The organism is Bradyrhizobium archetypum, assembly GCF_013114835.1.
GTDB classification, from domain to species: Bacteria; Pseudomonadota; Alphaproteobacteria; order Rhizobiales; family Xanthobacteraceae; genus Bradyrhizobium; species Bradyrhizobium archetypum.
In genome coordinates, this window is sequence record NZ_JAAVLW010000003.1 from 113315 (window position 1) to 170035 (window position 56721).

Consider the following 56721-nt stretch of genomic DNA (forward strand, 5'->3'; position numbering starts at 1 on the left):
GCGGCATGGGCATCGCGATGTGCGTTGCACGCGACTGAACTAAAGGCACAGTGATCGGTTGAATGATGAAAAGATCATCTCGCAACCGCGGCTCGAATTGGTAAAGATGAAATGCCCGGTCTCGCGCCGGGCATTTTCGTCTCATGCAAGCGTTTCCAAGAGCGCTTGCATACAAGAACGCTTCAAGACCTGAAGATTGAGATTCGTCAAAAGACCGGGACAATTCCGGCGTACTGAGAGATTACCAAGGAGGACTACGACATGGCACGTGTTGCATTGGTTACGGGGGGGACGCGAGGCATTGGCGCTGCGATCAGCAAGGCGCTGAAGGCTGCGGGCTACAAGGTTGCGGCAAGCTACGCGGGCAACGATGCCGCCGCCGAGAAATTCAAATCCGAGACCGGCATCCCCGTCTACAAATGGGACGTCTCCTCGTTCGATGCCTGCGCCGACGGCGTCAAGAAGGTCGAGGCCGATCTCGGGCCGATCGACGTGCTGGTCAACAATGCCGGCATCACCAAGGACGGCGCCTTCCACAAGATGACGCTCGAGCAATGGAACGCGGTCATCAACACCAATCTCGGCTCGCTGTTCAACATGACGCGCCCGGTGATCGAGGGCATGCGCGCCCGCAAGTTCGGCCGCATCATCAACATCTCCTCGATCAACGGCCAGAAGGGACAATTCGGCCAGGTCAACTATTCCGCGGCCAAGGCCGGCGATATCGGCTTCACCAAGGCGCTTGCGCTGGAGAACGCCAAGGCAGGCGTCACCGTGAATGCGATCTGCCCCGGCTACATCAACACCGAGATGGTGCAGGCGGTGCCGAAGGAGGTGCTGGAGAAGAGCATTCTGCCGCTGATCCCGGTCAACCGCCTTGGCGAGCCCGAGGAGATCGCCCGCGCCGTGGTGTTCCTCGCCGCCGATGAGGCGAGTGGAATCACCGGCTCGACCATGACCATCAACGGCGGGCAATACATGGTGTGACCGATTTCCGTTATTGCCAGCGACAAACGCGAAGCGTTTGCGCAAGGGAGCGCTAGCGACGAAGCAATCCATCTTAGCTATACAGGCAAGAAAGATGGATTGCTTCGCTTTGCTCGCAATGACGAGACCATGACTCCTCGTACCGCTACCCTGATCGGACTGACCGCGATCCTGATGTGGTCGCTGCTGTCGGTTCTGACGGTCGCGACCGGCAAGATCCCCGCGTTCCAACTCGCCGCCATGACGTTCGCGATCGGGGCGCTGGTTGCCTTTGCGAGTTTCCTGTTCCGACCCGCCGCCTTCAATGCGTTGAAGCAGCCGCCCGTCGCCTGGGTCGTCGGCGTCGGCGGATTGTTCGGCTATCACGCGCTCTATTTCCTCGCGCTTCGCTTTGCACCGCCGGCGGAAGCCGGCCTGTTGAACTATCTCTGGCCGCTTCTGATCGTGCTGTTCTCGTCACTGCTGCCCGGGGAGCGGCTGGCGCCGCATCATATTATCGGTGCGTTGCTCGGCCTTGCCGGCACCGTGCTGCTGTTCGCCGGCAATACCGGCAGCTTTACGCCCGGGCAGATCCCGGGATTGGCGGCGGCCTTCGTCGCAGCTTTTGTGTGGGCGGCCTATTCAGTGATGTCGCGCAAACTGAAGGCGGTGCCGACCGATGCGGTGGCCGGCTTCTGCCTCGCCACCGCGCTGCTCGCCGCGCTGGTTCACGGCATGGTCGAGACCACCGCGTGGCCGGAGACGATCGGGCAATGGCTTGCCATCATCGCGCTCGGCGTCGGCCCGGTCGGCGCGGCGTTCTTTGTCTGGGATATCGGCATGAAGCGCGGCGACATCCGCGTGCTCGGCGCCGCCTCCTACGCGACGCCGCTGCTCTCGACCGCGTTTCTGATTGTTGCAGGGTTCGCGCAAGCGACGGCCACCATTGCCATCGCCGCGGTCCTGATCGCCGGCGGCGGATTGATCGCAGCGAAGGATATGGTGCAGAAAAAGTAGGGCGTCACGTCGGCTTCCAGCCCTTCGGTGCCAGCTCGAATTTTGCAAACTCGAACCCCGGCGCCACCGTGCAGCCGACCAGCGTCCAATCGCCGTTGCTCGCCGCGGCTTGCCAGGCATGCGGCGGGACGGTCGCTTGCGGCGCCTCGCCGCCAGCAAGATCGGCGCCCAGCTTCACGCTGCGTTGGCCGTTATCGTCAGCGATCTGCAGCGTCAGCGGCGCACCTGCGTAATAGTGCCAGATCTCCACTGCATCGATGCGATGCCAGTGCGAGCGCTCGCCGCGCGCCAGCAGGAAATAGATTGCGGTCGACCGCGCGCGTCCCTCGGCGTCCACGCTTTCGTCGCGAAACGTCTCGCGGTAGTGGCCGCCTTCAGGATGCGGCTGGAGATCGAGCCGCGCGATGATATCGGCAGCTTCTTTCGAAAGCGCCATCAGGACTTGTTCTTGCGTTCGCGCAGTTCGCCGAACACTTTGTCGGCGCTCGCGCCCTTCATGTGCAACGCCGCCGCGACCGACGGCTCATCGGCGCGCAGGAACACGTTGGCCTTCTTCTCCTCGCCGAGCAGCACCGGGATCGTCGGCTTGTTCTCGGCGCGCAGCCGCGTCACTTCTTCGGCGCGCGCCTTCAGTGCCGGGTTGTCGCCGTCGACGGTGAGCGCGAACTTGACATTGGACGCCGTATATTCGTGGCCGCAATAGAGTTTGAAATCGTCCGGCAGCGCGCGCAGCTTCAACAGCGAGTCCCACATCATGGGATAGGTGCCCTCGAACACGCGGCCGCAGCCGATCGAGAACAGCGTGTCGGCGGCAAACACCGCCTTCTCTGTGTCGAACACATAGGAGATATGGTCGAGCGTATGGCCCGGCGTTTCCAGCACCCGCGCCAGCAGACTTCCCACCTTGATCACATCACCATGGCCCGCGCGCAGATCGACATTGGCGATCTTGGTGGACTTGTCGTGCGGGGCAACGACGCGACAGCCATATTTCTGCTTCAGCTCGGCGACGCCGCCGACATGGTCGTGATGGTGGTGCGTGATCAGGATATCGGTCAGCGTCCAGCCCTCGCGCTCCAGCGTCTTGATGATCGGGCCGGCTTCCGGCGCGTCGATCGATGCGGTGGCCTTGGTTGCGGCATCATGGATCAGATAGCCGAAATTGTCGCTGAGACAGGTGAAGGTCCGAATTTCCGCGGCCATGACAGCTCCGTGAGTTGAGGCTTTCGGCCCCGTTAGACTCCAGAAATATGGCGTTAACGCTTGCGCGGCAATGCCATTTTGGGCGCGCCGCAACGAAACACGGTGTGGTAGATTGCGCGCATGACCATCGACGTCATCGATCTCCGCGATTTCTATTCGCAGCGCCTCGGCATCGTGGCGCGGCAGTTGATCAACCGCGGCATCCGGGCGCGCTGGCCCGATGCGGCAGGGCAGCGGGTGCTGGGGCTCGGCTATCCGACGCCCTATCTCGGCCTGTTTCGTGAGGATTCCGAGCGCTGCATCGCTTTCATGCCGGCAGCCCAGGGCGTCTTGAAATGGCCGACGGGGCGGCCTGCGCTGGCCACCCTGATCGATGAATTCTCGATGCCGTTGCCGGACGCCGCGGTGGACCGCATTTTGTTGGTCCATGCGCTGGAAATGTCCGACGATCCGGAGCGCTTGCTGCGCGAGGTGTGGCGGGTGCTGGCGCCGTCCGGCCGCCTGATTGCGGTGATTCCGAACCGGCGCGGCGTGTGGACGCGCACCGACAATACACCGTTCGGTCACGGCCGGCCGTATTCTCGCGCGCAGATCACGCAATTGCTGCGGCAGACCTGGTTCACGCCGGCGGCGTGGGGTGAGGCGCTGTTCCTGCCGCCGGTCGGCAATAGCTGGTTTCTGCGTTCGGCGATGGCATGGGAGCGCGTCGGCGCCGCACTGTCGCTGCCGTTCGCAGGCGTTCATATCGTTGAAGCGACCAAGCAGGTCTATCGCGCGATTCCCGCCGGTCGCGAACGCACGCGCCTGATTCCATCGCTGGAGCCGGTGCTGGTGCCGTCATCGACGGCGACGAGGGATAAGGCATAATCTATCCGCTCGTCGTCCCTGCGAACGCACGGACCCATAACCACCGCTGATCTTTGTTTTGGAAGTCGTCTACCCGCGTGCCTCAATGAAGGCCGCGGCGTATGATTCCCTTGCGTTCGCAGGAACGACGATCTCGCGTGGATTAGCTACTCATTCCCCGGCGTGAAATCTTCACTCGGCGCGGCAGGCGCGGCCATGCTGTCGGGACGCGGGCCATGCGGCCGGCGGCGCCGGCGCGGAAAACGTTCGCCGCGGCCGCCTTCTTCATAGCCGCCGGGCGCGCCATTCACCTGCGGCTGCGGGCCGGTGATGAAGGAGGGCAGGCGATCGACACCGCCGGTATCGGCAATCACCGGCTGCGGTTGCGGCTGATACTGCGGCTGCGGACGGTGTTCGCGGTCGCGGTCGCGCTCCCGATCGCCGCGCTGTTCGCGCGGCTGTTGCTGGTCACGCTGGTAGGGCTGGCCGTCGCCGCGCTGTTCGCGCGGATTGTTGTCGCGGATGTAGGGCTGCGGCTGCTGCGGGACGAAGCCCGGCTCCTGGCCGAAATGCGAGAAGCTATCGCCGTCGTCGTCACCGTCTTCCGTCGGCTGCATATCGGTATCGACGCGCGGCTGCGGCTGGTTCTGCCGGAACTGCTCCTGCGCGGCGGCGATGAGGCGGAAGTAATGTTCGGCGTGCTGGTAGTAATTCTCGGCCGCGACCGGGTCGCCGGAAGAGCGCGCGTCGCGCGCCAATTGAACGTATTTTTCGGCGACATGCGAGGCGGTGCCGCGGATCTTGATATCGGGTCCGTTCGATTCGAACACCCGGGTCATCGGGTTTTGACCACGCCGGTTATTGTTGTTGTTATTGTTGTTCCGGTTACGCATCCGCTTGTTGTTTTGACCGTTTCTCATGTCTTGCCTTTATTCCAGCCCTGAAATTATGCAGTTGCCTTCGTAGCCTGATCCGATCCGGCGCGCGCTCAGGCGCACCGAATCACGGTGCCGTTCAGATTCATGTCATCGATTTCGCCAACCATCGCGTTCAGCAACGACGCGTTCCCCAACCGGCTGCGTTCATCCGCCTCCGGACCAAATCATTCAGCCTGCCAAAACCAGCCTAATCGTCTTGCATGACGGCTTCGCGTGACTGGCTGTTGCGTAAGTCTTCAAGCGCAATATCAGGCTTTCGTTCGCTTTACGGTCGAGAGCAGCACAGCTTCAGCTATTGCGCTCGATTCGACCTGCGTTTGGAACCTTTCACCCGGCGGGCTCTCGTTTCGAGAACTCCGGCCTCACCGTTTCACCTTACGGGGCCGGCAACCCTGGACCGATGTTGTGAGCGGAACGTAGTCGCTCCCGGGCAATATTCCAAGGGGTTTTTTTGCGTTCCAGACGGACTTTATCGGGCCGTTTTGTGGCCCGCGACGGCCCGCGGAACGCCCGCCAGATCGGTTTTGGGGGCCTTTGCGGGCATTAACCCTGCGGCCGTCATTAAGGCCTGGATCTGGCTGCTTTGGCCCGCTCCGGCTTCCACGATCAGGGCGGCGCCCGGTGCCAGAAGGTCGGCCGCCTGCGGGATCAGCGCGCGGTAGGCGTCCAGACCGTCGGCGCCGCCGTCGAGCGCGGCACGCGGGTCGTGATCCCTGACCTCCGGCGCCAGCCCGGCGATATCAGACGAGCGAATATAGGGTGGATTCGAGACAATCAGATCGAACGGGCCGGATAGTCCGCTCGCGTAATCGCATGGGACGAACGTGGCGCGATCCGATAGCCCGATGCGCGCTGCGTTGGCTGCGGCGGTCTGCAAGGCGGTCTGTGAAATGTCGGTTCCGAATCCTTGCGCCGCGGGCAGCTCGGACAATAGCGCCAGCAGGATCGCCCCCGAGCCGGTGCCGAGATCGGCAACACGCAGGGGACGGTTGAGGTCTCCGCCGGCGCGCACCAGTTCCAGTGCCAGCTCGACCACAGTCTCGGTGTCTGGCCGCGGCACCAGCGTCGCGGCCGAAAGTTGCAGCGGCAGACCCCAGAACTCTTTCTCGCCGATGATGCGGGCAACCGGCTCGCCTGCCAGACGCCGGCGCGCGAAATCTTCGAGGCGCGCCGATTCTTCCGGCGTAAGCCGGCGCTGCGCGGCGGTGATCAAGCCGGTCAGGTCGAGGCCGAGCGCATGGCCCGTCAGCAAGCGTGCGTCGAGTTCTGCGGAATCGATTGCCGCGGATTTGAGTCTCGCGGCAAGCGCGCGCCGTACGGCATCGACGGTTTGGCCGATGAAATCCGTCATGCGGCGAGCCACAATTTAGAGGACGACAACCGGATGGCGCTCACGCCGCCGCGCCCTGCGCGGCAAGCTGCGCGGCTTGGTGCTCGGTGGTCAGGGCGTCGATCAGTTCGCCCAGCGCTTCACCGGCAATTACCTGCGGCAATTTGTAGAGCGTCAGGTTAATGCGGTGGTCAGTGACGCGGCCTTGCGGGAAATTGTACGTGCGGATGCGTTCGCTGCGGTCGCCGGAGCCGACCTTCTCCTTCCGGTCCGCGGAGCGCGCGGCCTCGACGCGCTGGCGTTCGGCGTCGTAGATGCGCGAGCGCAGGATGTTCATCGCGGACGCACGATTCTTGTGCTGGGAGCGGCTGTCCTGCATCATGACGACGATGCCGGTCGGGATATGGGTGATGCGAATCGCCGATTCGGTCTTGTTGACGTGCTGACCGCCGGCGCCCTGCGCGCGCATGGTTTCGATTCGCAAATCCTCGTTCTTGATGTCGACATCGACATCCTCGACCTCGGGCAGCACTGCAACCGTGGCCGCCGACGTGTGAATCCGTCCCTGGGTTTCAGTGTCGGGCACGCGCTGCACGCGGTGCACGCCGGATTCGAATTTCAGCTTGGCGAACGCGCCGCGGCCCTGCACCTCGGCGATGATCTCCTTGTAGCCGCCCACGGTGCCTTCCGATGCCGAGATCACCTCGACCTTCCAGCCCTGCAACGCGGCAAACCGCTCATACATCCGGAACAGGTCGCCGGCGAACAGTGACGCCTCGTCGCCGCCGGTGCCGGCGCGGATTTCCAGCATCACGTTGCGATCGTCCATGGCGTCCTTCGGCAGCAGCGCCACGCGAATCTTCTGCTCGAGGTCAGCAATGCGCGCCTGCAGCGTTTCGAGCTCTAACTCAGCCATGTTGCGGATTTCAGGATCGGTGCCGGCGTCAGCCAGCAGCGATTCGGCGCCTGCAATCTCGGCCCGCGCTGTACGATAGGCCTTGACCGCATCGATCAGCGGATTGAGCTCGGCGAGCTCGCGCGTGATCTGGACGTACTTTTCGGAATTCACCTGGCCCAGCAGCTCGGCCTCGAGCGAGGCGTGGTGGGCGAGCAGGATATCGAGTTTGGCTTCGGGTAGCATGGCGTGGTTCTCGGGCGGCGGAGGCAAAGGGCGACGTTGTCGGGACAGAGCCTCGCTACAACGACAGCCCCTCGGCTTCCGCGAATTCCGTCAGCTTCTGCCGGATCGAGACGCTGCCGGCTGGCGCGTCGAGCAGCGGCATGATGACAGCTTCCGCCTTCTTGGCGTCGAGGTCCAGGATCATCGCCTTCACCGGGCCGTGGGCGGTGGCCGACAGCGATAGCGAGCGATAGCCGAGCGCGATCAGCGCCAGCGCGCCGAGCGGCTTCGAGGCCATCTCGCCGCACAGCGAGGCGGTCTTTTTGGCCTCCTGCGCCTTGCGAACGATGTCGCGCAGCGCACGCAGGATCGGCGCCGACATGGTGTCGAACCGCTCGGAAACCTTGGGATTGCCGCGGTCGACCGCGAACATGAACTGGAACAGATCGTTCGACCCTACGGAGACGAAATCGACCTTCTTCAGGAGTTCGTCGAACTGATACAGCAGTGCCGGCACCTCCACCATGGTGCCGACGTCGATGCGTTCCGGCAGCGCATGGCCGTGCTGGCGCAAATAGGTCAGCTCGCGCTCGACGATCGCCTTGGCCTGATCGAACTCGGCGACCTCCGAAATCATCGGAAACATGATCTTCAGCGCGCGGCCGCCGCCGGCCCGCAGCAGCGCGCGAATCTGGCCACGCAACAATCCGGGACGGTCGAGCCCGAGCCGGATCGCGCGCCAGCCGAGCGCCGGATTTTCCTCGACCACGGTTTCCATATACGGAAGCGCCTTGTCGCCGCCGATATCGAGGGTGCGGAACGTGACCGGCTTGGAGCCGGCGGCGTCCAGCACAGTGCGGTAGAGCGCAAGCTGGTCGGACGATCGCGGCAGGCTCTGGCCGACCATGAACTGCAGCTCGGTGCGGAACAGCCCGATACCGGCGCTGCCGGTGTCGTCGATATGCGGCAGGTCGATCACGAGACCCGCATTGATCATCAGTTCGACCGGCTGGCCGTCCTTGGTCACGCAAGGCTTGTCGCGCAGCGCCGCATACTGCGCCTGCCGCCGCGCCCGGAACCGCACCCGCTCGGCATAGGCCGACTCGATCTCGGCCGAGGGGCGGACATAGATCGAGCCCGAGGTGCCGTCGACGATGATGGGGTCGCCGGGATCGGCGATGCCGGGCGCATTCGGCACTTCGCCGACGGCGGGAATGCCAAGCGCGCGCGCCACGATCGAGACGTGAGAGTTGGCGGTGCCTTCCTCCAGCACCAGACCGCGGAGCCGCTTGCGGTCGTAATCGAGCAGCGCCGCCGGCCCCATCGCGCGCGCGATCAGGATGGCGTTTTCGGGAAGCTGCTCGCGCGACGGCGCATGGTCCTGCCCCACCAATTGCCGCATCAGGCGATGGCCGAGGTCTTCCAGGTCGTGCAGGCGGTCGCGCAGGTAAGGATCGGTCGAACGCAGCATGCGCGCGCGGGTATCGGACTGGACGCGCTCGACGGCGGCTTCCGCGGTGAGGCCGGTGGCGACCGCCTCGTGCAGCTTGTGCGACCAGCCATGGTCATTGGCAAACATCCGGTAGGCTTCGAGCACCTCGCGGTGCTCGCCGCCCTCGGCGACGTCGCCACGCTCCAGCATGCGGTCGAGATCGGCGCGCAGCTTGGCCAGTGCGGCATCCAGCTTCTTGATTTCCTTCGGCAGGTCCTCGGCGATGTAGTTGGTGATGACGACGCGGGGCTCGTGCAGCACGACATGACCGAGCGCGATGCCGTCGGAGAGAATCGCACCGGTCTTGTGCTGGGAATGCCGCGCCGCCGGTTCCGCGCCGGGCTGCGCCAGCGCCGCCAGTTCGCCGGAGGCGATCATTTCCGCCAGCACCATGGCGGTGGTCTGCAGCGCCTCGACCTCTTCTTCCACATAGGTGCGCTTGGCGCGGTTCTGCACGACAAGCACGCCGAGCGTGTTGCCGGCCCGCAGGATCGGCACGCCGAGGAACGAATGATAGATTTCTTCGCCGGTTTCCGGACGGAAGGAGAACGCCGGATGGCTTTGCGCGTCCGAAAGGTTGAGCGGGCTCGCTTCGCTGGCGACCAGGCCGACGAGGCCCTCATGCGCGTTCAGCACCGTCCGGTGCACCGCGTCGCGGTTCAAGCCTTCGGTGGCATAAAGTTCGAGCGTGTTATCGATGCGCAGCACGTAGCAGGAGCAGACCTCGGCCACCATGTTGGCCGCGATCAGCACGACGATCTTGTCCAGCCGTTCCTGGGCCGAGACCTTCTCCGCCATGGTTTCGCGGAGCCGTCTCAACAAGACGCGGGGCCCTCCCGACGTGCTCCGCATGTGCTGGTATCCTCCCCCGCAGGGCCAGCCCGCCGGGTGGCCGGCAGCTGGCGTGAAACGCACCAAACCAACAATTTTATTCATTCGGCGCTGCCGCAAGGCACCAGATCCCGCCGAATGGGATCGCCAACGATGGTGCAGTGTGCGGCAACCCACCTCACTAGGCCTATAGCCAATCGAGGCTTGCTTTGCCAAGCAAAACGCCTGCCAGACGCAATAACGTGTGTGTCAGGGCGGATGCTGCGCCAGCGAAGCGCATGATCCGCCAAAAGCACCCGATTTGGCGATCAGACCATGCGCCAAATTTGAGAGAAAATCGTTCTAAGTGTGGTCGAGCCCGTAGAGCGTGTGCAGCGTGCGCACCGCAAGTTCGGTATAGGCGGCGTCGATCAGCACCGAAAACTTGATCTCCGAGGTGGTGATGGCGCGGATGTTGATATTGCGCTCGGACAGTGCCTTGAACGCCTTCGCGGCGACGCCGGCATGGCTGCGCATGCCGCTGCCGATCACCGAGACCTTCGACACGTCGGTGGCGCTGTCGAGCCGGGCGTAGCCGATCTTTCCCTTCGCCGCGGTGATGGTTTCTCGGGCGCGATTATAGTCGGCGGCCGGAACGGTGAAGGTGAGGTCGGTGGTCTTGCCGTCCTCGGAGACGTTCTGCACGATCATGTCGACGTTGATATTGGCGTCTGCCAGGGGTCCGAAGATCGCGGCGGCAACGCCCGGCTTGTCCTCGATCTGACGCAGGGAAATCTGGGCTTCGTCCTTGGTGAAGGCGATGCCGGTGACGACGTGGCTTTCCATGATTTCCTCCTCGCTGCAGATCAGCGTGCCCGGCGGCGTGCCGTGCGGGTCGATATCCTCAGGCTTGTCGAAGCTGGAACGGACGAACACGGGCATGTTGTGCACCATGCCGAGTTCCACCGAGCGTACCTGCAGCACCTTGGCGCCCAGCGAGGCCAGTTCCAGCATGTCCTCGAAGGCGATCTTGTCGAGCCGCCGCGCCTTCGGAACCACCCGAGGATCGGTGGTGTAGACGCCGTCGACGTCGGTGTAGATGTCGCAGCGGTCGGCCCGGATGGCGGCTGCAATCGCCACTGCCGACGTGTCGGACCCTCCGCGCCCGAGCGTGGTGATTCGGTTGGTCTGCGGATTGATGCCCTGAAAGCCGGCGATGACGGCGACTTCCTTGCGGTCCTTGAAACGGCTGGCGATCTCCGTGCCGTCGATCTCGAGAATCCGCGCGGAGGCGTGGGCGTCGGAGGTCTTGATCGGAATCTGCCAGCCTTGCCAGGAGCGGGCTTGGATGCCCATGCCCTGCAGCACGATCGCGAGCAGGCCGGCTGTGACCTGTTCGCCGGATGCCACGACAGCGTCATATTCGCGCGCGTCGTGCATCGGCGAAGCGTCGCCGCACCAGTCCACCAGCTCGTTGGTCTTGCCGGCCATGGCCGACACGACAACGGCGACATCATGCCCGGCGTCGACTTCGCGCTTGACGTGACGCGCGACGTTGCGGATTCGGTCGATATTGGCGACGGACGTACCGCCGAATTTCATCACGAGGCGGCCCATGACGACGCGTGCATTCCCTGTGAGGATAAGTTAGGTGACCCGCACGGAAATTGGAGCGCCCGGGCCGAAAGCGGCGTATACATAGCGACGCGGTCCGGGGCAAGCACCCCAGGTTCCGTTTTCGACCCAAAATGGCGCAAATTGCTATAGTAGCGGGTTAATTCAGGGCAGGCGTATGGGCCGTTATATCGATGAAATCCTGCAGCCCGGCGAGCGGGTGCTCTATTCGACCAACGCGCACTGGATGTTCTACCTGCCGGCGATCGGGGCCTGGACCGTGGCGATCGTGTTTCTGGTGCTGGCTCGCATGGTTGCCGCCGACGCGCTGATGCTGGTTTGCCTGGCTGTCGCTGCCATCGCCGGGCTTGCTGCATTGTACTGGACCGCGAAGGCCTGGTTCCATCGCTGGACCACCGAGACCGACGTGACGAATATGCGGATCGTCCACAAGACCGGATTCATCACGCGCAAGACGTTCGAAATGAGCCTCGACAAGGTCGAGAGCGTCGACGTCGATCAGAGCATTCTGGGGCGTATCCTCAACTACGGCAATGTCACGGTCCACGGCGTCGGCGAAGGCGAAGAAACCATTTCCACCATTTCGTCGCCGCTGGCGTTTCGCAATGCCATCACGACGCGACCGGCCAGCTCGTAAATCATGGTCATGCAGCAAAACTCTTCTGCCAGCTTTTCCGCTACCGGCAGCTCGGTGGACCCGGCCGAGGTCGCGAAATTTTCAAAACTGTCCGACGAGTGGTGGGACCCCAAGGGCAAGATGGCCCCGCTGCACAAGATCAATCCGCTGCGGCTTGGCTATATCCGCGACGCCGCATGCCGCAAGTTCGAGCGCAATGCGCGCAGCCTGAGCTGCCTGTCCGGCCTGCGGATCCTCGATATCGGCTGCGGTGCGGGCCTGTTGTGCGAACCGTTCACACGGCTCGGCGCGCAGGTGGTCGGGATCGATCCGTCTCCCACCAATATTGCCGCCGCCAGGCTGCACGCGGACAAGGGGCATCTGTCGATCGACTATCGCTGCACCACCGTCGAGCAGATGGACCACCGTGAGCGTTTCGACATCGTGCTGGCGATGGAAGTGATCGAGCATGTCACCGATGTCGGCGCGTTCCTCGCCCGTTGCGCGGCGATGGTCAAGCCGGGCGGGATCATGGTGGTCTCGACGCTGAACCGCAACTGGAAGAGCTTTGCGCTCGCCATCGTCGGCGCCGAATACGTCCTGCGCTGGCTGCCGCGCGGTACCCATCAGTGGGACAAGTTCGTCACGCCGGACGAACTTGCGCAGCACCTTGCCAACAATCGTCTCACCGTCACCGACCAGGCCGGCGTGGTCTATAATCCGCTAGCCGATAGATGGAGCATCTCGTCCGACATGGACGTGAACTACATGGTGGTGGCGGAAGGCATATAGGCGCTCCTGCGAGGGCAGGGACCACGTTCGGGTGGGTGGCGCATGCAATCGTGGCAGTTGACCGCATAGGCCTTGCCCGGCACGGTGCAGCAGCTTCCCGCTGGTATCGCCCATGTTCTCCGTCGCCACGCTCTGGATTCCCTTCACCATCATCGCTGCGCTCAGCCAGGTCGCGCGCAATGCGATGCAGCGCTCGCTGACCGGGCCGCTCGGGACCTGGGGCGCGACCAATATCCGCTTCCTGTTCGGCTTTCCGTTCTCGCTGGTGTTTTTCGCGCTCGTATTGGCTGCGACCGGAGACTCCGTGCCGTGGCCGGCAGCCGCCTTCTGGCCATGGCTGCTGCTCGGCGCGTTCAGCCAGATCGTCGGCACCGGACTGATGCTGCTTGCGATGAACGATCGCTCCTTTGTGGTGACCACGGCCTATTTGAAGACCGAGGCGATCCAGACCGCGATTTTCGGATTCATATTTCTCAGCGACCATTTGACCGTCCTGAAGGTGATCGCGATCCTGATCGCGACCGCCGGCGTGGTGATCGCCGCGCTGCGTCCTGGCTCGGAGAAGGGCTTTGCGGATTTGAAGCCGACGCTGCTGGGGCTGGCCGCCGCCGCGGCGTTTGCGTTGTCAGCCGTCGGCTTTCGCGGCGCCGTGATCGTGGTGCCCGGCGTCTCCTTCGTCACCGCAGCGTCCTATACGCTGGTGTTCGGCCTGTTCGTGCAGACGCTGGTGCTGACGGTCTATCTGCTCGCCCGCGCGCCCGATGTGCTGATGAAGATTTTCAGCCTGTGGCGGCCCTCGATGCTCGCGGGCTTCATGGGCGCATTCGCCTCGCAGTTCTGGTTTCTGGCGTTGGCGCTGACCGCGGCGGCAAATGTGCGCACGCTGGCGCTGGTCGAGGTGCTGTTCGCGCAAGGCGTATCGTACTATTCCTTCAAGCAGCCAATGTCGGCGCGCGAACTGTCAGGAATTGTGTTGATTGTCGTCGGTGTGGCGCTATTGGTGGCAGCGTGAGAATTCCGTCTCCACCGTTATTGCGAACAAAGCGAAGCAATCCATAGCTCAACAAGTTGAGAGCTGGATTGCTTCGTCGCGTTGCTCCTCGCACTGACGAGGTGGCCTCGCGTCAATTCCTATCTTCCGGCAGAACCGGCAGCGGCGAGACCTCGACGCCTTCCTCGAGCAGCGAGCGGGCCTCGTCCGGCGAGGCCTCGCCGTAGATCGGGCGATGCTCGATATCGCCGTAGTGCATCTTGCGCGCTTCGGTGGGGAAGCGCTCGCCGACATTGTCGGCGTTCTTCACGATGTGATCGCGCAATTCCTTCAGCTTGGCGCGCAGTTCGCGCTCCTGCGCCATCAATAGCGGTGTCGACTCCGATCCAGCCTTGTCGGCGGCGGCCGGCGCGGGGGCGGCAACTTCGCGGCCCTTCTTGCTCACGACCTGCGGAGCCATGATGGCGCGCTCGACCTTGACCGAGCCGCAGGACGGGCAGCTCACCAGCTTGCGCTTTTCCTGGCTCTCGTAGGCCGCCGAGCTCTGAAACCAGCTTTCGAAAGCATGGCCCTTCTCGCAGCGAAGGTTGTAGCGGATCATGCCGAGCCTCGGACGAGATGCAGATGCTCGGGGCCGGCCTTGGGATCGGCGATGCCAAAGCGGCGTCCGTGCTGCAGCGACGGCACGCTCCTGCGGGCCGCCTCGACTTTCGAGGTATCGATCTCGGCGAGGAATACGCCGGGCTCGACGCCGCCCTCGGCGAGAATTTCGCCCCACGGCGCGACGATCAGCGAATGCCCGTAGGTCTCGCGCTTGTTCTCGTGCATGCCGGCCTGCGCCGCGGCGAACACGAAGCAGCCGTTCTCGATGGCGCGGGCGCGCAACAGCGTATGCCAATGCGCCTCACCGGTTTTTTTCGTGAAGGCCGACGGAACCGTGAGAAACGATGCGCCGGCTTCGGCCAGCGCGCGATAGAGAGCCGGGAAGCGGACGTCGTAACAGATCGTCAGCCCGATCCGGCCCCACGGCAGATCCGATATCACCGCCGTCTCGCCCGGCTGGTAATTGGCGGACTCGCGATAGCTTTCGCCGCCGGGCAGGTCGATATCGAACATGTGGATCTTGTCGTAGCTCGCAAGCAGATTGCCGTCGGGCGCAATCAGGAACGAGCGGTTGACGGCGCGCTCCGGCGAAAACCGCAGCGCCAGCGAGCCGATATGGAGATGGATCTTCAGTTCCGCCGCCAGCGCCCGATAGGCTTTCAGCGAGCGATCGTCTTCCTGTGACGCGAGATGCTCGAACAGCGCCTTGCGATTTAGCTGCATCATATTGCTCACCTCGGGCGTGAGCACGTAGTCGGCGCCCTGGGCGGCAGCCTCGCGAATCAGCCTGATGCCCTGCTCGAGGCTGGGCTCGGGCAACAGCCCGGTGCGCATCTGCACCATGGCGGCGGTAAAGGTCGAGCCAGCGTTCATGAGGAGGCCTTTTCTCCCGCCAGCAAGCCATCGAGCTTGCCCGCGCGGTCCAGCGCATACAGCTCGTCACAGCCGCCGACATGGGTGGAGCCGATGAAAATCTGAGGGAAGGTCGAGCCATGGCCGGCACGGCCGTACATCTCGTCGCGGTAGGCCGGGTCGCTCGCCACATTGAACTCGGTGAACGCGGCGTTCTTGCGCGTCAGCAGCGATTTGGCCGCGGTGCAGTAGCCGCAGCCCGGGCGGGTATAGATCTCGATGGCAGCAGTCATGTAGTAGCGCTCTGATTTGGCAAGTCTTTGAATTATATGGGTGCCCGATGGCTGTCCACAACCCGCGCGAATACCAGCACGTCGACCTGCGCGGCTTTGGCGCGGAGCAGGGCGCGGGCGCAGGCGTCCGCCGTGGCGCCGGTTGTCAAGACATCGTCAATCAGGATGACGCGGCGGCCGGCAATATCCGCGTTGCGCTCAGCGGCGATTTTGAAGGCGCCCTGGACGTTTGTGGTGCGCTGGGGCCGGGATAGCCCGATCTGCTGCTCGGTGGGGCGGATGCGGCGGAGCGCCTCGGAGGCCAGTTTCACGCCGCTTTGGCGCGAAATCACCCGCGCCAGCGCGCCGGACTGGTTGTAGCGGCGGCTCCATCCGCGCCGCCAATGCAGCGGAACCGGCACCAGCACATCGGCCTCATCGAGCAATTCCCTGCCCGCGCGGGCCATCCAGCGTCCCATCGCCGGCGCCAGATCGGTGCGATCCTGGTACTTCAGCGAATGCACCAGCGTGCGGGCGACGTCATCATAGCGCACCGCGGCGCGGGCGCGCTGGTAGGCCGGTGGGCTCGCGATTGCCTCCATCGACAGCAATTCCGGACCGGGATCGTAGACGAAGGGGATGCCGAGCCGCGGACAATAAGGCGGCGCGATGAACGATAATTTCGCCCAGCACGCGGCGCAGACGCCCTCGCCATCGACCGGTTCGCGGCATGAAACGCATAGCGTCGGCAGTGCGATATCGAGGGCAAGCCGCGGAAGATGCGCGAGCATGTCGCGGCAGGCGCCAAGCGCGCCACGCAAATGGCCGGAGATGGAGCGTGATGGTGATGCCTCGGCGTCCATCCAATGAGGCTAGCGCCGCGGCGAGTTCGGCTCAAGCACGGCATTGCCAGCGAAGGGCAGCCGGCGTACCAACCGCGCATGGCTTCGAACGCGCTCCTCGCGCCTATCCTGTTCGACCGTGCGCTGTTGCGCGCGCGGCTCGATCGTGCGCGGCGCGGCGGGTCGGTGACGTTTCTGCTCGACCGCGTGCGGGAAGATTTTGAAGAGCGGTTGCAGGCGGTGACGCGGCGTTTTGCCGACGTGGCCGATATCTGGACGCCGGGCGAGCTGCTGCAAACGCCGCCAGGCGATCGCTTCAAGTCCGTCACCCACCTCGATCCCGTTGAAACGGAAACACTGCCGCTGCAACCGGAATCGGTCGACCTCATTGTCTCCGCGCTGGCCTTTCAATTCGTCAACGATCTCCCTGGGGTGCTGGCGCAGATCCGCCGAGCGCTCAAACCCGACGGGCTGTTGCTGGCGGCGATGATCGGTGGCGATACGTTGACGGAGCTCAGACAAAGCTTTGCCGCGGCGGAGGCCGAATGCGAGGGCGGGATGTCGCCGCGCGTCGCGCCGTTTGCGGACTTGCGCGACATCGGCGGCCTGTTGCAGCGTGCAGGGCTCGCACTGCCGGTCACCGACGTCGACCGCGTCGTGGTGCGCTATGACAGCGCGTTCGCGCTGATGGCCGATCTCAGGCGGATGGGCGCGAGCAATATCCTGATCGAGCGGCGGCGAGTGCCGACCCGCCGCGCTACCATGCTGCGGATGGCGCAGATTTACGGCGAGCGTTTTGCCGATGCCGATGGCCGTATCCGCGCGACCTTCGATATTGTCTGGCTGTCCGGCTGGGCGCCGCACGAGAGCCAGCAGAAGCCGCTGAAGCCGGGCTCAGCGAAAGCAAGCCTGGAAGCGGCCGTACAGCGCACGAAGCGCGATTGACGCGCAATTCCCTTCGGCGGACCAGGCCCATTCTACTTTGCATGGGGTTGTTTTCGCGATTTCGTGTCCTGACCCTGCGTGTGCCGGCGAAGAGACCATGCGGGCCTCCAGGGGGCGCGGGATCATCGTGCTTTGCACCTGCGATCGATCGATGCAACGCCACTCATCATGCGCCGGGGGCCGCCGACCTCCCGCCTCACATCAACAAGTCGATCAGATGCGGGATCAGCGGAATATCAGCAGGTGGCATCGGGTAATCCCGCAGTCGGTTGGCGCGGACCCAGGCCAGCTGCTGGCCTTCGCGGGCGATCACCAAACCTTCCCAGCGGCGGCAGATGTAGAGCGGCATCAGCAGATGGAAGCTGTCATAGGCGTAGCTCGCAAAGGTCAGTGGCGCCAGGCAGGGCTCGCTGACGTCGATGCCGAGTTCCTCATGCAGTTCGCGGATCAGGGTCTGCTCCGGCCGTTCGCCAGGCTCGACCTTGCCGCCGGGAAACTCCCACAGTCCGGCGAGGGCCTTGCCCTCGGGCCGTTGCGCGATCAGCACGCGCTTGTCGGCATCGACCAGGGCGCAGGCGACCACGAGAGTGAGCTTGATGTCGGCCATTGCGGCGCTGTCTCGCTTACGACCGGTAATCGCCGTTGATCGCGACATACTCCTTGGTGAGGTCGCAGGTGAGCACCCGGTCGCGGCCCTTGCCGAGGCCGAGCGCGACCTTGATCTGGATCTTCGGGCTTTTCATCACCTCGGAGACCTCAGCCTCGTTGTAGGACGGGTCGCGCGCACCGCTCCTGGCGACACGAATGCCGTTGAACGAGATTGAGAGCTTGTCGCGGTTGGCGGGCTCGCCGGCCTTGCCGACCGCCATCACCACGCGACCCCAATTGGCGTCTTCGCCGGCGATCGCGGTCTTCACCAGCGGCGAATTCGCAATCGACATGGCGATCTTGCGCGCCGAGGCCTTTGTGGTTGCGCCTTCGACGATCACTTCGACCAGCTTGCGTGCGCCTTCGCCATCGCGCGCCACCTGTTCGGCAAGGTTGGCCAGCACGTCGTGGAACGCCTTGGCGAATGCCTTCAGCCGGGGATCGCTGGCGCGGCCGATCTTCGGCGCGCCACTGACCGCGGCCGTGCCGGTCGCAAAGGCCAAGAGCGTATCCGACGTCGAGGTGTCGCTATCGATGGTGATGGCGTTGAAAGTGTCCTCGACGCCGCTCTTGAGCAGCGACTGCAGCACGGCGGACGAGAGCGGCGCATCGGTGAACACGAAGGACAGCATGGTCGCCATGTCGGGGGCGATCATGCCGGCGCCCTTGGCCATGCCGTTGATGGTGACCTTGGCCTTGCCGAGCTTCACCGTGGCGGTCGCGACCTTCGGAAAGGTATCGGTGGTCATGATCGCGCGTGCCGCGTCCATCCAGTGGTCGGGCGCGGCGGTTTCCGCCAGGGTCGCCAGCACGCCGTCGAACTTGGTGGCATCCAGCGGCTCGCCGATCACGCCGGTGGATGCCAGAAACACTTCGTTGGCGCTGCAACTGACAGCCTTGGACGCAATCGCGGCCGTCAGCGCCGTCGCCTGCCGGCCGGTCTTGCCGGTGAACGCGTTGGCATTGCCGGAATTCACCACCAGCGCGCGGGCAAATCCTCCCTTAGAAGATCCGCCTCGGCCAAGCTTGGCGCGGCACCATTCCACCGGCGCCGACGGACATTTCGATTTGGTGAACACGCCGGCAACGGTGGTGCCCTTGTCCATCACGGCGAGCAGCACATCGGTGCGTCCCTTGTAGCGGATGCCGGCGGCGGCGGTCGCGAGCTTCACGCCCGCGATCGCGGGCATCGCGGGGACATCGGTCGGGGCAAGGGGAGAGACGGTAGTGGACATGGGGCCAGAAATCCGAGCGTGGGGATCAAGATCGATCGTCATGGCCAGGCACAGTAGTCTGCTTTGCCCAGACCACGTACACTTGTCTGTGCTCCCGGCCATCCACGTCTTCAGCAGCCGCCAATGACGTCCTTAAGACGTGGATGCCCGGCACAAGGCCGGGCATGACGTCTCAATACTGAAGTCTGAGTGCGAAGTCGATTTACTTCTTCGCCGGCGCCATCTTGGAATCGGCAGGCTTGGCGGCGTCCGGCTTGGCGTCGGTCTTGGCAGCTTCGGCCGGCTTATCCATGCGCTCGACCTTGGCGGCTTCGCGCAGCTTGGCGACGTATTCGGCCTGCGCCTTGCGCGTTACATAGGTCTCGATCTGGGCCTTGACCTGCTCGAAGTCGGGGGCCTTGCGGGCGCGCTTTTCCTCGACCTTGATGAGGTGCCAGCCGAACTGCGACTTGACGGGATCGGAGATCTTGCCGGGCTCGAGCGTGAACGCGACGGCGGAGAATTCCGGCACCATCTGTTCCTTGGTGAAGAAGCCGAGATCGCCGCCATCGGAAGCGCCGGGATCCTTCGACTTCTTCTTCGCCAGCTCGGCGAAGTCGGCGCCCTTCTTCAGCTCTTCCGCGATCGCCTTGGCCTCGTCCTCGCTCTCCACCAGGATGTGCCGGGCGTGGACTTCCATTTCGCCGGTGATCTGCTTGGCGGCCTCCTCATAGACCTTCTTCATGGCCTCGTCGGTGGTCGCGGTCTTGCCCTCGCTGGCGAGCAGGCTGTCCATCAGAAGGCGGCTGCGGGTGAACGCCAGCCGCTTCTTGAAGTCCTCGGAATTCTCGATCTTCTTGTCCTCGGCGGCCTTGGCGACGATTTTCAGGTCGATCAGGAACGCCAGCACGTTGTCCTTCTTGGTCGCCGGGTCCATTTGCGCGAGGCTGGGGCCGAGTTCCTCTTCCGCGAGTGCAACATCGCTCTGGCGGATCTCCGCACCGTTAACTTTGGCGAGAACGGGGTTGTCCTGGGCGTGAACCGGCAGGCTCACGGTCAGAACCGCCGCCAGGCAGGCTGTTGCGGCCAAAGAATCCCGTAAGCAGGCCATGCCGAAGTGCAGGCCGGTTTTCATTTCCGGGAACGAGGTGGTCATGGAAAATCCTTGTCTTGAAGGAGGGGGCGTCAAAGGCGGCGGGACACTCGCCCAATCATGCGGCCTTGGCAACGCGAAAAGTCTGTCAAAATGATGAATTCCTTGACAGATGGACCCACGTTGACAAGCCCCGGACCCAGCCATATCTGTGCCGGATCGTATGGCGGCGATAGCGCTTATTTTGCTGCGTTTTTTGCCGTTGAACCTTGGATTGCTTAATTCCCACTCATTAGGCGGATGACGCCCCGGAACGGGGTATTTGCCGCGATGCGTCACGGTGAGTTGATAGGCAACTTGGTGGACCACGTCACGGCTTGCATCGCAAGTAACGGCAAAGGCAGGAATTGGCATGATCGGCGCGCTCGCCCGCAAGTTTTTCGGCTCCGCCAACGACCGGCGGGTGAAGGGATATCAATCCCGCGTCAACGCCATCAACGCGCTTGAACCCGAGCTTTCGAAGCTGTCGGACGAGGCGCTGAAAGCCCGCACCGCCGAATTCCGCCAGCAGCTCGCCGACGGCAAGACCCTCGACGATATTCTGGTTCCGGCCTTCGCCACCGTGCGCGAGGCCGCCAAGCGCACCCTCGGCCAGCGGCATTTCGACGTCCAGCTAATCGGCGGCATGGTGCTGCATGAGGGCGATATCGCCGAAATGAAGACCGGCGAAGGCAAGACGCTGGTGGCGACGCTTGCGGTCTATCTCAACGCGCTGGCCGGCAGGGGCGTCCATGTCGTGACCGTCAACGACTATCTCGCCCGCCGCGACTCCGCCTGGATGGGCCAGATCTATTCTTTCCTCGGGATGACCACCGGCGTGATCGTGCACGGTCTGGACGATACCGAGCGCAAGGCCGCCTACGGTTGCGACATCACCTACGGCACCAACAACGAATACGGCTTCGACTATCTGCGCGACAACATGAAGTACCGGCTGGAGGACATGGTCCAGCGCGGGCACTATTATGCGATCGTCGACGAGGTCGACTCGATCCTGATCGACGAGGCGCGCACGCCGCTGATCATCTCCGGTCCGCTCGACGACCGTTCGGATTTCTACAACACCATCGACACCTTCATGCCGAAGCTGCAGAAGGTCGTCGACTTCGAGGTCGATGAGAAGCAGCGCACTGTGACGCTGACCGAAGGCGGCATGGAGAAGATCGAGACGCTGCTGCGCGACGCCGGCCAGCTCAAGGGTGAATCGCTCTACGACGTCGAGAACGTCTCCGTCGTGCACCACGTCAACCAGGCGCTGCGCGCGCACTCGCTGTTCACCCGCGATAAGGATTACATCGTCCGCAACGACGAAGTCGTGATCATCGACGAGTTCACGGGGCGCATGATGCCGGGCCGGCGCTATTCCGAAGGCCTGCATCAGGCGCTGGAAGCCAAGGAGCACGTCCAGGTCCAGCCGGAAAACCAGACGCTGGCCTCGATCACGTTCCAAAACTATTTCCGGATGTACGAAAAGCTCGCGGGCATGACAGGTACGGCTGCGACCGAAGCCGACGAATTGTTCGACATCTACAAGCTCGAGGTCGTGGAAATCCCGACCAACCTTCCGGTGGCGCGCCTCGACGAGGACGACGAGGTCTACCGCACCCAGACCGAAAAATACGCAGCGATCCTGGCCGAGATCGAGCGCGCCAATGCACGGCTGCAGCCGGTGCTGGTCGGCACCGCCTCGATCGAAAAATCGGAAGTGCTGGCCGAATATCTGAAGAAGCACGGTTACAAGCAGATCGATTTCGAGAACGAGGCCGCGCTGGAGAAGCTCTATGCCGCGGCGCGCGCCGGCAAGCCCGCAAAGCTGTTCGCGGTCTTGAACGCGCGCTTCCACGAACAGGAAGCCTATATCGTCGCCGAGGCCGGCGTCCCCGGCGCGATCACGATTGCGACCAACATGGCCGGTCGCGGTACCGACATCAAGCTCGGCGGCTCGCTCGAAATGCGGATCCTTCAGGAGACCGCCAATATCACCGACGAGGCCGAGAAGGCCAAGAAGATCGAGTTGATCAAGGCCGACATCGAGCGCTTCCGCGAGATCGTGCTGAAGGCCGAGGAAGTGGTGGAGATCGAGCCGGCCAAGGGAAGCAAGCCGGCCAAGACCGTGACCAAGCCCGGCGGGCTCTACATCATGGGCTCCGAGCGCCACGAATCCCGCCGCATCGACAATCAGCTCCGCGGCCGTTCCGGCCGTCAGGGCGATCCGGGCCGCTCAAAATTCTTCCTGTCGCTGGAAGATGATTTGATGCGGATCTTCGGCTCCGACCGCCTCGACAGCATGCTGCAGCGGCTCGGCCTGAAGGAGGGCGAGGCCATCATTCATCCCTGGATCAACAAGGCCCTGGAGAAGGCGCAGCAGAAGGTCGAGGCGCGCAACTTCGACATCCGCAAGAACCTGCTGAAGTTCGACAACGTCCAGAACGACCAGCGCAAGGTGATCTTCGACCAGCGCGTCGATCTGATGAAGGACGACAGCGTCGCCGAAACCGTGACCGACATGCGCCACGCCTTCATTGACGACGTGGTCGCCAAGCACATCCCCGAGCATGCGTATGCCGAGCAGTGGGACACCGCGGGGCTGAAGGAAGAATTGAAGCGCGTGCTCGACGTCGATCTTCCGGTCGACGAATGGGCCAAGGAAGAGGGCATCGCCGACGAGGAGCTGCTTTCGCGCATCGAGAAGCATGTCGACGAGCGCATGGCGGCCAAGGTCGCGCAATGGGGACCCGACGTGATGCGCTACGTCGAGAAGACGATCCTGTTGCAGACACTCGATCATCTCTGGCGCGAGCATCTGATCATGCTCGACCATCTGCGTCAGGTGATCGGCCTGCGCGGTTACGGCCAGCGCGATCCCTTGCAGGAATACAAGCTCGAAGCTTTCAACCTGTTCGAAACCATGGGCGCACATTTGCGCGAGGCGGTTACCGCACAGTTGATGCGGGTCGAGATCGTGCCGCCGGAAGAGCAGCAGCCGGTGCTGCCGGCGATGGAGGCGCACAAGTTCGATCCGAACACCGGCGAGGACGAGCTAGCCTTCGCCAATGCCTCGCTGGTGCCTCAAGTCTCCGCCGCCGATCGTGATCCGAAAAACCCCGCAAGCTGGGGTAAGGTCGGGCGCAATGAGGACTGCCCCTGCGGTAGCGGCAAGAAGTACAAGCACTGCCACGGCAAGTACGCGTAAGCTTGTCTTAACCCTCCCGCCAGGGAGGGGGAAGCTGTGCCGGCAGGCTTTTGGACCAGACTGCCATCAGGTTTTCGCCAAGCATTGAGTTCGGGATCTATAAGTCCGCGGGCCGGTGACCGGTTGTCAGGAAGTTGCGGGCATCGTTGTGGTTGCGCATTTGCGAGCCGGTCAGGACGCACTTGGAAGGCTCTGTTTAGAGCCGATTCGAGGACAGCGTTTTGCATACCATGACCCGCATTCCAGGCCGTTATTGTCTGGCGATTTTTTGGGCTTGCCTCGGCAACGCTTTCTTACCAGATCCTGATCACGCGCTTCTTCAGCGTGATTATCATTTCGCTTTCGCCGCCATTTCGCTTGCCATGCTCGGGCTCACGCGGGGGCGATTGAGGTCTATGGCAAGGCCGAACGATCCCTCACGTCAGTTGTTCGCGTGGCCAGGGCTGCGGTTCCCTCTAACGGCCGAGATTGCTGGATATGGGTGGCTGCTCGCTGCGGCGACAGCCACGGGAAATGTCTCTGCGACAATTGCGCTACTTCACCGCGCCAAAGCGGCTGTCGAACGAATTCGTCGACACGATCGGCGCGGAGCCTGCGACCTGATTGTCCTTGGCGGGGGCGGCGCTATCCGACACCGCCGGTTTCAGCGGCGGACGGGTGGCGGCAGCCTGCTTGGCGTCGGGCTTCGGTGCCGTGGTCTTCGCCGCGGACGTGTCGGGACGCGGTGCCGCCTTGGCCTCGGGTGCCTTCGGCTTGGACGGCGGCGTGCTGGCGGTAGCGTCGGCGGCGCCACCGAGACCCACTTTACGAGCGAGGTTGGAGAAGAAGCCGTCATCCTGCGATGTCGGCGCCGCATTGGCGACCCGCGTCGGCGCTGGGGCGGCGGCAGGCGCAGCCGCCGGCGCAGCGGCCAGTTTCGGCTGCTCGGGCGGACCCATCAGCAGGTTTTCGGACGGAGCTTTCGGCGGATTGACGTGGGACGGAACCGTGCCGGGTGCGCGCGCCATCAACGAAAGGCTGGAGCCATCGCCGGGTTCTGAAAGACCGGTGCTACCCTCGGGCACGCGTGCCGCGAACACCTTGTGCATGCCGCCGTCGATGCCGGTGTTGATCCGCGCGACGGGAGTCCCCTTCGCGATCAGCCTGGCGGTTTCGGCAAGGTCAGTCGCCTGCTTTTCGCGCACGGCATCGGCGATCTCGTCGGGGATGACATAGGCCGGGCATTTCGCCGAAGCATCGAACACCGGATCCTTGGTCGCGTTCGGCGGCTTGGCGGCGTCGAACACGTATTTCTTTTCGCAGAAATCGACCTTCGGCTCCTGCCGCGTCACCTCGAAATGATCGTTGCCTTCCTTGATCATTTTCCAGAACGGCATGTTCGGGTTGTTGCGGTGCTTCGCCAGGTTGGCCGGCGTCATCCGGAACGGATAGGCCTGCAACTGGAACGACTTCTGGCCGCCGAAGAAGGATTCGCGGCCAAGCGAATAGATTTCCGCGATCTGCTCGTCGGTCATCGCGTAGCAGCCGCGCGAGGAGCAGTCGCCATGCACCATCAATTGCGAGCCGGTGCGGCCGAGCGCCTTGTCGAACGCGTTGGGGTAGCCGGTGTTGAAGGAGAGGTAATAGGCCGATTGCGGATTCATCTGCGCCGGCGAGATCGAATAGAAGCCTTCCGGCGCCTGACGATCGCCTTCACGGATCTTGGGGCCGAGATCGCCCGACCAGCGGCAGATCGGATAGGTCTTGAGCAGGGCAAAGCGGCCGGAGCGGTCCTGCTTCCAGATTTCCAGCTCGGCTTCCTGCTTGAACAGCCGGACCAGGATCGGCGACTGCAGATCCATATCCTTTGCCGCCATATCTGCGACCAGTTTGGGCGGCACCGGCTGGTTGGCCTTGGCGTTGTTGGCCAGGGAAATATCGTCGCCGTTGCAGCCGGATATCAATACGCCGGTGGCCATGAGGGCAACCGACGTGACAAGCGCGCGAACCAGCGAGCGGTTAATCAAAGGCTAAGCTCCACACCCACCGGGCATTTTCGCACCCCAAATCACAGCGACATGCCCTGAAGCCATTGTCTAAAATATTAGCCATCGCCCCACTGCGCCGCAACCCGAACGAGACCGTCCAGCGGCTGCCACGGCAGGCATGGTCAACAGAAACTAAAGACCGGTCTCGGGGCCTAATTGCGGCCGAATCAAGCGCCCTGGCGAAAATAATGGCCGTTTAGAGGTCATTAATGAGTGCGGCGGGTAGGCCGGGCGCATCAAGCTAAATCAGATGCGGGGCGCAATCAGCCGAGCTTGCGGCCGATATCCAGGAATTTCTGCCGCCGGTGCCGCCGGATGGCATCCGCATCGAGGGTGCGGAGGTCGCTAAAGGCCTCGGCGATGGCATCGCCCGTCGCTGAAATCATGGCGGCGGGATCGCGGTGGGCACCACCCGAGGGCTCTTTCAGGATTTGATCGATCACGCCGAAGCGCAGCATATCTTGCGCGGTGATCTTCATGTTGGTGGCGACTTCCTGGGCCTTGGTGCCGTCGCGCCACAGGATCGAGGAGGCCGCTTCCGGCGAGATCACGCTGTAGATCGCGTGCTCGAACATCAGCACCTTGTTGGCGGTGGTGATGGCAATGGCGCCGCCGGACATGCCCTCGCCGGTGATGATCGCCACATTGGGGACGCCGAGCGAGAGGCAGGTGTCGGTCGAGCGCGCGATCGCTTCCGCCACGCCGCGCTCCTCGGCGCCGATGCCGGGATAGGCGCCGGCCGAATCGACCAGCGACAGCACGGGAATGCCGAAGCGGTCCGCCATCTCCATCAGCCGCACGGCCTTGCGGTAGCCTTCGGGGCGGGCCATGCCGAAATTATGCTTGATGCGGCTATCGGTAGTAGCGCCCTTTTCCTGGCCGATCACGCAGATGCTTTCGCCGCGGAAACGGCCGAAGCCGCCCATCAGCGCCTCGTCGTCGGCGAATTTGCGGTCGCCGGCGAGCGGGGTGAATTCGGTAATGAGCGCGCCGACGAAATCGGTGAAATGCGGGCGCTGCGGATGGCGAGCCACCAGCGTCTTCTGCCAGGGCGTCAGATTGGCATAAAGGTCTGCCAGCGCCTGCTGCGCCTTATCCTCGATCCGCGAGATCTCGTCGCCGATGTCGCTGCCGGACGCTGCCAGCGCGCGCAATTCATCGACCTTGGCTTCAAGCTCGGCGACTGGTTTTTCGAAGTCGAGATAGCTGCGCATCTGATCCGGCATCAAGGCAATATAGGTAACAACGCGCTATGAGGCGAAGCGGTTTTCGCTTCGCTCCAGGAAAGCACGCATCTTCAATGATTTAGCGCGCATCTCGGCCGGGCGACCCCGGTTGTTCCGAAAGCGCGCCAAACAAGGCCGCGGGCGGGACGGCTGTTTCGGGGGAGAAGCCGCGGAAGTCAAGGCGGGTGTTGGTTCGAAGGTTACTTCTCCGCCAGCGGGTGCAGGTCCCGCACCAGGCTTTTCAGCCGCTCCTCGACCACATGGGTATAGATCTGGGTGGTGGAGATATCGGTGTGGCCGAGCAGCGTCTGTACGATGCGCAGGTCCGCGCCGTTATGCAGCAGATGGCTGGCAAAGGCGTGGCGTAGCACGTGCGGGGAGACCAGCCGCGGCGCGAGGCCCGACGCGGCCGCCAGTTCCTTCAGGTCGCGGGCGAAATGCTGCCGTGTCAGATGGCCGCTCTCGCCGAAAGAGGGAAACAGCCATTTCGAGATGGTGGCATCCTTCTTCCCGGGCCGGAGCGCTTCCATCGCGGCGAGATAGTCGGCCATCGCCTGCCGCGATGCCTCGTTGAGCGGCACCAGCCGCTCCTTGTTGCCCTTGCCGCGCACCATGATCATGCGGGCATCGCGCCGCGCGGCCGACAGCGGCAATGCCACCAGTTCCGAGACGCGCAACCCAGTGGCGTAGAGGATTTCCAGAAGGCAATGCAGCCGCATCGCACGCAGCCGCTGCTGTGGCGAAGCGTTCTCCGCCGCCGTCACTTCCTTGGCCCGCGTCAGCATGCGGTCGACGTCCGCTATCGATAGCACCTTCGGCAGCCCACGGCCGCGTTTCGGGCCGGACAGGATCGCCGCCGGATCGTCGGTGCGGATGCGCTCGTTCAGGAGAAAGCGGAACAGGTGGCGCATGGCCGACAGGCGGCGCGCCACGCTGGAGGATTTGAAGCCGCGGGTATCGAGGTCGGCGAGGTAATCGCGCAGCACATCCGTTCCGGCGCTGGTAAAGCCTTTTCCCTTACGCCCGAGAAACTCGGAAAAATCCGTGAGGTCGCGGCGATAGGCATCGAGCGTGTTGACGCCTGCTCCCTGTTCCGCCGCGAGCATGTCGAGGAACAGGTTAATCAGTTTCTCGTCTTTGGCCGTCTTGCTGGAACGCATTACCCCGACATCTCCGTAAGTGAGATGCCTCTCCCCCGAGTCGGTCTCTCACCAATCAGACGATAGCGGCTATTTCTTGAGGAACTTGTCTGCGGGGATGGTGACTGTCATTTCCCGGGGCTTTGGGGTGACGAAATTCGCCAGCGCAAAAATGACGCCATAGATCACCCCGGCGATGATGCCGACGACCGTCAGAAAGCGGAACAAACTGGGCATAGAGGGCTCAGGGCGGCGAATTAACCAATGAAATCATCCAACATGTTCCTCTTCCCCTGGCAAGAGTCTCTGGCAACGGCGTCAAAGGGGGTAGTATAGGTGTCGCAGCGCCGGCCAAATCGCGCAAAAGAGCAGAGTTTTGATGTCCGAGACCGCCGCATCGGCACCAACGAGCCCTACCCAGGAGGCCGACATCACGTCGGCGCTGGGAAGGCGTTCGCTCGTGCTGGTCGGCATGATGGGGGCCGGCAAGTCCACCATCGGCCGGCGGCTGGCGGCCCGGCTCGGCTTGCGATTTCTCGACGCCGATATCGAAATCGAGGTGGCCCACGCGGGCATGACGATCCCGGAAATCTTTGCAACCCACGGGGAGCCCTATTTCCGGGATGGCGAGGCGCGGGTGATCGCGCGGCTGCTCGACAGCGGGCCGGCTGTGATTGCCACCGGCGGCGGCGCCTTCATGCGCGAGGAGACCCGCAACCGCATCCGCGACAAGGCGGTCTCGATCTGGCTCAAGGCGGATGTCGACGTCATCATGAAGCGCGTCAAGCGCCGCGCCGACCGGCCGCTGCTGCAGACCGAGGATCCCGTTGCGACCGTCAGCCGTCTGCTCGAAGCGCGCGAGCCGGTCTATCGGACCGCCGACCTGACGATCGCCTCGCGCGACGTGCCGCACGACCGCATCGTCGACGAATGTATCGATGCCTTGCGTGCCCGGCTGTGCGCAGGCGGCCCTTCTGCCCAGCCGACAACCGACGGGATCAGCGTCACGCCATGACTGCGCCATTGAAACATTCCGCCGACATCACGGTCGACGTCGCGCTCGGCGAGCGGACCTATGACATTGTCATCGGCCGTGGCGTGCTGCAATCGCTGGGGCAGCGCGTTGCCGCGCTGCGTCCGGGCGTGCGCACCGCTGTTGTCACCGATCACACCGTGGCGCAACACTGGCTGGAGCCGACCGAGCGCTCGCTGGCGGAAGCCGGCGTCCCGATTTCGCGCATCGTCGTCGAGGAAGGCGAGGGGTCAAAGACCTATGCCGGTCTCGAAAAGGTCTCCGAGGCGCTGATCGCGGCCAAGATCGAGCGCAACGATCTGGTGATCGCGCTCGGCGGCGGTGTGGTCGGCGATCTCGCCGGTTTTGCAGCCGCGATCCTGCGCCGCGGCGTCGATTTCGTGCAGGTGCCGACGTCGCTATTGGCCCAGGTCGATTCGTCGGTCGGCGGCAAGACCGGCATCAACTCGCCGCAGGGCAAGAATTTGCTCGGCGCCTTCCATCAACCGGTTTTGGTGATCGCCGACACATCCGTGCTCGACACGCTCTCGCCGCGCCAGTTCCGCGCCGGCTACGCCGAAGTCGCCAAGTATGGCGTGCTCGGCGACGAAGCCTTTTTCAGCTGGCTCGAAGCCAACCACGCCGACATCTTCTCCGGCGGTGCAGCGCGTGAGCACGCGATCGCGACCTCCTGCCGCGCCAAGGCGGCGATCGTCTCCCGCGACGAGCGTGAAACCGGTGAGCGCGCGCTGCTCAATCTCGGCCACACATTCGGCCACGCGCTGGAAGCCGCGACCGGTTTTTCCGACCGCCTGTTCCACGGCGAAGGTGTCTCCGTCGGGATGGTGCTGGCGGCGGAGTTTTCAGCGCAACTCGGCATGATCTCGGAGGCCGACGCCACCCGCGTCGAACGCCACCTTGCGTCCGTCGGCCTGCCGACCCATTTGCAGGACGTTGCGGGCTTTGCCCAGGAAGGGCTGGCCGATGCCGACGCCTTGATGGCGCTGATGGCGCAGGACAAGAAGGTCAAGCGCGGCAAGCTGACCTTCATCCTGCTGCAGGCGATTGGCCGCGCGGTGGTCGCAAACGATGTCGAGCCCGCGCTGGTTCGCGATTTCCTGCAACAGAAGCTGGCGGGATGAAGACGGCCCTATCCGGACGCAGCCTGGTGCAAGCGTCGCGCGGGGCCGCGGCCGCCACGAGGCATATATGAGTTCGACCGCGTTCAATCTGCTGCTCGCGATTTTGCTGCTCGCCGCCAACGCGTTTTACGTGGCGGCTGAGTTTGCGCTGGTTAAAAGCCGCGGGTTTCGGATCAGGGCGATGGTCGAGCAGGACCGCTTCGGCGCCCACCTGCTGCATGGCATGATGGGCAATATCGAGGCCTACCTCGCTTGTTGCCAGCTTGGCATTACCATGGCTTCCCTCGGCCTCGGCTGGGTCGGCGAGCCCACGGTTTCGGCGCTGCTCGAGCCGCTGCTCGTTCCACTCGGCATGTCGGAACGCACGCTGCACTTCGTGTCGTTTGTGGCCGGCTTTCTGGTGTTCTCCTCGCTGCACATCGTGATCGGCGAGCAGGTGCCGAAGACGTTTGCGATCCGCCAGCCGACGCCGGTCTCGCAGTGGATCGCGTACCCGCTCTATTTGTCCTATCTGGTGTTCTATCCGCTGAACTGGCTGCTCAATACCGCCTCGCGCGGGATCCTGCGCATGTTCGGCGTGGAGGAATCCTCGCAGCATGAAATCCTCACCGACTCCGAGATCGAGGGGCTGGTGGAGGAATCGGCCGTGCACGGCGGCATCGAAAGCGGCGAGGCCGAATACATCCACAACGTCTTCCGTTTCGGAGACCTCGCCGTCTCCGACGTCATGGTCCATCGCACCGCGATGGTGATGATCAATGCCGACCTGCCGCCGGACGAATTGGTGCGCGAGGTGCTGGCGACCGAGTACACCCGCATTCCGCTGTGGCGCGACAAGCCCGAGAACATCATCGGCGTGCTGCACGCCAAGGATCTGTTGCGCGCGATTCGTGCGTCCGAAGGCGACACCTCGCGCATCAACGTCTCGGCGATCATGCTGCCGCCCTGGTTCGTGCCGGAGATGCGGCCCTTGTCCGAGCAGTTGAAGGCGTTCCGCCGCCGCAAGACCCACTTTGCGCTCGTCGTCGACGAATATGGCGAGGTCGAAGGCATGGTGACGCTGGAAGATGTTCTGGAGGAGATCGTCGGTGATATTTCGGACGAGCATGACGTCGTGGTCGCCGGCGTCCGCGTCCAGGCGGACGGCTCCGTGGTGGTCGACGGATCGGTGCCGATCCGCGATCTCAACCGCGCCATGAACTGGCATCTGCCCGATGAGGAGGCGACCACCGTTGCGGGCCTCGTGATTCACGAGGCGCGTTCGATTCCCGAGCGCGGCCAGAATTTCACTTTCCACGGCTGCCGTTTCCGAGTGCTGCGTCGCGAGCGCAACCGCATCACCGCGCTCAAAATCACGCCGCTGCCGCGCGAGGCCGAGGAGCCGAAGCCGAAGCGGGCAGGGACGGCGTTCTGAACGAAGCGCCGCCGGTACCAGCTATTCAATATCAATGGTGACGCCGGAGAGTTTCCACTGGCCATCGGAGGGAATGAAGCCGAGCTGATACTTCACCTTCTTGGGCGTGGTGTCGAAGCGGCCTTTCAGGCGCAGCACGCCCTTGTCGTCGATCCTGGCGTCCTCCTCCGGAATGACGGCGCTGGCGACGATCGCGTCGAACACCGCGTGCTTTTCCACCAGGTCTTTGAAGACGGTTCGCAGCTTCTCCGGCGGAAACTGATCGCGGAACGGCTTTGAAATCTTGGCATGGAGGACGGTGAAATTGTCCGATGCCACCGCGTCGTTGAGCGTGACGAGTATGCTCTTGATCAGCACTTCCTGGACAAAGGGGCTCGGCATGTCCAGCGCCTGCGCCTTGGCCGGGAAGACCGCAACCAGCAGTGCCACGGCGGCGGCCCATTGGAAGCGTGCCCAATATCGCATCGGACGACCCCATCGACCTGCGATGGCATCGCCGTCAGCCCGACCCCGCGTCGGAGCGGAACCTGATCCATCGCTTCCGTGATTGTCTCACAGTTGCGAATACGGTTCTACCGTCCCTGCCGATCTTCACAGGAAGCTCTCGGTGCTGCCAGAATTACGAGCTTCTCGCGGCAGGTTTGCCAAAATCACCCGCCGGTGGTTTCTCCGGGCGTCTGCGCCTTGATTGCGAGCGCATGGACGGAGCCCTCAAGTTCCGCTGCCAGCGTCGCATTTACCATGCGATGACGTTCAATCCGGCTCTTCCCTTCGAAGGCCGGAGATACGATATAGACCCTGAAGTGCGTCTCGCCGCCAGGCCGGTGGCCCGCATGGCCTTCATGCAGATGCGATTCGTCCGCGACATCGAGGCTTTCCGGCAAGAAAGCTTCACGCAACTTGTTTATGATAATGTCCTTGGTGCTCATGATGGCGGCAGATAATTCCGTGTCTGCTTTCCGTCAATGGTGCATCCGAACGGAGGTATTCGCAATGTCAAGACTTGAAGCCTTGCGCATTGCGTAGTCAAAGTCAGCCATGCCGATTGATTCATCCAAGTTCTTCGATTCCATTCGCATCAAGCCCAACAAGGTCAGCGCGAAGGCGCAGGCGCGTGCGAATGAAGAATCCGCCATGTGCGAGTGGGCGGGCTGCCAGAACAAGGGGCCGCATCGCGCGCCCAAGGGCCGGGAGAATTCCCGCGAGTATTGGCACTTCTGCCTCAACCACGTCCGCGAATACAATCAGTCCTACAATTTCTTCCAGGGCATGAACGCCGATGCCGTCGCGCGCTACCAGAAGGATGCGCTGACCGGTCATCGCCCGACCTGGAAGATGGGCGCCAACACCGCCGGCAAGAAGGGCAAGCAGCCGAGCGCTGAGGATTTTGACGGCGCCGCCGATCCGTTCAGCATGTTCTCCGAGCTCAACGGCCGTGGCCGCTGGCGGCCCGGCCCGGGCGCGCAGGCCAAGCCCGAGACGCGGAAGGTGATGAATGCGGAGCGCAAGGCGCTGCAGGTGATGGGGCTCTCTGCCGAGGCGACGCTTGAGGACGTCAAGGCCAAGTACAAGGCGCTGGTCAAGCAGCACCATCCCGATGCCAATGGTGGCGACCGCTCAACCGAAGACCGCCTGATCGAGATCATCAAGGCGTATAATTACCTGAAGACGGTAGTGCGCGCGTAAGCGCTGAACGCAAATCTCCCGTCGTCGCTGCGAACGCAGGGACCCATACGCCGCGGCTTCTCGATTTTACTCCGCCGGTCGACGGCCTTCGCGCAATAATCCGCATTCGTGGTTATGGGACGACAGCGGAGATCGTGACGGCTATCTCGGCATCGCCCCAATATACGCCGAACTCGGCCGGATCAGCCGTCCGCCGCGCTGCTGCTCGCGGGCGTGCGCGGTCCAGCCCGCGGCGCGCGCCACCGCAAAGATCGGCGTAAACGCCTGCCGCGGGATTTTCAGCGCATCGAGCAGGATGGCGGTGAAGAACTCCACATTGGTATCGAGCGGCCGGTCCGGATTTTTTTTCCGTAGGGCGCCGCGGATATAGGCCTCGACTTCGCCCGCGAACGGCAGATCGGTGCCGCCTCCCGCGAACCGCTGGATTGCATCTTTCAGCACGTCGGCACGCGGATCGCGGACGCGATAGACGCGATGGCCGAATCCCATCAACCGCTCGCCACGGGCCAGCGCGCTGTCGACCCACGGCTTGATCCGTTCGGTCGAGCCGATCGCATCCAGCATTTCCAGCACCGGCTCCGGGGCGCCGCCATGCAGCGGGCCTGTCAGCGCGCAATAGCCGGCGGTGACGGCGGCGAACAGATCCGCCTGCGTCGAGGCCACGACGCGCGTCGTGAAGGTCGACGCGTTCATGCCGTGATCGCACACGGTGACAAAATAGGTGTCGAGTGCGGTGATCTCGCGCGGCTCGGCCTTTCGGCCGCGCAGCATCGACAGCGTGTCGGCCGCATGGCCAAGGGTCGGATCGGGCGCGATTGGGTCATTACCCTTGGCCCGCTGCAGCAGTGCGCCCGCAATCACGGGTAACGCGCCAACGATGGTCGCTTCAGGCTCAAGTCCGTTCTCGCCGCGCAGGCCAGCGACGGCTGCACGAAAGCCGTCGACAATCGATAAGCCACGCGTTGCCGACAGCAGTTCCGGCAACCGTGCGAATGCGCGTTCCCGCGCTGCACCGAGCCTTGAGCGCACATCGGCTTCGCTAAGCGACGTGCCTGTCGCCGCGTTCCACAGCCGCGCGGTGACGCCCTCGAAACTCGATTTGCCTGCGAGGTCGCCGACCCGTTCGCCCGCGATGATCAGTTCGCCGCGCTCGCCGTCGACATGGCTGAGCACGGTCTCGGCGGCCGGAATGCCGTCCAGGCCGATCGGGGTCTTCGAAAGCTGCATATTCATGAGGGCTCTCCTTTGCTCGTCGTCAAAGGTCGGGCCTCTCGACAGATTGATCAATCTTGATTATGTAAATCATCATGAAAAAATCCGCCGGCCTTTACCTCTCGGCCCGCGAGGCCTCCGCCGAACTCGCGATCTCGCAGGCCACCCTCTACGCCTATGTCAGCCGCGGACTGATCCGCTCGGAGCCGTCAGAGGATTCCCGCAGCCATCGCTACCGGGCCGAAGACGTCCGCATGCTGAAGGAGCGGCGTACGCCCTCGCCGGAGCCGCGCGGGCTGCGCAGCTTCGACGCCGATCTGCCGGTGATGGATTCGGCGGTCGGAACCATCACCGAGGACGGCGCGATCTATCGCGGCGTCAACTGCATCGATCTCGCCGAACGCGATACGCTCGAACATGCCGCGACGCTGCTGTGGGACGTGACCGTTGATCCATTCGACCAGGACAATTGCCCTGTTGTGTCGGACGAAATGCGCGCTGTCGCCGAGGCCACGCGCAACGCCAATGCGATCGATCGCGCCGTCGCCGTGCTGGCGCTGGCGGCAAGCGCCGACCCGCGCGCCTTCACCCGGGCGCCCGACGGGCGCGCGATGGTCGGCGGCCGCATTATGCGGCTGGTGGTTGCGACCATGTTGAACGCGAAATCATCGGCAAAACCGCTTCATTTGCAGATTGCCCGCGCTTGGGCGCCGGACAACAAACACGCGCCGGATCTGATCCGCCGCGCGCTGGTGCTGCTGGCCGATCATGAGCTGAATGCCTCGACCTTCACCGTGCGCTGCGCCGCCTCGACCGGCTTGAACCTTTATGACGCCGTCATCGCTGGCCTCGTCGCACTCAAGGGTCCGAAGCATGGCGGCGCCGGCGTGCTGGCGGCGCAGCTTCTGAAGGCGCTCGCCAATAGCGAGGTCGCGCCCGTGATCCGCGAGCGCGTCGCGCTCGGCGAGCGTTTCGCGGGCTTTGGTCATGGGGTCTACAAGCATGGCGATCCGCGGGCGCGGGCGCTGTTGGAAGCACTGGCGCGCTCCGGCGCGGATCGCAAATTCACCCATGAAATTCCCGAGCGCATCGCGGAGGCGACCGGTGAGTTCGTCAATATCGACTATGCCCTTGCGGTGCTCGTGCACACGCTCGGCCTGCCGCCCGGCCATGAGCTGGTGCTGTTTTCCATGGCGCGCACGGTCGGATGGATCGCGCATGCCTGCGAGCAATTGCGGCATGGCCGGCTGATCCGGCCCCGCGCGCGCTATGTCGGCCCTGCACCGGGGCGCAGCCCGGTCCGCGTCTGATCCTAAGGGCTCTTTGCCATCCGGCGTCGGCGCAGGGTCCAGATGCCGAGGGCGGTGATCGCGACCGCGAACACCGCCAGGATCCACAGATGTTTGCCGGCGTGCTGGTGATGCGGCAGGCCGGCATATTCATGCAATGCCGAAACCGCGAACACGCCCGGCAGCACATGCGCCAAAGCCCAGGCAAGTACCGCGGGAATATTGACGCCGAAGAAAAGCGCCGGCGACATTCCGAGCGCGCCGGCCGTGATCGGCACGAAGGCGCGGATCGGCGGCACAAACCGCGCGAACAACACGGCCAGCGTTCCCCAGCGCTGGAAGAATGCCTCGCTCTGCGCCACGACGCCTGGATATCTCGACATCGGCCACGCCGTGAGAATCTCCTGTTGCGAGCGATGCCCGGCCCAGAACGCCGAGCCGTCACCGAGCACGGCGCCGGCAATCGCCGCCGCCAGCACACCCCACAGCTTCAGTTCGCCGCCCGGCACCAGCGCGCTCAAGGCAAGGATGATGGTCGAGCCCGGCACCAGCGCGCCCGCAACCGGGATCGCCTCCAGGAGCGCTGCAAGAAACAGCGTCAGATAAGCCAGCCACGGATGGGCTGAAACGAACGCAATCACGGGATCGAGGAAAGAGGTCACAACTTTGCCGTCCGGTAGGCAGCCACCCCAACTCAGAGCTATCAAGCCCGGGCAGGGACCGAAAGTGCCGTCAGAACTGTGACCTTAAGCCCCGTACGGTGTCGAAGCCGGCAAAAGTGCGGCGCGATTCGCAGGGCAGCCCTCCAAAAAGCTGATACAGAGCCTATCTCAATGATAAGGCAACGGAACTTTGATTGCGCCGCGGGCTTCTGCCGGCCCTTGCTCTCTGCTAGGTTGGTGCCAGCCCCCATCCGCAGCCATTCACCAGATCTGGTTTCGGGAACGCCCGGGACCTCGGAGGATTGATGACGACCGCCGCCATGAGCAAAGTTGCAGAGCCCGTCGGATTGCCCGACATGAAGGTGTCGGTCCGGCAGGTCTTCGGTATCGACAGCGACCTCGAAGTTCCGGCCTATTCCGAAGTCGACCCGCATGTGCCGGAAGCCGATTCGGATTACCGCTTCGACCGCGCCACCACGCTGGCGATCCTCGCCGGTTTCGCCAAGAACCGCCGCGTCATGGTCACCGGCTATCACGGCACCGGCAAGTCGACCCACATCGAGCAGGTCGCGGCGCGCCTGAACTGGCCCTGCGTCCGCGTCAACCTCGACAGCCACATCAGCCGTATCGATCTGGTCGGCAAGGACTCGATCGTCATCAAGGACGGCAAGCAGGTCACGGAATTCCGCGACGGCATCCTGCCCTGGGCGCTGCAGCACAATATCGCGCTGGTGTTCGACGAATACGACGCCGGCCGCCCCGACGTGATGTTCGTGATCCAGCGCGTGCTGGAAATCTCCGGCCGTCTGACGCTCCTGGACCAGAACAAGGTGATCAAGCCGCACCCGGCGTTCCGCCTGTTCGCGACCGCCAACACGGTCGGCCTCGGCGACACCTCGGGCCTCTATCACGGCACCCAGCAGATCAACCAGGGCCAGATGGACCGCTGGTCGATCGTTACCACGCTGAACTACCTGGCGCATGACGAGGAAGTCGAGATCGTGCTTTCCAAGGCGCGTCACTACCGCACCCAGGAAGGTCGCGACATCGTCAACAAGATGGTGCGGCTGGCCGATCTCACCCGCAACGCGTTCGCCAATGGCGATCTGTCGACAGTGATGAGTCCGCGTACCGTGATCACCTGGGCGGAGAACTCCGAAATCTTCGGCGACATCGGCTTTGCGTTCCGCGTCACCTTCCTGAACAAGTGCGACGAACTCGAGCGGCCGCTGGTGGCCGAGTTCTATCAGCGCTGCTTCAACGCGGAGCTGCCGGAGTCCGCAGTCAACGTGGCGCTCAGCTAGCTGTCGTCCCTGCGGACGCAAGGGACCCATACATCGTGACGTCTCGGTAGCGCGACGGAGCTAGAGTTTGGAAGACAATGATCGCCGGTGGTTGTGGCTCCCTGCGCTGGCAGGGACGACGGCGGTGAGGTGGTAATGACGACGTCGAATTCCAAATTTCGTACCGGATCCAAGGAAGCGCCGACCGAGCCGTTCAAGCGCGCAGTGTCATCCTGTCTCAAGGCGATCGCGAAGGTCCCGGAGCTGGATGTGACGTTTGCGGCCGAGCGTCCCGGTCTCGCGCCGGGCAAGGCGCGGCTGCCGGAGCCCGCTCGCAAGATGACCAAGCGGGATGCGTCGATCGTGCGCGGCCACGCCGATTCGATCGCGCTGAAACTCGCCTGTCACGATCCCAAGGTGCACCGCAAGCTGATGCCGGGAAATCCGCAGGCGCGCGGCGTGTTCGAGGCGGTGGAGCAGGCCCGCGTCGAGGCGATCGGTTCGCGCCGGATGGCGGGGGTGGCGAAAAACCTGACCGCGATGCTCGACGATCATTTCCATCGCGGCAAGTATGACGAGATCACCGACCGCGCCGATGCGCCGCTGTCGGATGCGCTGGCCATGCTGGTGCGCGAACGGCTGACGGGACTGGCGCCGCCGACCGCGGCCAAGAAAATGGTCGACCTCTGGCGGCCGGTACTGGAGGACAAGATCGGCACCAGGCTCGACAAGCTGAGCCGTGTTACCGAGGACCAGGCGAAGTTCGGCGATCTCGTGCACGATCTCTTGTCGGCGCTCGACCTCGGCGATGAGCGCGATGCCGACGCCGATGACGACGAGAACGACGACGAAAACCAGGACGGCGAGAGCGACCAGTCCGGCGCCGAGGGCTCGCCGGATTCCGACGCCGCGCAGGAAATGAGCGCCGACCAGGCGCAGGCCTCCACCGACGAGATGTCGGAAAGCGCGATGGAGAGCGCGCAGGCCTCCACGTCGGATACGTTCGACGACGGCGAACTCGGTGACGACGAGACGCCGGGCGAAGCGACGCGGCCGAACACGCGTGGCGCCAACGAGCCGCGTGGGCCGGAATATCATGCCTTTGCGCCGAAGTTCGATGAAGTCATCGCGGCTGAAGACCTCTGCGACCATGACGAGCTGGAACGCCTGCGCTCCTATCTCGACAAGCAGCTCGCCCATCTGCAGGGCATTGTCGCGCGGCTCGCCAACCGCCTGCAGCGCCGCCTGATGGCGCAGCAGAACCGCGCCTGGGAATTCGACCTCGAGGAAGGCATCCTCGATCCCGCACGGCTGTCGCGCGTGGTCACCGATCCCTATCATCCGCTGTCCTTCATGCATGAGAAGGAAGCGACCTTCCGCGACACCGTGGTGACGCTGCTGCTCGACAATTCCGGCTCGATGCGCGGCCGCCCGATCACGGTGGCGGCGACCTGCGCCGACATTCTCGCGCGCACGCTGGAGCGTTGCGGCGTCAAGGTTGAGATTTTGGGCTTCACCACCCGCGCCTGGAAGGGAGGGCAGTCCCGCGAGGCGTGGCTCGCCGCCGGCAAGCCGGCCAATCCCGGACGCCTCAACGATCTCCGCCACATCATCTACAAGTCCGCCGACGCGCCGTGGCGCCGTTCGCGCAAGAATCTCGGCTTGATGATGCGCGAGGGGCTGTTAAAGGAGAACATCGACGGCGAGGCGCTGGACTGGGCGCACAAGCGCCTGCTCGGCCGTCCCGAGCAGCGCAAGATCCTGATGATGATTTCGGATGGCGCGCCGGTCGACGATTCCACGCTGTCGGTCAATCCCGGCAACTACCTCGAGCGGCATCTGCGCCACATCATCGAGGAGATCGAGACCCGCTCGCCGGTCGAACTGATCGCGATCGGCATCGGTCACGACGTCACGCGCTACTACCGCCGCGCCGTCACCATCGTCGACGCCGAGGAGCTCGGCGGCGCCATCACCGAGAAACTCGCCGAACTGTTCAGCGAGACCCACGGAGCCGCTCCCGTCACGGGCCAGCTTCGGCCGCGGCGGTTGCACTCGTGAGCGCATGCCTCCGCTGATAGGCCGCCGCCGCCTTCTTAAATACGCTGCGGCGGGGCTTTCGATGGCAGCCGTGCCCGGCGCGGCATTGGCGCAGACCGCGGTTCAGCGGCCGCCGAAGCAGACCGCTACAGACGAATTCTCCGTCAGTGCGCCGGTTTCGATCGAGGTCAATTCCCGGCCGCTGCCCTCGTTCGATACCCGCGACCGCTCGCGTGTGCGGTTCGGCGAGCTCGAATATCGCAGCGGCCTCATTCTCACCTCGCGCTTTCGCGGCTTCGGCGGGCTGTCGGGCCTGCGGCTAGACGCCAAGGGCGAGCGCTTCATCGCCATCAGCGACAAGGGAGGCTGGTTCACCGGGCGTATCGTCTATAAGGGGCGCGAGATGACCGGGCTCGATGATGTCGAGGCATCGCCCATCCTCGGTCCCAACGGCAAGCCGATCACCGCGCGCGGCTGGTACGACACCGAGGCGCTCGCGCTCGACGGCTCGCTGGTCTATGTCGCCCTCGAGCGCGTCAATCAGATATTGCGGTTCGACTTCGCCAAGGGATTTACCCGCGCGCATGGCGAACTGATTCAGTTGCCGCTGGGCGTGCGCAAGCTGCCCTACAACAAGGGAATCGAGGCGCTTGTCGTGGTGCCGAAGGGCTTGCCGCTGGCGGGAACGCTGATCGCGATCTCCGAACGCGGGCTCGACGCGCAGGGTAACATCACGGCCTTCCTGATCGGCAGGACGCTTTCGCTGTTCAGCATTCGCCGCAGCGACAATTTCGACGTCAGCGACGCGGTGCTGCTGCCGTCCGGCGGACTGTTGCTGCTGGAGCGAAAATTCTCCTGGCTCGGCGGGGTCGGCATCCGCATCCGCCGCGTCGCGCTGGCCTCGATCGCTCCCGGCGCGGTGATCGATGGCCCATCGATCTTCGAGGCCGATCTCGGCAATGAGATCGACAACATGGAAGGTATCGACGTCCATGTCACGGCTGAGGGCGACACCGTGCTGACGCTCGTTTCCGACGATAATTTCTCGATGATCCAGCGCAATCTGCTGCTGCAGTTCACGCTGGTGGAGTAGGGGTGGGTTGCAGCTGGCGCGGTTGAGCGGCGAGCGCGGGATCGCTACACAATAGGGCTCGGTATCTTCCGGTTCGGATAATTCTCCATGAGCGCTTTGTTTACCCCGATCAAGCTGCGCGGCCTTACCCTCGCCAACCGCATCATGGTGGCGCCGATGTGCCAATATTCGGCCATCGACGGCGAGGCCAACGACTGGCACTTCACCCACATCAATTCGCTGGCGCTGTCGGGGGCTGGCGTCTTCTGCATCGAGGCGACCGCGGTGGAGGCGACGGGTCGCATCACGCCCGGCTGCCTCGGCCTCTACAATGACGCCACGGAAGCAGCATTGAGGCCGATCCTCGCCTCGGTGCGCAAGCGCTCCGAGGCCGCCGTGATGATGCAGCTCGCGCATGCCGGCCGCAAGGCGTCGAGCCACCGGCCGTGGGACGGCGGGCAACTGATTCCGCTCGCCGAAGGCGGCTGGCGGCCGGAGGGACCTTCGGAGATCCCGCACAAGGAGGGCGAGCCGCCGCCCGTTGCCCTTGATGCCGCAGGCCTTGCCCGCGTGCGCGACGCCTTCGCCGCCGCTGCGAAGCGCGCCGAGCGGCTCGGCATTGATGGGATCGAGGTGCATTCGGCGCACGGCTATCTCCTGCATCAGTTCCTGTCGCCGATCGCCAACCGGCGCACCGATCAGTATGGCGGCTCGTTGGCGAACCGCATGCGCTTCCCGCTCGAGGTGTTCGACGCGGTGCGCGCGGCGTTCCCGCATGACAAGCCGGTGGGATTGCGCGTCTCCTGCACCGACTGGGTCGAGGGCGGCTGGGATCTGCCGCAGACGATTGAGTTTGCGCAGGAGCTGAAAAGGCACGGCGTCGACTGGATCGACGCATCCTCGGGCGGCGTCTCGCCGCTGCAAAAAATTCCGCTCGGCCCCGGCTACCAGGTGCCGTTCGCGCAGGCGATCCGCGAGGCCACCGGGCTGACCACCATCGCCGTCGGGCTGATTACGGAAGCCAAGCAGGCCGAGGAAATCGTCGCCTCCGGCAAGGCCGACATGGTCGCGCTCGCGCGCGCGATGCTCTACGATCCGCGCTGGGGCTGGCACGCTGCCGCCGAACTCGGCGGCGAAGTTTTCGCCCCGCCGCAATACTGGCGCTCGCAGCCCTCGACGCAAAAGGCGCTGTTCGGCGCCACCACGTTCGGAACGAGGTAGCGCTCCGCTTCCCTTCTCCCCTTGTGGTAGAAGGTGGCGCGGACGAAGTCCGTGCCGGATGAGGGGTTTGCCTCCGCGGAGAGAGCCCCTCATCCGCCTTCTGCTTCGCTACAGCACCTACTCCCACAAGGGCAGAAGGGAAGTGCACGTCACTCCGCCGCGCGGACCTCTGCCCATCCAATTCGTCATATCTCGGCCACATGCCACGAGTGCTATGCTTTCGCTTGCGCGCGACAGACGCGCTTTCAATAACAGCACATAGCGAGGACGCCCCATGGAGATCGGATATTTCACGATGCCGTCGCATCCGCCGGAGTGCGGGTTGAAGGAGGGCCACGATTGGGACCTGCAGACGCTGCGCTGGCTCGACGAGCTCGGCTATCAGGAAGCCTGGATCGGCGAGCATCACACTGCGCCCTGGGAACCGCATCCCTCGCCCGATCTCATTCTCGCGCAGGCATTTTTGCAGACCAAGAATATCCGCCTCGGCCCCGGCGGCTTCCTTCTGCCCTATCACCACCCCGCCGAACTCGCCAACCGCGTCGCGATGCTCGATCATCTCTCCGGTGGACGGCTGAACTTCGGCGTCGCCGCAAGCGGCCTGCCGAGCGACTGGGCGATGTTCAATGTCGACGGCATGTCCGGCCAGAACCGCGACATGACGCGCGAGGCACTCGAGATCATCCTGAAAATGTGGACCGAGGACGCGCCGTGGACCCACACCGGCAAGTTCTGGACGGTGAGCAAGCCCGACACGATGTTCGATTTCCTCAAGCCCCATATCAAGCCGTTGCAGGCGCCGCATCCGCCGATCGGCGTTGCCGGTCTCTCCAAGGGCTCGGACACGCTGAAGCTCGCCGGCGAGCGCGGTTACATCCCGATGAGCCTCAATCTCAATCCGGCCTATGTCGGCAGCCACTGGGAATCGGTCGAGATTGGTGCGGCGAAAACCGGGCGCAAGCCGAAGCGCAGCGACTGGCGGCTGGTGCGCGAGGTCTTCATCGCCGACTCCGACGAGGAGGCGTGGCGGCTGTCGGTCGACGACATGATGGGCCGGATGATGCGCGAATATTTTCTCCCCTTGCTCGGCCATTTCGGCTTCAAGGATTATCTGAAGGCCGCGCCCGACGTCGCCGACTCCGACGTCACCGTCGAATACTGCGCCCGCAACAACTGGATCGTCGGCTCGCCTGCGACCGTCACCGAAAAGATCGAGCGGATCTATCACGAGGTCGGCGGCTTCGGCACGCTGCTCGTGTTCGGCTTCGACTACAAGCACAAGCCCGAGGCCTGGCACAATTCGCTCCGCCTTCTCAAACAGGAGGTGATGCCGCGGCTCAAGCACCTCGACGCCGGAGTGGCGAGAGCGGCGTGAGCCGCTGCCGTCATTGCGAGGAGCAAAGCGACGAAGCAATCCATCTATCCCCGTGCGGAGAGGTGGATTGCTTCGCTGCGCTCGCAATGACGCTGGACGCAGCGTCGTCCAAATCTCTCTAATGTGTTTGCGGCTTAGCGTCCGCAGCGCGGACTTGCCAGAATTTCAGGAGGCGGCGGGCGTTCTCCAACGTCAGCTTAGCATATTGCTCTTTCGCTTTCGCCAGCTCGTGACGACCCATCGAGCCCGAAGCGAAGCGGGCCTCGAGCACCGCGGCGACCGTGTCCCAGTTCAAGCCGGCGACGCGGCAGGGAATCAATACGCCATCGTCGCGCAGGCTCTGCATCACCGGGCGGATCACCTCGACGCTCGAGCCGGACAGTTCGGCAAGCGCTGCGACCGTCTCGGCATATTTGCGCTCTTTCGCAAAGGCCAATAGCGCCGGCTCGCTCAGCTTGCCGTGCTTGGCGAGAGCCGTGACGAAGCGGCGCGCGGCGGCGAAATCGCGCGTGCGCGACATTTCGCGATGGGCGCCGGTGGACGCGGCCGCGATCGCGCTGCGGATTTCCTCGAACAGATGCGGCGGCGCGCGCGACAACAGCCGCGTGCGCACGACCTCGGTGGCGTTCTGCAGCAATTGCCGGCGCTGCTGGGCCGGCAGGTCGACGCGGATGCCGGTCTCGACCGCCAGATCCGGATCGCTCTCGGCCTGCTTCAGCACGATGGCGTAGCCGGCCGCCGACATCCGCGCGCCAGGATTGGTGACGAGCCGCCGGCTGACTGAGGGATAATGGCGCTTGAGCAGTGCATCGGTGACGATCTCGGTCAGCCACCAGCGCCCGGAGATCGCCAGCAGATGCTGCTCGCCCTTGGTCTGTGCGAGTTCTATCAGGTCCTCGGCGGTCAGCCGCGCCGATTCGGTCAGCACGGGGCGCGCGATCGAGATTTCGTCATTGTGCGCAAGGCGGCGGATCACGGCCGCCGGCGCCTGCTTGATCGAGGCGAGCTGCGTGCTTAGTTCGGCGAGCGCAATGCGCGCGGCAACATCGGCCAGCGCGCGCAGCTCGATGGTGCGGATCAGCCGCTCCAGCACGTCGCCGAACAGCTCGATCTGCTCGCCGGAATAGCCTTCGGCGGACAGCAGAAACAGGCCAGTGACCTGCCTCAGCGCATCCAGATGTTTTTCCGCCGAGCCGGCCTCGATGGCCGCCTCGACCTCGTCGGTGATCGATCGTATCAGCATCGCTCGTCCTGAGCGTTTCCAGCCGGTTCTGGCCGCAGATAGATGAGAATAGGGTTGAGAGTTAAACGATCCGTAAACCATTTCGGTCCCGCCGCGGCAGGAATGCGGCCGTAGGATTGCGGAGGCGGTCGGCCAATGGCCGAGTGAGGCAGTGTTGTGGAGACAGCGGGGGCCTGCATCCTTCGAGACGGCGCTTACGCGCCTCCTCAGGATGAGGTTCGACACCCTCATGGTGAGGAGCGCGGCAACGCCGCGCGTCTCGAACCACGTGGCCCCCACTCCTTCAACGTCATTGCGAGCGCAGCGAAGCAATCCATGCCTCAGCGCCGGGCCAGGTACTAGCCTCCCCCGCCTACGCTTCCTCCGTCGCCTCCGCGCTCGCATGCGCCGGCGGCACGGGCATCGGGAATTTCTCGTAGTGCTTCGGCAGGTTCACCGGCCGGTAGCTTGGCATCGCGTCCATCCGCTGCAGCGCGGATTCATGGATCACGGCGCCGTCGGGAATGAAGCGCGGCTCGGCGTCGGGGATGTAATAGCCGAAATAGCTCTGCCGCGCCGGCCATTCCTTGTAGGTTGCGCGCTTCGGCAGATATTCGAGCAGCCACCACGCGCCGCGCAGCGACTCGTGCAACTCGCCGCGCACATCAGGCGCGACGTAGGAGAACGGGCTGCCCTTGCGCTGGATGCCCCAGGCGAGCTGGTTCACCGTGGCCTGGTTGACCCTGATCCCGCATTTTGTCGCCTCGTCGATCATCCAGAGCAGCGGATATTTTGAAATCCCGCTTTGCTTCTCCGGATAGCCGCCGCCGATATCGGCATGGACGCCGGCGAACCACACCTGCAGAATATCCTGCGGCTCGGCATTGATGTCGTTGAAGCGGTTGTGCCGGAAGGTTTGTGGATCGTCCCACTTCTTCAGGCGGAACATGCAGCGCCGCTCGTCGATCGAGATCGCCTGGCGGAACGTCTGCACGCTGGGGTTTGAAATCGTGAACGCCAGCTCCTCCAGGCTCGGCCAATAGAAGCGATCGGCCCGTGGCACGATCACGCTGGCGACCGTATCCCAGACGCCGACGAAGCGGATCGTCGGCCAGCGCGCCGAGGTGATGCGCGCGAACTGCGCTGCGTTGTCGAAGGCGGTCTGCGGCAGCGGGCCGCCCGCGTCGCCGGCATCGCTGAGCAGCTTCATCTCGCGGCGCAGCTTCGGCGCCTCGTCCGAGGAGAACTGCTTGTAGGCGATCAGCCCCGAGCCCGCGAGATTGACCTGCTCGGGCGTGATCAGGCCGATCTTGTGAATGAGCCCCGCCAGCACCCGCACGGTATAGGCGCCGCGGGAAAAGCCGAACAGATAGATCTGGTCGCCCGGATGCCAGTTCGCGACCAGGAAGCCATAGGCCGCGAGCACGTTGTCGTCGAGCCCATAACCGGTGGCGAGCCCGAGGATGGCGTTGAAATCCTGCTTCAACTTGTGCCACGGGTCCGGCCGCTCCAGCGTGCCGACGCCCGGATCGTAAAACACCAGCTGCCGCGGCTCGGTCTTCTCCGTCTTGCGCAGGCAGCGATAGAGCTTGAGCACGTTGGAGATGTTCTCGGAGATCTCGTTGCCGGTGCCGTCGCAGCAGATGATGATGTTGCGCATGGGGGGCTCGCGGGGGAGGGGGATGCTACCTTGGCGAGTATAGCATAAGACTCGGCGTAGTTCGAGGTTCTGGCCCTTTCGCGGGTTTGGCTGTCGGGGTCAAATGGCGCGGCAATCACCGAGCGCTTGTTGATGCTTCGCCGATTTAGGCAAAGCAGCGTCCATCATCTAAAATTTAGACAACCAAAGCCTTCAGCGCGAACTCACATGCATTTCGAGCCGCTACCTCCTGTTTGAATTTCTTTTTGTTGAACCCCCAATCGCAAATTCCTTTGACCATCACGAACTCAACGTTAGCTGCATGGCAGACTGCTGACAGTCCCCACGCCTCCATATCACCCGCAATTGGTGTCGGTTGGAATTTCTTCAGTTCCTCTCGAAATTCATGATCGTCAACAAGCTTTTCGCCTGACGCGACGGCGCCCACGTGAACTGGAGCGCCGTCCCAAATGGCTCGTTGCGCGCGGGCTCTGCTAAGGAGTGTGGGGCCTACTTCACGCTTTGGGCCGCGGTCTTCGGGGCGCAATTGCGAAACACGTTTTCTTTCATAGTCTTGAATCATTTCTGAAACCACAATGTCGCCTAGGCGTTGCTTCGGTTCGCTCAGGCCAAAGCAAATTCCGACACTAATTACAAACTGTGGTTTGAGATCTTCAATTGCATTGGTGCCCATGATCATTGCGCCCGATGCGCCGCCACTGCCCGCGGACGTTCTGACATGGAATACGCGCCCAATGTCCGCGCGGAATCTCGTCAGGCAGGTGAATTTATCGCGATGCTCCACGACTGGATCACTGAAGCCGCGTGCTTTCATTGCTGAATGCAGCTCGGTGTCTTCAATATCTGTGGCAGTAAAGATGAGGTATCTGCCTTTCCAGCCTAGCGCGTCCGGCATTTCGCTCTTCCTTGTAGCTGCTGCTCGGTCAGTTGCACAAAGTCGCTCTGTCACGCGATAGATCTGACTCGCCGCGGCCAATGGATCACGTACCGCGTCGCCAACCAAGGCCATTTCCGGCAAGGATCGAACCGCAGTTTGCAGTTCGTAACTTGCAATTTGGGTCGACCTGCGCTCCTTCTTTGACAAGATGTAGAGGAGCATGTCTTTGGCGCGCACAAATTCGGCGAAGTTGTTGTGGAGGCGGTAACGTATGAATGCGTTAGTGCCTTCCACTGAGCCATCTAGAATCAAATTACTCAAGCCGAGCTTGATCAGAATGCTGAGAACGATTTTTACATCAATATATGGGAAGGAATTTGAATCCTCGAAAGAGGCAAGATGAGGGATGCCGGTTGCGGTAAGAGCCTCGAACACATCCTGGTAGATGCCTGTAAATTGCACGGGGAGAATTTTTGAAAGAACTTGCTGCACGCGCGCGGCATCAGGTAGATCGGGGATACGCTTAAAATATGCGGCGGTGAGAGCTCCATCCTCTGCGTTTACAAATTTAGAAATCGCGGGCGCGCCCTTCTGAAGGAGCGTCCTTTCCTCAATATCGAGCCGATTTTCAAAGTTGGGCGGACGGTTCTTGTAAAGGCTTCCATATACCTCGCGTAATGTGGCCGTGGTCGACGGATCGTTGTGAGAGACGCTTGGAAAAACTCGAAAAGCTGGGAGATCAGACTCGAAGTACATTGGATAGGCAGCACGGTCCCAATCATACATTCTTCGCCTAGTATCTAGGAATTCACCGATGCTTGTCTGGCGAGATAGTGACGTGAATATCTGCAGTCGGGAAAATTCAGCGAGTTCACTGACTAGTTCGGGCGAATTGTGAAAGCACTCAATGATTTGAGCGTGGCTTGCATAGTGGGGCTGCAGTGTCGAAAGTATGGATGTGCGGAGGTGGCGCCGATGTTCCTCCGGACGGACAGGAATTCCTAGATGCTTGTAGATTTCGCTATTGATCTGAAAACAGAATATTGGTCTGTCGATATGCATTGAAGATTGAGTCCAGATGTTGGACTAAATATCGCAAGAATGTCTTCGACCACGCCTCAAATTCCAAGAGGTCATTAGGAAGCGCGCGAATTGATTTCCAGTGCAAGTTCTTGATTTCGAGCTCGCCTTTTGTGATATCGTCAGCCGGATTGCACCACACTACCATTGCAACCGCAATATGTTTCTGCCCTTCTTGGGTGGTTGTGTCATTGATAATTCCAACGACGGTCGGTCCTCGGCCAACGATCTGCTTGTCTGTTAAGTTGAGTTCTTCCCTTAGTTCACGCCAAGCATTGGATACAACACCGCGTCCGTCCGTGCTGAAGAGGTCGAAGTCGTCGGAGGATACGTGTCCACCAAATCCGATACTTTTGCTGCCAATAAATTCTTTCCCGCTTGCTGAGTAAGAACCCCGTTCGTAACAGAGGACTTGCCGCTCCTTTAGAACGGCTACATAAGTAACTATCTGTTTGATGGTGACGTCCTTCTCGGCTGTCTTGCGTGGACAGTATTTTAGGCTTTCATCATTCAATATCCCTTGATAGGTGGACGTCGCAAAGAACCCGTCGTTACCATCTATGGAGAGATCAGTGCGGGGTATGCACAGGATGGTCTCATTCGATATTTCTTTCCTTCTGATCGGAGCTTTGAATTCTTGTGCGTATCGTTGACGATATTCCATATCTAGAAGATTCGACTTTAGACCAAACTTACCTCGTGCGAATCTATAGAAGGGTGATTTGGATCCCTCGTACCTAATTGATTCAGCCAGGCGGGCGTGAATGGTTTTGTGCGGAGTCTTGGCAGAAGCGTATTTCTGTGGAATCAAATTTCCCTTTCGGGCAAGATCAATCATTTCGCGCGCTGATAGCGGACGCTTCGTCAGCTCTAAAATCTGCTTGGCAAGGTCGAGATAGAAATTCGCCATTGCGGACGGGCCATATGCCTAAGTGAAAGTCATTCTTCCATGTCGGATGGTATCATTTCAGAGGAACTCTGGGCTCAGTTTGCCGAACAAAGATTAGAGGAGGGCAATCTAAACGACCACCTCGATCTCCCAACTATCTTCAGAATTTTGGGGGACGCTGGGGGAGGGGCTGCTCTCGATTTGGGATGCGGTCTGGGGCAATCGTCTTTTAAGCTAGCCGAAATGCTCAACTATTCAGTCGTTGCGGTCGATGGTAGTAGCGAGATGCTCGATAGGGCCAGAAATCTTTACTCTGGCTCACGGATTACATGGCTCGAATCGACATTTGAGAATCTTTCGTTCAATGACCAAAGCTTCGATCTCATTGTCTCCTGCCTGAGCTTTCACTTCGTTTGTGATTTGCAACCGCTAATACGAAATTGCGCCTCTTGGCTGAAGCGAGGTGGCCTCTTAGTGTTCTCAGTTAGGCATCCCATACGTACTTGCAATCCAGTTGGAGAATTGACTACGGACCAAGAGTTCGGCTGGTCAGTGAACGAATATGCCAATGAGGGTCTTCGGACGTTTAAATGGTTAGGACTAGATTGCGTCAATTTCCACCGCACGGTCTCAACGTACATTCGGTTCCTGCGTAATGCAGGACTTCGGCTTGAAGCTCTTGAAGAGCCCATAAGCGCTGATGAGACTCGTTCCTTTGCTGCGGAGAGTCGTTCGGTACCTTTCTTTCTTACGATTGCTGCTCGGAAGATTGACTAGACGGCTATTCCGCATGGCGCTTATTAGTCGGCTTCCGCATGGTCGCGCGCGATTAGCTCGGGTTAGCATCTCCGCGTCATCGGACTTCTAGTCTACGGTCATACGCAAAAAAAGGCCGGGTCTTCCGACCCGGCCGCTTCGAACTTCGATCCGCCGATTTAAGCTTTGGGCTCAGCTCGCCTGCTTCACAGGCGCGGGCTTGCCGACCTTCTTCTCGATCGCGCGCTTCAGGTCGAGGGCGCGGGGGGAGAGGACGTCGGCCTTGGCCTTGAGGAGGTAGGCGTCGAGGCCGCCATTGTGGTCGACGCTCTTGAGCGCGTTGGTCGAGACGCGCAGGCGCACGTTGCGGCCGAGCGCGTCTGAGATGAAGGTGACGTTGCAGAGGTTCGGCAGGAAGCGCCGCTTGGTCTTGATGTTCGAGTGGCTCACCTTGTGGCCCACCTGGGGGCCCTTGGCCGTCAGTTCGCAGCGCCGGGACATTTCGAAAAATCCTCTTCCATCCCCATCTCAGGGCCAAGCCGCATCTCGCGGGCGCCGCGGGGGTCCAAAATCGCGTCCATTTCCAGGAACCGCGGACGTATAGGGGGAGACGGCCACCGGGTCAAGGTTCTTGGGATGATCCGGATGGTCGAATCAGCCGGTTTGTAAGGGGTTCCAGCCACTTAAGCCATCATATAAAGGGCGCAATCCGCGCCGACACCATGGGTTTCGAACAAAAGACCTTAAAGCCCACCCCGCGAGCGGCGGGCGGCGATCAGAGGTTATTGAGACCAGCGGTTTTCGCGAAAAGGCCGCGTTGTTTGCCGGATATTTCAGCCTAAATGAACATCAGATCGCGCCGATCCCGGGACTATTCATTGGTGTCAGCCACACGCGCCGTTTCGCGCCAAACTTCATCCTCAAGGCTCGGCCTCGCTGTCGGCCTGTGCGCCGGGGCATGGCTTGTGCTCGCGCCGCAGGCTGCCACTGCGCAGGGGCGGGTGGATGCGCATTATGAGGCGACGCTGGCGGGCATTCCGGTCGGCAAGGGCGCCTGGACCATCGAAATCGGGGACGACACGTTTTCGGCCTCCGCCCAGGGCGGCACCGCCGGCCTCTTGAAGGCATTTTCCGGCGGCACCGGTTCCGGCGCCAGCCAGGGCCGCATCGTGAACGGCGCGCTGGTCGCGAACGCCTATACCGCGACCACCACCACGCAGAAGAAATCCGAAACCATCCGCCTCGTGCTCGCGAACGGCAATGTGAAGGATTTTTCGATCGACCCGACGCCGCCGGTCGATCCGGATCGCGTTGTCGTCACCGACGCGCACCGCAAGAACGTGCTCGATCCCATGACCGGCTCGATGCTGCGCGTGCCTGGCAATGGCGAGGTGCTGGCGCCGGATTCCTGCCGCACCGGCGCGGGGATCTTTGATGGTCGCCTGCGCTACGATCTCAAGCTCGATTACAAGCGCATGGAAACGGTGAGGGCCGAGCGCGGCTATCACGGGCCGGCGCTGGTCTGCGCGATCTATTTTACCCCGATCGCGGGCTACATCCCCGATCGCCCCGTGATCAAATATCTCGCCAGCGAACGCCGGATCGAGGTCACCTTCGTGCCGATCGCCGGCACCCGCATCCTGGTTCCCTTCCGCATGACCATCCCGACGCCGTTTGGCTTAGCGATGCTGGAAGCGACGTCGTTCGTGACGACAGCGATGCCGCCCCGGGTGGCGAAGACGAATTGAGCCTTTGAAGTCACCTCGCCCCGCCCTTCGCGGGGAGAGGCATAGGCCGCCTTTGGCGGCCGTCCTTCGAAGAGCGCCGAAGCCGAGCTTCGGCTATTGCGCAGCAATCCTGGTGAGGAGCTGTCTCCACGCATAGTACTCGTGGAGACAGCGGTCGCGGCGAAATCGATGCAACCATCATGAATCATGTTGACTCTTGTCCACTTCTGATTCGACTCCGTCCTTTAAGAAACAGGTCCCGAAACAGTCGCTTGTGGAGCCGCTACAAACTTGATCTAGTGCCCCCCGGACTGCGCTCACGCGACATGTTGCGGTGAACGTATCGGGTTTCGGGAGGAGTCAGCGATTCGGACGCGATTCGTTCCAGACTCGTTCCAAAGCTTAAGCCGCGACCGCATCGCCGTCGCAAAGTGAAACAGAATCGGCGCAATTGACGCCGCGCGAGCAGAAAGGCTTCGCTCCTCACGAGAATATCCCCTCATGGTGAGGAGGCGCGTTGCGCCGTCTCGAACCATGTGGCCCGGCTGGTGCTATCAATCCTTCGAGACGCACGCTGGCGCGTGCTCCTCAGGATGAGATCTGGCACCCGCGATTGAGCGCACTGAAAAAAGAAATACCTGCACAGAATGGCTTTCTCTCCTTCCACGTTCGCGAATGATCGCGCGCCCGGCGCGGGCGTCACCGCAGTGCTCGGCCCGACCAATACCGGCAAGACGCATCTCGCCATCGAGCGGATGCTCGCGCATTCGTCCGGCGTCATCGGGCTACCGCTGCGGCTGCTGGCGCGCGAGGTCTACAACAAGATTGCGGATCGCGCGGGGACCGAAGCTGTCGCGCTGGTCACCGGCGAAGAGAAGATCAAGCCGAAGAATCCGCGCTACTGGGTTTCCACGGTCGAGGCGATGCCGCGCGACCTAGATGTGTCGTTTCTCGCCGTCGACGAAATCCAGATCGCCGCCGATCTCGAGCGCGGGCATGTCTTCACCGATCGCATCCTGCATCGCCGCGGCCGTGACGAGACGCTGCTGCTGGGTGCTGCGACCATGCGGCCGATCATCGAGCGGCTGTTGCCGGGCGCTTCCATCGTCACACGTCCGCGGCTCTCGCAGCTCGAATTCGCCGGCGACCGCAAGATCACGCGCCAACCAAGACGGACCGCGATCGTCGCGTTCTCGGCCGATGAAGTCTATGCGATCGCCGAATTGATCCGCCGCCAGCACGGCGGCGCAGCCGTCGTGCTCGGCTCGCTCTCGCCCCGCACGCGCAACGCGCAGGTCGCGATGTTCCAGAACGGCGACGTCGATTATCTCGTCGCCACCGATGCTGTCGGCATGGGCCTGAATCTCGACGTCGATCACGTCGCGTTTGCCTCCGACCGCAAGTATGACGGCTATCAGTTCCGCAGGCTCAATCCGGCCGAGTTCGCGCAGATCGCAGGCCGCGCCGGGCGCGCCACCCGCAACGGCACGTTTGGTACGACGGGACGCTGCGCGCCGTTCGAGCCGGAACTGGTGAACGCGCTGCAGAACCACACCTTCGACAGCGTCAAAATGCTGCAGTGGCGGAATTCGAAGCTGGATTTCTCCTCGCTCGGGAGCTTGCAGGTGTCGCTGGCGCTGCCGCCAGGACACGAGGCGCTGACCCGCGCGCCGATCGCGGAAGATTTGCGCGTGCTCGATCACGCCGCCCGCGATGCCGAGGTGAGGGAGATGGCTCACGGCAAGGCCGCGGTGGAACGGCTGTGGGACGCCTGCGCGATCCCGGATTACCGCAAGATCGCGCCGGCTGCCCATGCCGAGCTCGTGACCACGCTTTATGCATTCCTGATGAAGAAAGGTCGGATACCGGACGCATGGTTCGCCGCCCAGGTCGAGCAGGCCGACCGCGTCACCGGCGATATCGACACGCTGTCGGGCCGGATCGCGCAGATCCGCACCTGGACCTTCGTCGCCAACCGCCCGGACTGGCTGTCCGACCCCGATCACTGGCAGGGGATCACCCGGGAGGTGGAAAATAAATTATCCGATGCGCTGCATGAACGCTTAACGGAGCGTTTCGTTGACCGGCGGACCAGTGTATTGATGCGCCGCCTGCGGGAGAACTCAGTTTTGAATACGGAAATTGGCAAGACCGGCGAAGTGATTGTTGAGGGCCACGCGATCGGCCGGCTCGATGGATTTACCTTTGCGCCCGATGCGGCGGAGGCGGGATCGGACGCGAAAGCGCTGCAGGCCGCAGCCCAGCAGGTGCTCGCTAGCGAGATCGACGCGCGCGCCGGCAAGCTCAGTGCTGCGCCCGACGACCAATTCGTGCTGACCTCCGACGGCACCATCCGCTGGACCGGCGACGCCGTGGCAAAGCTCGTCGCAGCCGACGATGCGCTGCATCCGCGCATCCGCATTATTGCCGACGAGCGGCTCTCCGGCGCGTCGCGCGAGGCCGTGCAGGCGCGGCTCGATCTGTGGCTGAAGACGCATATCGAAAAGCTGCTCGGTCCGCTGTTCGGCCTATCAAAGGCCGAGGACATCACCGGCATCGGGCGCGGCATCGCGTTCCAGTTGGTCGAGGCGCTCGGCGTGCTGGAGCGTTCGAAGATCGCCTCCGAGATGAAGGATCTCGACCAGACCTCGCGCGCCACGTTGCGCAAATACGGCGTGCGGTTCGGCGCCTACCACATCTATTTCCCCGCGCTGCTTAAGCCCGCGGCGCGCGCGCTGGCTTCGCTGCTGTGGGCCGAGAAGCAGGACAATGTCGACATGTCGGCGCTGTCGGGCGCGCAGCATCTGGCGAGCTCGGGCCGCACCTCGTTTCCGATCGACAAGGCGTTGCCGCGCGATGCCTATCGCGTGCTCGGCTATCGCCAGTGCGGCGAGCGCGCGGTGCGCGTCGATATTCTGGAGCGGCTTGCCGATCTCATCCGCCCGGCGCTGGCATGGCGCGAGACCTCGCCCGGCGAGAAGCCGGCTGGCGCGTTCGACGGCCGCGGCTTTGTGGTGACGCAGGCGATGACCTCGCTCACGGGATCGGCCGGCGAAGATTTCGCCTCGATCCTGCGCGCGCTCGGCTACCGCATGGACCGCCGCCCGCCTCTGCCGCCGAAGCCGGCGCCTGAAGTCGTGGCCGAGACGGTCGCCGCCGAAGCGCCGCTGGTCGAGGCCAGCGCCGAAACGACGGCCAATACACCGGCTGAAGAAGTCGCAGCCGACGTGCCCGTCGCAAGCGAGCCAGCGTCGTCCGCCTCGCTGCTGCCGGATGTGACGCCGTTCGCCGGCGAAGCACACGCGTCCATCGAGACCACGCCGGCGGAAGCCGCGATACTGGATGCGCCGCCGGAACAGGAGACAGTGGAAGCCGTCAGCGCCGCGGAAGCTGCGGCCGAGCCTGCCACCGCAAGCGAAGCACCGGCGGAAGCCGAAGCGCCGGCTGAAGCCGCGGAAGCCAAATCTGAAACGGGTAAGCCTGAAACGGCGAAGCCTGAAGCTGAGGTGAGACCCGAGACGCCGGCCGAGCCGCAGCTCATCGAAGTCTGGCGGCCCGGCGGCCGCTCCGACGAGCGCCGCCCGCATCACGATCGCAACCGTCCGCGTCATCATCGCGCCGGCGAAGGCGCGCAAGCGGCTGCCGGAGAAGGCGAGGGCGCGCCGCGTCACCGCCGCGGTCGCCGCCATGGCGAGTTCCGAAAGCCGCGCGAGGGCGCACCGGCAGGCGCTACGGTGGCGCCCGCCGCGGAGGGAGCACCGAGTGCGGAGGCGCGTTCCGACCGTCCGCCGCGCGAGCGCTTCGAGGGCAAGGGCCGCGACCGCGAGGACCGCCGCGACAAGTTCGATCGCAACAAAGGTGATCGCAAGGGTGGCCGCGACAAGGGCGAGCGCGAGCGCGGCGGCCGTGACTTCGGCGGACGCGACAAGGGCGGCCGTGACAAGCGCGAGAGCGGTCCGTCGCACCGTCAATGGGCCACCAGCGCAAGCCCGCGCGACCGCGATCGGCCGATCGATCCGAATTCGCCGTTTGCAAAACTGGCGGCGCTGAAGGAACAGCTCGCCGGCAATCGCAAAGAGTAATCACGGGAAGGTCGTTGGAGCGACAGCGTCTCGACAAATGGCTCTGGCACGCGCGGGTGGTGAAGGCCCGCACCTCGGCTGCCGCGCTCGTCGAGGCCGGTCATGTCCGTATCAACGGCGTGCGCGAAATGGCGCCGGGCCATTCGGTGAAGGTCGGCGATGTCCTCACGATCGGGCTCGATCGCACCGTGCGCATCCTCAAGGTGGTGGGATTTTCCGAGCGGCGGGGCGATGCTGCGGCCGCACGCGTGCTCTACGATGATTTGCAGAACGGCAAACAGTAACTATCTGCCAATACGATCTACCAAGGGCTCGCGGGGACGCCTGAAAAACGGCCGTTCGAGGTTCGCGGCTTCCCTTGCGGCAGCGCACCGCATGCGCTACGCAAACCCCGGAAAACTGATCCGTTTCGGAGCGTTGGATGACTTACGTCGTCACTGAAGCCTGCATCAAGTGCAAATATACCGACTGCGTGGAGGTCTGCCCCGTCGACTGCTTCTACGAGGGCGAGAACATGCTGGTCATCCATCCCGACGAATGCATCGACTGTGGCGTCTGCGAGCCCGAATGTCCTGCCGATGCCATCAAGCCCGACACCGAGCCGGGCCTGGAGAAGTGGCTCGAGGTCAACACCGAATACGCCAAGAGCTGGCCCAACATCACCCAGAAGAAGGAAGCGCCGTCGGACGCGAAAGAATGGGAGGGTGTCGAGGGTAAGTTCGAGAAATATTTTTCCAAGGAGCCCGGCAGCGGCGATTAAAGGCTGTGGATAAGTTAAGGCCCCATTGAGCCTGTTTTGGTCCCAATCTGAACCGAACGCGGTTGCCGGATTTAACCCTGTTAGCTGACTTATGGCGGAAACGGCCCCGTAAGGACCCGGAACCCGGCGTAAATCATTGATTTTTGCGGAAAATGTGCTATATTGGGCACATTACAAGCCGATCCTGGCCATGCGTATCCTGTGGCCCCGATGGGTTACCCGCAAAAACATCGAACAGGGGCGTGGCAGTTCCGCGCGCAGGCTGTGTCACAGAAAACGCGTAAAAAGAGTGCTTCCAAGACCACGAAAAAAGCCGCTCCGGCCAGCCGCAGCGCAACCAAGGGCCGTGCCAAGGCGCCCATGAAGGTCGCCAAGAAGGTTTCGGCCACA

51 protein-coding genes (1 of these 51 running past the window's edge) are annotated in these 56721 nt (G+C 63.1%); 24 read left to right on the forward strand and 27 right to left on the reverse strand.

What is annotated here, in order from left to right:
- The 3 genes from HCN50_RS09180 to yddG form a co-directional block, all read left to right on the forward strand.
- Positions 1-38, forward strand: partial view of an acetyl-CoA C-acetyltransferase gene (locus tag HCN50_RS09180; protein WP_171709326.1) — the 3' end only. Its footprint begins 1141 nt before the window's first position; only the last 38 of its 1179 coding nucleotides appear in the window; its start codon lies off the left edge, out of view; it ends in the stop codon at positions 36-38.
- A 223-nt stretch (positions 39-261) separates the two neighbouring features.
- Complete coding sequence (gene phbB, locus HCN50_RS09185) at positions 262-987, forward strand: acetoacetyl-CoA reductase (RefSeq protein WP_171709327.1); 726 nt, start codon at positions 262-264, stop codon at positions 985-987.
- A gap of 129 nt (positions 988-1116) precedes the next feature.
- Positions 1117-1983: an aromatic amino acid exporter YddG gene (gene yddG, locus HCN50_RS09190; RefSeq protein ID WP_171709328.1), complete on the forward strand. Its 867-nt coding sequence runs from the start codon at positions 1117-1119 to the stop codon at positions 1981-1983.
- A 4-nt stretch (positions 1984-1987) separates the two neighbouring features.
- On the opposite strand, the gene HCN50_RS09195 is transcribed toward yddG, so the two are convergent.
- Together HCN50_RS09195 and gloB are read right to left on the reverse strand one after the other, a co-directional pair.
- Positions 1988-2419 carry a cupin domain-containing protein gene (locus HCN50_RS09195; RefSeq protein ID WP_171709329.1) on the reverse strand — a complete coding sequence of 144 codons (432 nt, stop codon included), beginning with the start codon at positions 2417-2419 and terminating at the stop codon, positions 1988-1990.
- The gene (gene gloB / locus HCN50_RS09200) at positions 2419-3186 is read right to left on the reverse strand and encodes a hydroxyacylglutathione hydrolase (protein WP_171709330.1); all 768 of its coding nucleotides are present in this window, start codon (positions 3184-3186) and stop codon (positions 2419-2421) included. The genes HCN50_RS09195 and gloB overlap by 1 nt, the downstream gene beginning before the upstream one ends.
- A gap of 120 nt (positions 3187-3306) precedes the next feature.
- Between gloB and HCN50_RS09205 the strand changes: the two genes are divergently transcribed.
- A complete protein-coding gene (locus HCN50_RS09205) occupies positions 3307-4053 on the forward strand; it encodes a methyltransferase domain-containing protein (protein WP_171709331.1) in 747 nt (248 codons plus the stop codon).
- 146 nt (positions 4054-4199) lie between these two features.
- Here the strand turns inward: HCN50_RS09205 and HCN50_RS09210 are convergent, their stop codons facing one another.
- From HCN50_RS09210 to HCN50_RS09230, 5 genes are all read right to left on the reverse strand, one after another.
- On the reverse strand, positions 4200-4952 hold the full coding sequence (locus tag HCN50_RS09210; RefSeq protein WP_171709332.1) for a DUF4167 domain-containing protein: 753 nt from the start codon (positions 4950-4952) through the stop codon (positions 4200-4202).
- Between the two features lie 487 nt (positions 4953-5439).
- Entirely contained in the window at positions 5440-6321 is an 882-nt protein-coding gene (gene prmC / locus HCN50_RS09215; RefSeq protein WP_171709333.1) for a peptide chain release factor N(5)-glutamine methyltransferase, read from the reverse strand.
- A 40-nt stretch (positions 6322-6361) separates the two neighbouring features.
- Positions 6362-7441 (reverse strand): peptide chain release factor 1, encoded by a 1080-nt coding sequence (gene prfA / locus HCN50_RS09220; protein WP_171709334.1) that lies wholly within the window; start codon positions 7439-7441, stop codon positions 6362-6364.
- A 55-nt stretch (positions 7442-7496) separates the two neighbouring features.
- Positions 7497-9764 carry a phosphoenolpyruvate--protein phosphotransferase gene (gene ptsP / locus HCN50_RS09225; protein ID WP_171709335.1) on the reverse strand — a complete coding sequence of 756 codons (2268 nt, stop codon included), beginning with the start codon at positions 9762-9764 and terminating at the stop codon, positions 7497-7499.
- Positions 9765-10085: 321 nt separating this feature from the next.
- The gene (locus HCN50_RS09230; protein ID WP_171709336.1) at positions 10086-11339 is read right to left on the reverse strand and encodes an aspartate kinase; all 1254 of its coding nucleotides are present in this window, start codon (positions 11337-11339) and stop codon (positions 10086-10088) included.
- A 175-nt stretch (positions 11340-11514) separates the two neighbouring features.
- Between HCN50_RS09230 and HCN50_RS09235 the strand changes: the two genes are divergently transcribed.
- The 3 genes from HCN50_RS09235 to HCN50_RS09245 all read left to right on the forward strand — a co-directional run bounded on the left by HCN50_RS09235 (position 11515) and on the right by HCN50_RS09245 (position 13777).
- Positions 11515-11994: a PH domain-containing protein gene (locus HCN50_RS09235; RefSeq protein ID WP_171709337.1), complete on the forward strand. Its 480-nt coding sequence runs from the start codon at positions 11515-11517 to the stop codon at positions 11992-11994.
- A 3-nt stretch (positions 11995-11997) separates the two neighbouring features.
- Complete coding sequence (gene ubiG / locus HCN50_RS09240) at positions 11998-12765, forward strand: bifunctional 2-polyprenyl-6-hydroxyphenol methylase/3-demethylubiquinol 3-O-methyltransferase UbiG (RefSeq protein WP_171709338.1); 768 nt, start codon at positions 11998-12000, stop codon at positions 12763-12765.
- Positions 12766-12877: 112 nt separating this feature from the next.
- Positions 12878-13777 (forward strand): EamA family transporter, encoded by a 900-nt coding sequence (locus HCN50_RS09245; protein ID WP_171709339.1) that lies wholly within the window; start codon positions 12878-12880, stop codon positions 13775-13777.
- Between the two features lie 112 nt (positions 13778-13889).
- On the opposite strand, the gene HCN50_RS09250 is transcribed toward HCN50_RS09245, so the two are convergent.
- Genes HCN50_RS09250 through HCN50_RS09265 form a run of 4 tightly spaced genes read right to left on the reverse strand, consistent with a single transcriptional unit; the run spans position 13890 to position 16346 of the window.
- Positions 13890-14357 (reverse strand): DUF1178 family protein, encoded by a 468-nt coding sequence (locus HCN50_RS09250; RefSeq protein WP_171709340.1) that lies wholly within the window; start codon positions 14355-14357, stop codon positions 13890-13892.
- On the reverse strand, positions 14354-15232 hold the full coding sequence (locus tag HCN50_RS09255; RefSeq protein WP_171709341.1) for a carbon-nitrogen hydrolase family protein: 879 nt from the start codon (positions 15230-15232) through the stop codon (positions 14354-14356). The genes HCN50_RS09250 and HCN50_RS09255 overlap by 4 nt, the downstream gene beginning before the upstream one ends.
- Complete coding sequence (grxC, locus tag HCN50_RS09260) at positions 15229-15504, reverse strand: glutaredoxin 3 (RefSeq protein WP_171709342.1); 276 nt, start codon at positions 15502-15504, stop codon at positions 15229-15231. The genes HCN50_RS09255 and grxC overlap by 4 nt, the downstream gene beginning before the upstream one ends.
- A 32-nt stretch (positions 15505-15536) precedes the next feature.
- Positions 15537-16346 (reverse strand): ComF family protein, encoded by an 810-nt coding sequence (locus tag HCN50_RS09265; protein WP_171709343.1) that lies wholly within the window; start codon positions 16344-16346, stop codon positions 15537-15539.
- Between the two features lie 78 nt (positions 16347-16424).
- On the opposite strand from HCN50_RS09265, the gene HCN50_RS09270 reads away from it, so the two are divergent.
- A complete protein-coding gene (locus tag HCN50_RS09270; RefSeq protein ID WP_171709344.1) occupies positions 16425-17270 on the forward strand; it encodes a methyltransferase domain-containing protein in 846 nt (281 codons plus the stop codon).
- Between the two features lie 196 nt (positions 17271-17466).
- On the opposite strand, the gene HCN50_RS09275 is transcribed toward HCN50_RS09270, so the two are convergent.
- From HCN50_RS09275 to HCN50_RS09285, 3 genes are all read right to left on the reverse strand, one after another.
- Positions 17467-17877 carry a (deoxy)nucleoside triphosphate pyrophosphohydrolase gene (locus HCN50_RS09275; RefSeq protein ID WP_171709345.1) on the reverse strand — a complete coding sequence of 137 codons (411 nt, stop codon included), beginning with the start codon at positions 17875-17877 and terminating at the stop codon, positions 17467-17469.
- Between the two features lie 16 nt (positions 17878-17893).
- Positions 17894-19153, reverse strand: a complete 1260-nt coding sequence (gene argJ, locus HCN50_RS09280) for a bifunctional glutamate N-acetyltransferase/amino-acid acetyltransferase ArgJ (RefSeq protein WP_171709346.1) — start codon at positions 19151-19153, stop codon at positions 17894-17896.
- A gap of 202 nt (positions 19154-19355) precedes the next feature.
- Positions 19356-20288, reverse strand: coding sequence for a peptidylprolyl isomerase (locus HCN50_RS09285; protein ID WP_171709347.1), 933 nt, complete (start codon positions 20286-20288; stop codon positions 19356-19358).
- 349 nt (positions 20289-20637) lie between these two features.
- Here HCN50_RS09285 and secA point away from each other — a divergent pair, with 349 nt between their 5' ends.
- Entirely contained in the window at positions 20638-23478 is a 2841-nt protein-coding gene (secA, locus tag HCN50_RS09290) for a preprotein translocase subunit SecA (RefSeq protein WP_171709348.1), read from the forward strand.
- A 533-nt stretch (positions 23479-24011) separates the two neighbouring features.
- Here the strand turns inward: secA and HCN50_RS09295 are convergent.
- From HCN50_RS09295 to HCN50_RS09310, 4 genes are all read right to left on the reverse strand, one after another.
- Positions 24012-25484 (reverse strand): L,D-transpeptidase family protein, encoded by a 1473-nt coding sequence (locus tag HCN50_RS09295; RefSeq protein WP_171709349.1) that lies wholly within the window; start codon positions 25482-25484, stop codon positions 24012-24014.
- Between the two features lie 284 nt (positions 25485-25768).
- Positions 25769-26731, reverse strand: a complete 963-nt coding sequence (locus tag HCN50_RS09300; RefSeq protein ID WP_171709350.1) for an acetyl-CoA carboxylase carboxyltransferase subunit alpha — start codon at positions 26729-26731, stop codon at positions 25769-25771.
- Positions 26732-26931: 200 nt separating this feature from the next.
- Positions 26932-27891, reverse strand: a complete 960-nt coding sequence (gene xerD, locus HCN50_RS09305) for a site-specific tyrosine recombinase XerD (RefSeq protein ID WP_171709351.1) — start codon at positions 27889-27891, stop codon at positions 26932-26934.
- Between the two features lie 69 nt (positions 27892-27960).
- Positions 27961-28107, reverse strand: coding sequence for a histidine kinase (locus HCN50_RS09310; RefSeq protein ID WP_171709352.1), 147 nt, complete (start codon positions 28105-28107; stop codon positions 27961-27963).
- A 142-nt stretch (positions 28108-28249) separates the two neighbouring features.
- Here HCN50_RS09310 and HCN50_RS09315 point away from each other — a divergent pair, with 142 nt between their 5' ends.
- The 3 genes from HCN50_RS09315 (at position 28250) to HCN50_RS09325 (ending at position 31438) form a co-directional block, all read left to right on the forward strand.
- On the forward strand, positions 28250-28885 hold the full coding sequence (locus HCN50_RS09315; protein WP_171709353.1) for a shikimate kinase: 636 nt from the start codon (positions 28250-28252) through the stop codon (positions 28883-28885).
- Positions 28882-30024, forward strand: coding sequence for a 3-dehydroquinate synthase (aroB, locus tag HCN50_RS09320; RefSeq protein WP_171709354.1), 1143 nt, complete (start codon positions 28882-28884; stop codon positions 30022-30024). Before HCN50_RS09315 ends, aroB begins: the two co-directional genes overlap by 4 nt.
- Positions 30025-30091: 67 nt before the next feature.
- The gene (locus tag HCN50_RS09325; RefSeq protein WP_171709355.1) at positions 30092-31438 is read left to right on the forward strand and encodes a hemolysin family protein; all 1347 of its coding nucleotides are present in this window, start codon (positions 30092-30094) and stop codon (positions 31436-31438) included.
- Positions 31439-31459: 21 nt separating this feature from the next.
- On the opposite strand, the gene HCN50_RS09330 is transcribed toward HCN50_RS09325, so the two are convergent.
- Positions 31460-31903 (reverse strand): hypothetical protein, encoded by a 444-nt coding sequence (locus tag HCN50_RS09330; protein WP_171709356.1) that lies wholly within the window; start codon positions 31901-31903, stop codon positions 31460-31462.
- A gap of 185 nt (positions 31904-32088) precedes the next feature.
- Positions 32089-32367, reverse strand: coding sequence for a BolA family protein (locus HCN50_RS09335; RefSeq protein WP_171709357.1), 279 nt, complete (start codon positions 32365-32367; stop codon positions 32089-32091).
- Positions 32368-32476: 109 nt separating this feature from the next.
- Here HCN50_RS09335 and HCN50_RS09340 point away from each other — a divergent pair, with 109 nt between their 5' ends.
- On the forward strand, positions 32477-33124 hold the full coding sequence (locus tag HCN50_RS09340) for a J domain-containing protein (RefSeq protein WP_171709358.1): 648 nt from the start codon (positions 32477-32479) through the stop codon (positions 33122-33124).
- Between the two features lie 141 nt (positions 33125-33265).
- Here HCN50_RS09340 and HCN50_RS09345 read toward each other — a convergent pair whose 3' ends face one another.
- Entirely contained in the window at positions 33266-34357 is a 1092-nt protein-coding gene (locus tag HCN50_RS09345; RefSeq protein WP_171709359.1) for a citrate synthase/methylcitrate synthase, read from the reverse strand.
- Between the two features lie 74 nt (positions 34358-34431).
- Between HCN50_RS09345 and HCN50_RS09350 the strand changes: the two genes are divergently transcribed.
- Positions 34432-35646, forward strand: coding sequence for a citrate synthase family protein (locus tag HCN50_RS09350; RefSeq protein ID WP_171709360.1), 1215 nt, complete (start codon positions 34432-34434; stop codon positions 35644-35646).
- Positions 35647-35648: 2 nt separating this feature from the next.
- Here the strand turns inward: HCN50_RS09350 and HCN50_RS09355 are convergent, their stop codons facing one another.
- Entirely contained in the window at positions 35649-36287 is a 639-nt protein-coding gene (locus HCN50_RS09355; protein ID WP_171709361.1) for a DedA family protein, read from the reverse strand.
- Positions 36288-36592: 305 nt separating this feature from the next.
- On the opposite strand from HCN50_RS09355, the gene cobS reads away from it, so the two are divergent.
- The 5 genes from cobS to HCN50_RS09380 all read left to right on the forward strand — a co-directional run bounded on the left by cobS (position 36593) and on the right by HCN50_RS09380 (position 43278).
- Positions 36593-37591, forward strand: a complete 999-nt coding sequence (gene cobS / locus HCN50_RS09360; protein ID WP_171709362.1) for a cobaltochelatase subunit CobS — start codon at positions 36593-36595, stop codon at positions 37589-37591.
- A 135-nt stretch (positions 37592-37726) separates the two neighbouring features.
- On the forward strand, positions 37727-39631 hold the full coding sequence (gene cobT, locus HCN50_RS09365; protein WP_171709363.1) for a cobaltochelatase subunit CobT: 1905 nt from the start codon (positions 37727-37729) through the stop codon (positions 39629-39631).
- A gap of 4 nt (positions 39632-39635) precedes the next feature.
- Positions 39636-40703: an esterase-like activity of phytase family protein gene (locus HCN50_RS09370; protein WP_171709364.1), complete on the forward strand. Its 1068-nt coding sequence runs from the start codon at positions 39636-39638 to the stop codon at positions 40701-40703.
- Between the two features lie 87 nt (positions 40704-40790).
- The gene (locus tag HCN50_RS09375; RefSeq protein ID WP_171709365.1) at positions 40791-41903 is read left to right on the forward strand and encodes an NADH:flavin oxidoreductase/NADH oxidase; all 1113 of its coding nucleotides are present in this window, start codon (positions 40791-40793) and stop codon (positions 41901-41903) included.
- Positions 41904-42177: 274 nt separating this feature from the next.
- Positions 42178-43278, forward strand: a complete 1101-nt coding sequence (locus HCN50_RS09380) for an LLM class flavin-dependent oxidoreductase (RefSeq protein ID WP_171709366.1) — start codon at positions 42178-42180, stop codon at positions 43276-43278.
- Between the two features lie 118 nt (positions 43279-43396).
- Here the strand turns inward: HCN50_RS09380 and HCN50_RS09385 are convergent, their stop codons facing one another.
- The 4 genes from HCN50_RS09385 to HCN50_RS09400 form a co-directional block, all read right to left on the reverse strand.
- Positions 43397-44521, reverse strand: a complete 1125-nt coding sequence (locus HCN50_RS09385) for a DUF2336 domain-containing protein (RefSeq protein WP_171709367.1) — start codon at positions 44519-44521, stop codon at positions 43397-43399.
- Between the two features lie 352 nt (positions 44522-44873).
- A complete protein-coding gene (locus tag HCN50_RS09390) occupies positions 44874-46160 on the reverse strand; it encodes a T6SS phospholipase effector Tle1-like catalytic domain-containing protein (protein WP_171709368.1) in 1287 nt (428 codons plus the stop codon).
- A gap of 175 nt (positions 46161-46335) precedes the next feature.
- Positions 46336-47823: a 5'-methylthioadenosine/S-adenosylhomocysteine nucleosidase family protein gene (locus tag HCN50_RS09395; RefSeq protein WP_171709369.1), complete on the reverse strand. Its 1488-nt coding sequence runs from the start codon at positions 47821-47823 to the stop codon at positions 46336-46338.
- Positions 47824-48058: 235 nt separating this feature from the next.
- Positions 48059-49027 (reverse strand): HTH domain-containing protein, encoded by a 969-nt coding sequence (locus HCN50_RS09400; protein ID WP_171709370.1) that lies wholly within the window; start codon positions 49025-49027, stop codon positions 48059-48061.
- A 39-nt stretch (positions 49028-49066) separates the two neighbouring features.
- Between HCN50_RS09400 and HCN50_RS34745 the strand changes: the two genes are divergently transcribed.
- On the forward strand, positions 49067-49783 hold the full coding sequence (locus HCN50_RS34745) for a class I SAM-dependent methyltransferase (RefSeq protein WP_171709371.1): 717 nt from the start codon (positions 49067-49069) through the stop codon (positions 49781-49783).
- Between the two features lie 171 nt (positions 49784-49954).
- Here the strand turns inward: HCN50_RS34745 and rpmB are convergent, their stop codons facing one another.
- Positions 49955-50263 (reverse strand): 50S ribosomal protein L28, encoded by a 309-nt coding sequence (gene rpmB / locus HCN50_RS09410; protein WP_171709372.1) that lies wholly within the window; start codon positions 50261-50263, stop codon positions 49955-49957.
- 464 nt (positions 50264-50727) lie between these two features.
- On the opposite strand from rpmB, the gene HCN50_RS09415 reads away from it, so the two are divergent.
- From HCN50_RS09415 to fdxA, 4 genes are all read left to right on the forward strand, one after another.
- Positions 50728-51510: a DUF3108 domain-containing protein gene (locus HCN50_RS09415; protein WP_311968036.1), complete on the forward strand. Its 783-nt coding sequence runs from the start codon at positions 50728-50730 to the stop codon at positions 51508-51510.
- A gap of 626 nt (positions 51511-52136) precedes the next feature.
- Complete coding sequence (locus HCN50_RS09420) at positions 52137-55571, forward strand: helicase-related protein (protein ID WP_171709374.1); 3435 nt, start codon at positions 52137-52139, stop codon at positions 55569-55571.
- Between the two features lie 14 nt (positions 55572-55585).
- Positions 55586-55855, forward strand: a complete 270-nt coding sequence (locus HCN50_RS09425; protein ID WP_171709375.1) for an RNA-binding S4 domain-containing protein — start codon at positions 55586-55588, stop codon at positions 55853-55855.
- 137 nt (positions 55856-55992) lie between these two features.
- Positions 55993-56331, forward strand: a complete 339-nt coding sequence (fdxA, locus tag HCN50_RS09430; protein ID WP_171709376.1) for a ferredoxin FdxA — start codon at positions 55993-55995, stop codon at positions 56329-56331.
- Positions 56332-56721 lie beyond the last annotated feature (390 nt).

Excerpts from the sequence above, each read along its gene's own strand:
- HCN50_RS09395 (WP_171709369.1), bottom strand. The coding sequence starts at position 47,823 with ATGTATGATTGGGACCGTGCTGCCTATCCAATGTACTTCGAGTCTGAT.
- secA (WP_171709348.1), top strand. The coding sequence starts at position 20,638 with ATGATCGGCGCGCTCGCCCGCAAGTTTTTCGGCTCCGCCAACGACCGG.
- xerD (WP_171709351.1), bottom strand. The coding sequence starts at position 27,891 with ATGCGTTCCAGCAAGACGGCCAAAGACGAGAAACTGATTAACCTGTTC.
- HCN50_RS09250 (WP_171709340.1), bottom strand. The coding sequence starts at position 14,357 with ATGATCCGCTACAACCTTCGCTGCGAGAAGGGCCATGCTTTCGAAAGC.
- HCN50_RS09230 (WP_171709336.1), bottom strand. The coding sequence starts at position 11,339 with ATGGGCCGCCTCGTGATGAAATTCGGCGGTACGTCCGTCGCCAATATC.
- HCN50_RS09265 (WP_171709343.1), bottom strand. The coding sequence starts at position 16,346 with ATGGACGCCGAGGCATCACCATCACGCTCCATCTCCGGCCATTTGCGT.
- HCN50_RS09340 (WP_171709358.1), top strand. The coding sequence starts at position 32,477 with ATGCCGATTGATTCATCCAAGTTCTTCGATTCCATTCGCATCAAGCCC.
- HCN50_RS09325 (WP_171709355.1), top strand. The coding sequence starts at position 30,092 with ATGAGTTCGACCGCGTTCAATCTGCTGCTCGCGATTTTGCTGCTCGCC.
- HCN50_RS09345 (WP_171709359.1), bottom strand. The coding sequence starts at position 34,357 with ATGAATATGCAGCTTTCGAAGACCCCGATCGGCCTGGACGGCATTCCG.
- HCN50_RS09300 (WP_171709350.1), bottom strand. The coding sequence starts at position 26,731 with ATGCCGGATCAGATGCGCAGCTATCTCGACTTCGAAAAACCAGTCGCC.
- gloB (WP_171709330.1), bottom strand. The coding sequence starts at position 3,186 with ATGGCCGCGGAAATTCGGACCTTCACCTGTCTCAGCGACAATTTCGGC.
- phbB (WP_171709327.1), top strand. The coding sequence starts at position 262 with ATGGCACGTGTTGCATTGGTTACGGGGGGGACGCGAGGCATTGGCGCT.
- rpmB (WP_171709372.1), bottom strand. The coding sequence starts at position 50,263 with ATGTCCCGGCGCTGCGAACTGACGGCCAAGGGCCCCCAGGTGGGCCAC.
- HCN50_RS09195 (WP_171709329.1), bottom strand. The coding sequence starts at position 2,419 with ATGGCGCTTTCGAAAGAAGCTGCCGATATCATCGCGCGGCTCGATCTC.
- yddG (WP_171709328.1), top strand. The coding sequence starts at position 1,117 with ATGACTCCTCGTACCGCTACCCTGATCGGACTGACCGCGATCCTGATG.
- fdxA (WP_171709376.1), top strand. The coding sequence starts at position 55,993 with ATGACTTACGTCGTCACTGAAGCCTGCATCAAGTGCAAATATACCGAC.
- HCN50_RS09235 (WP_171709337.1), top strand. The coding sequence starts at position 11,515 with ATGGGCCGTTATATCGATGAAATCCTGCAGCCCGGCGAGCGGGTGCTC.
- HCN50_RS09275 (WP_171709345.1), bottom strand. The coding sequence starts at position 17,877 with ATGGCCGACATCAAGCTCACTCTCGTGGTCGCCTGCGCCCTGGTCGAT.
- HCN50_RS09375 (WP_171709365.1), top strand. The coding sequence starts at position 40,791 with ATGAGCGCTTTGTTTACCCCGATCAAGCTGCGCGGCCTTACCCTCGCC.
- HCN50_RS09335 (WP_171709357.1), bottom strand. The coding sequence starts at position 32,367 with ATGAGCACCAAGGACATTATCATAAACAAGTTGCGTGAAGCTTTCTTG.
- HCN50_RS09210 (WP_171709332.1), bottom strand. The coding sequence starts at position 4,952 with ATGAGAAACGGTCAAAACAACAAGCGGATGCGTAACCGGAACAACAAT.
- HCN50_RS09390 (WP_171709368.1), bottom strand. The coding sequence starts at position 46,160 with ATGCGCAACATCATCATCTGCTGCGACGGCACCGGCAACGAGATCTCC.
- ubiG (WP_171709338.1), top strand. The coding sequence starts at position 11,998 with ATGGTCATGCAGCAAAACTCTTCTGCCAGCTTTTCCGCTACCGGCAGC.
- HCN50_RS09205 (WP_171709331.1), top strand. The coding sequence starts at position 3,307 with ATGACCATCGACGTCATCGATCTCCGCGATTTCTATTCGCAGCGCCTC.
- HCN50_RS09380 (WP_171709366.1), top strand. The coding sequence starts at position 42,178 with ATGGAGATCGGATATTTCACGATGCCGTCGCATCCGCCGGAGTGCGGG.
- HCN50_RS09285 (WP_171709347.1), bottom strand. The coding sequence starts at position 20,288 with ATGACCACCTCGTTCCCGGAAATGAAAACCGGCCTGCACTTCGGCATG.
- HCN50_RS09400 (WP_171709370.1), bottom strand. The coding sequence starts at position 49,027 with ATGGCGAATTTCTATCTCGACCTTGCCAAGCAGATTTTAGAGCTGACG.
- aroB (WP_171709354.1), top strand. The coding sequence starts at position 28,882 with ATGACTGCGCCATTGAAACATTCCGCCGACATCACGGTCGACGTCGCG.
- HCN50_RS09310 (WP_171709352.1), bottom strand. The coding sequence starts at position 28,107 with ATGCCCAGTTTGTTCCGCTTTCTGACGGTCGTCGGCATCATCGCCGGG.
- prmC (WP_171709333.1), bottom strand. The coding sequence starts at position 6,321 with ATGACGGATTTCATCGGCCAAACCGTCGATGCCGTACGGCGCGCGCTT.
- HCN50_RS09370 (WP_171709364.1), top strand. The coding sequence starts at position 39,636 with ATGCCTCCGCTGATAGGCCGCCGCCGCCTTCTTAAATACGCTGCGGCG.
- HCN50_RS09350 (WP_171709360.1), top strand. The coding sequence starts at position 34,432 with ATGAAAAAATCCGCCGGCCTTTACCTCTCGGCCCGCGAGGCCTCCGCC.
- HCN50_RS09330 (WP_171709356.1), bottom strand. The coding sequence starts at position 31,903 with ATGCGATATTGGGCACGCTTCCAATGGGCCGCCGCCGTGGCACTGCTG.
- ptsP (WP_171709335.1), bottom strand. The coding sequence starts at position 9,764 with ATGCGGAGCACGTCGGGAGGGCCCCGCGTCTTGTTGAGACGGCTCCGC.
- HCN50_RS34745 (WP_171709371.1), top strand. The coding sequence starts at position 49,067 with ATGTCGGATGGTATCATTTCAGAGGAACTCTGGGCTCAGTTTGCCGAA.
- argJ (WP_171709346.1), bottom strand. The coding sequence starts at position 19,153 with ATGTCCACTACCGTCTCTCCCCTTGCCCCGACCGATGTCCCCGCGATG.
- cobT (WP_171709363.1), top strand. The coding sequence starts at position 37,727 with ATGACGACGTCGAATTCCAAATTTCGTACCGGATCCAAGGAAGCGCCG.
- HCN50_RS09245 (WP_171709339.1), top strand. The coding sequence starts at position 12,878 with ATGTTCTCCGTCGCCACGCTCTGGATTCCCTTCACCATCATCGCTGCG.
- HCN50_RS09385 (WP_171709367.1), bottom strand. The coding sequence starts at position 44,521 with ATGCTGATACGATCGATCACCGACGAGGTCGAGGCGGCCATCGAGGCC.
- HCN50_RS09255 (WP_171709341.1), bottom strand. The coding sequence starts at position 15,232 with ATGAACGCTGGCTCGACCTTTACCGCCGCCATGGTGCAGATGCGCACC.
- cobS (WP_171709362.1), top strand. The coding sequence starts at position 36,593 with ATGACGACCGCCGCCATGAGCAAAGTTGCAGAGCCCGTCGGATTGCCC.
- grxC (WP_171709342.1), bottom strand. The coding sequence starts at position 15,504 with ATGACTGCTGCCATCGAGATCTATACCCGCCCGGGCTGCGGCTACTGC.
- HCN50_RS09420 (WP_171709374.1), top strand. The coding sequence starts at position 52,137 with ATGGCTTTCTCTCCTTCCACGTTCGCGAATGATCGCGCGCCCGGCGCG.
- HCN50_RS09270 (WP_171709344.1), top strand. The coding sequence starts at position 16,425 with ATGGCTTCGAACGCGCTCCTCGCGCCTATCCTGTTCGACCGTGCGCTG.
- prfA (WP_171709334.1), bottom strand. The coding sequence starts at position 7,441 with ATGCTACCCGAAGCCAAACTCGATATCCTGCTCGCCCACCACGCCTCG.
- HCN50_RS09315 (WP_171709353.1), top strand. The coding sequence starts at position 28,250 with ATGTCCGAGACCGCCGCATCGGCACCAACGAGCCCTACCCAGGAGGCC.